The 57,671-nt window shown below is 59.1% G+C and carries 51 protein-coding genes and 1 tRNA gene (1 of these 52 only partly in view); 20 read left to right on the top strand and 32 right to left on the bottom strand.

Annotated elements, in window-relative coordinates:
- Window positions 1-56 precede the first annotated feature (56 nt).
- The 6 genes from DCC25_RS04100 to DCC25_RS04125 form a co-directional block, all read right to left on the bottom strand.
- On the bottom strand, window positions 57-866 hold the full coding sequence (locus tag DCC25_RS04100) for a CoA pyrophosphatase (RefSeq protein WP_233487902.1): 810 nt from the start codon (window positions 864-866) through the stop codon (window positions 57-59).
- Window positions 867-919: 53 nt separating this feature from the next.
- The gene (nth, locus tag DCC25_RS04105) at window positions 920-1,717 is read right to left on the bottom strand and encodes an endonuclease III (RefSeq protein ID WP_110100687.1); all 798 of its coding nucleotides are present in this window, start codon (window positions 1,715-1,717) and stop codon (window positions 920-922) included.
- The gene (locus DCC25_RS04110; RefSeq protein WP_110100688.1) at window positions 1,714-3,072 is read right to left on the bottom strand and encodes a hypothetical protein; all 1,359 of its coding nucleotides are present in this window, start codon (window positions 3,070-3,072) and stop codon (window positions 1,714-1,716) included. The genes nth and DCC25_RS04110 overlap by 4 nt, the downstream gene beginning before the upstream one ends.
- A gap of 228 nt (window positions 3,073-3,300) precedes the next feature.
- Window positions 3,301-3,462: a methionine/alanine import family NSS transporter small subunit gene (locus DCC25_RS04115; RefSeq protein ID WP_110100689.1), complete on the bottom strand. Its 162-nt coding sequence runs from the start codon at window positions 3,460-3,462 to the stop codon at window positions 3,301-3,303.
- Window positions 3,459-5,069 (bottom strand): sodium-dependent transporter, encoded by a 1,611-nt coding sequence (locus DCC25_RS04120; protein WP_110100690.1) that lies wholly within the window; start codon window positions 5,067-5,069, stop codon window positions 3,459-3,461. The genes DCC25_RS04115 and DCC25_RS04120 overlap by 4 nt, the downstream gene beginning before the upstream one ends.
- Window positions 5,070-5,225: 156 nt before the next feature.
- Window positions 5,226-6,401 (bottom strand): MarP family serine protease, encoded by a 1,176-nt coding sequence (locus DCC25_RS04125; RefSeq protein WP_158524715.1) that lies wholly within the window; start codon window positions 6,399-6,401, stop codon window positions 5,226-5,228.
- 390 nt (window positions 6,402-6,791) lie between these two features.
- Between DCC25_RS04125 and DCC25_RS04130 the strand changes: the two genes are divergently transcribed.
- Entirely contained in the window at window positions 6,792-7,469 is a 678-nt protein-coding gene (locus tag DCC25_RS04130) for a Crp/Fnr family transcriptional regulator (RefSeq protein ID WP_110100692.1), read from the top strand.
- Window positions 7,470-7,567: 98 nt separating this feature from the next.
- On the opposite strand, the gene DCC25_RS04135 is transcribed toward DCC25_RS04130, so the two are convergent.
- On the bottom strand, window positions 7,568-8,032 hold the full coding sequence (locus DCC25_RS04135; protein WP_110100693.1) for a RidA family protein: 465 nt from the start codon (window positions 8,030-8,032) through the stop codon (window positions 7,568-7,570).
- A 59-nt stretch (window positions 8,033-8,091) separates the two neighbouring features.
- A complete protein-coding gene (locus DCC25_RS04140; RefSeq protein WP_110100694.1) occupies window positions 8,092-8,292 on the bottom strand; it encodes a hypothetical protein in 201 nt (66 codons plus the stop codon).
- A 158-nt stretch (window positions 8,293-8,450) separates the two neighbouring features.
- Between DCC25_RS04140 and DCC25_RS04145 the strand changes: the two genes are divergently transcribed.
- Together DCC25_RS04145 and DCC25_RS04150 are read left to right on the top strand one after the other, a co-directional pair.
- Entirely contained in the window at window positions 8,451-10,643 is a 2,193-nt protein-coding gene (locus DCC25_RS04145) for a transglycosylase domain-containing protein (RefSeq protein WP_110100695.1), read from the top strand.
- Window positions 10,644-10,661: 18 nt separating this feature from the next.
- A complete protein-coding gene (locus DCC25_RS04150; RefSeq protein WP_341771016.1) occupies window positions 10,662-11,630 on the top strand; it encodes a metallophosphoesterase in 969 nt (322 codons plus the stop codon).
- On the opposite strand, the gene DCC25_RS04155 is transcribed toward DCC25_RS04150, so the two are convergent.
- Together DCC25_RS04155 and purD are read right to left on the bottom strand one after the other, a co-directional pair.
- Window positions 11,608-12,543, bottom strand: a complete 936-nt coding sequence (locus tag DCC25_RS04155; protein WP_110100696.1) for a phosphoribosylaminoimidazolesuccinocarboxamide synthase — start codon at window positions 12,541-12,543, stop codon at window positions 11,608-11,610. The genes DCC25_RS04150 and DCC25_RS04155 overlap by 23 nt on opposite strands.
- Window positions 12,544-12,611: 68 nt before the next feature.
- Complete coding sequence (gene purD / locus DCC25_RS04160) at window positions 12,612-13,898, bottom strand: phosphoribosylamine--glycine ligase (protein ID WP_110100697.1); 1,287 nt, start codon at window positions 13,896-13,898, stop codon at window positions 12,612-12,614.
- A 147-nt stretch (window positions 13,899-14,045) separates the two neighbouring features.
- Here purD and DCC25_RS04165 point away from each other — a divergent pair, with 147 nt between their 5' ends.
- The 5 genes from DCC25_RS04165 (at window position 14,046) to purM (ending at window position 17,590) form a co-directional block, all read left to right on the top strand.
- On the top strand, window positions 14,046-14,375 hold the full coding sequence (locus DCC25_RS04165) for a hypothetical protein (protein WP_110100698.1): 330 nt from the start codon (window positions 14,046-14,048) through the stop codon (window positions 14,373-14,375).
- Window positions 14,372-15,430 (top strand): asparaginase, encoded by a 1,059-nt coding sequence (locus DCC25_RS04170; protein ID WP_110098025.1) that lies wholly within the window; start codon window positions 14,372-14,374, stop codon window positions 15,428-15,430. The genes DCC25_RS04165 and DCC25_RS04170 overlap by 4 nt, the downstream gene beginning before the upstream one ends.
- Window positions 15,430-15,834: a sterol carrier family protein gene (locus DCC25_RS04175; protein WP_110100699.1), complete on the top strand. Its 405-nt coding sequence runs from the start codon at window positions 15,430-15,432 to the stop codon at window positions 15,832-15,834. Before DCC25_RS04170 ends, DCC25_RS04175 begins: the two co-directional genes overlap by 1 nt.
- Before the next feature lie 110 nt (window positions 15,835-15,944).
- A complete protein-coding gene (locus tag DCC25_RS11210) occupies window positions 15,945-16,403 on the top strand; it encodes a hypothetical protein (protein ID WP_110110221.1) in 459 nt (152 codons plus the stop codon).
- A 26-nt stretch (window positions 16,404-16,429) separates the two neighbouring features.
- Window positions 16,430-17,590: a phosphoribosylformylglycinamidine cyclo-ligase gene (purM, locus tag DCC25_RS04185; protein ID WP_233487903.1), complete on the top strand. Its 1,161-nt coding sequence runs from the start codon at window positions 16,430-16,432 to the stop codon at window positions 17,588-17,590.
- Here purM and DCC25_RS04190 read toward each other — a convergent pair.
- On the bottom strand, window positions 17,587-18,585 hold the full coding sequence (locus tag DCC25_RS04190) for a Sir2 family NAD-dependent protein deacetylase (RefSeq protein ID WP_110100701.1): 999 nt from the start codon (window positions 18,583-18,585) through the stop codon (window positions 17,587-17,589). The genes purM and DCC25_RS04190 overlap by 4 nt on opposite strands.
- Before the next feature lie 54 nt (window positions 18,586-18,639).
- A complete protein-coding gene (locus DCC25_RS04195) occupies window positions 18,640-18,864 on the bottom strand; it encodes a DUF3073 domain-containing protein (protein WP_110100702.1) in 225 nt (74 codons plus the stop codon).
- 264 nt (window positions 18,865-19,128) lie between these two features.
- Between DCC25_RS04195 and DCC25_RS04200 the strand changes: the two genes are divergently transcribed.
- Window positions 19,129-19,890, top strand: coding sequence for a septum formation family protein (locus tag DCC25_RS04200; RefSeq protein ID WP_110100703.1), 762 nt, complete (start codon window positions 19,129-19,131; stop codon window positions 19,888-19,890).
- A 125-nt stretch (window positions 19,891-20,015) separates the two neighbouring features.
- Here the strand turns inward: DCC25_RS04200 and clpB are convergent, their stop codons facing one another.
- Together clpB and DCC25_RS04210 are read right to left on the bottom strand one after the other, a co-directional pair.
- Window positions 20,016-22,607 (bottom strand): ATP-dependent chaperone ClpB, encoded by a 2,592-nt coding sequence (gene clpB / locus DCC25_RS04205; RefSeq protein WP_110100704.1) that lies wholly within the window; start codon window positions 22,605-22,607, stop codon window positions 20,016-20,018.
- Between the two features lie 99 nt (window positions 22,608-22,706).
- Window positions 22,707-23,594 (bottom strand): hypothetical protein, encoded by an 888-nt coding sequence (locus tag DCC25_RS04210; RefSeq protein ID WP_146206408.1) that lies wholly within the window; start codon window positions 23,592-23,594, stop codon window positions 22,707-22,709.
- A 111-nt stretch (window positions 23,595-23,705) separates the two neighbouring features.
- Between DCC25_RS04210 and DCC25_RS04215 the strand changes: the two genes are divergently transcribed.
- Complete coding sequence (locus DCC25_RS04215) at window positions 23,706-25,001, top strand: YihY/virulence factor BrkB family protein (RefSeq protein WP_110100706.1); 1,296 nt, start codon at window positions 23,706-23,708, stop codon at window positions 24,999-25,001.
- 3 nt (window positions 25,002-25,004) lie between these two features.
- Window positions 25,005-25,706 carry a bifunctional 2-polyprenyl-6-hydroxyphenol methylase/3-demethylubiquinol 3-O-methyltransferase UbiG gene (locus DCC25_RS04220; protein ID WP_110100707.1) on the top strand — a complete coding sequence of 234 codons (702 nt, stop codon included), beginning with the start codon at window positions 25,005-25,007 and terminating at the stop codon, window positions 25,704-25,706.
- A gap of 78 nt (window positions 25,707-25,784) precedes the next feature.
- On the opposite strand, the gene DCC25_RS04225 is transcribed toward DCC25_RS04220, so the two are convergent.
- Window positions 25,785-26,432 (bottom strand): hypothetical protein, encoded by a 648-nt coding sequence (locus DCC25_RS04225; protein ID WP_110100708.1) that lies wholly within the window; start codon window positions 26,430-26,432, stop codon window positions 25,785-25,787.
- Window positions 26,433-26,554: 122 nt separating this feature from the next.
- Between DCC25_RS04225 and trmB the strand changes: the two genes are divergently transcribed.
- Window positions 26,555-27,406, top strand: a complete 852-nt coding sequence (trmB, locus tag DCC25_RS04230) for a tRNA (guanosine(46)-N7)-methyltransferase TrmB (protein WP_158524717.1) — start codon at window positions 26,555-26,557, stop codon at window positions 27,404-27,406.
- Window positions 27,407-27,592: 186 nt separating this feature from the next.
- On the opposite strand, the gene DCC25_RS04235 is transcribed toward trmB, so the two are convergent.
- The 6 genes from DCC25_RS04235 to dnaK form a co-directional block, all read right to left on the bottom strand.
- The gene (locus DCC25_RS04235; RefSeq protein WP_110100709.1) at window positions 27,593-30,523 is read right to left on the bottom strand and encodes an ExeM/NucH family extracellular endonuclease; all 2,931 of its coding nucleotides are present in this window, start codon (window positions 30,521-30,523) and stop codon (window positions 27,593-27,595) included.
- A 90-nt stretch (window positions 30,524-30,613) separates the two neighbouring features.
- A complete protein-coding gene (locus tag DCC25_RS04240) occupies window positions 30,614-31,561 on the bottom strand; it encodes an alpha/beta hydrolase (RefSeq protein ID WP_110098038.1) in 948 nt (315 codons plus the stop codon).
- On the bottom strand, window positions 31,534-32,157 hold the full coding sequence (locus tag DCC25_RS04245; protein ID WP_110098039.1) for a heat shock protein transcriptional repressor HspR: 624 nt from the start codon (window positions 32,155-32,157) through the stop codon (window positions 31,534-31,536). The genes DCC25_RS04240 and DCC25_RS04245 overlap by 28 nt, the downstream gene beginning before the upstream one ends.
- On the bottom strand, window positions 32,157-33,137 hold the full coding sequence (locus DCC25_RS04250) for a DnaJ C-terminal domain-containing protein (RefSeq protein WP_110098040.1): 981 nt from the start codon (window positions 33,135-33,137) through the stop codon (window positions 32,157-32,159). The genes DCC25_RS04245 and DCC25_RS04250 overlap by 1 nt, the downstream gene beginning before the upstream one ends.
- A 121-nt stretch (window positions 33,138-33,258) precedes the next feature.
- On the bottom strand, window positions 33,259-33,915 hold the full coding sequence (locus DCC25_RS04255) for a nucleotide exchange factor GrpE (RefSeq protein WP_110100710.1): 657 nt from the start codon (window positions 33,913-33,915) through the stop codon (window positions 33,259-33,261).
- Between the two features lie 124 nt (window positions 33,916-34,039).
- Window positions 34,040-35,899, bottom strand: coding sequence for a molecular chaperone DnaK (gene dnaK / locus DCC25_RS04260; protein ID WP_110100711.1), 1,860 nt, complete (start codon window positions 35,897-35,899; stop codon window positions 34,040-34,042).
- Between the two features lie 495 nt (window positions 35,900-36,394).
- Between dnaK and DCC25_RS04265 the strand changes: the two genes are divergently transcribed.
- The 3 genes from DCC25_RS04265 to DCC25_RS04275 all read left to right on the top strand — a co-directional run bounded on the left by DCC25_RS04265 (window position 36,395) and on the right by DCC25_RS04275 (window position 37,935).
- Window positions 36,395-36,913: a Dps family protein gene (locus DCC25_RS04265; RefSeq protein ID WP_110100712.1), complete on the top strand. Its 519-nt coding sequence runs from the start codon at window positions 36,395-36,397 to the stop codon at window positions 36,911-36,913.
- A gap of 207 nt (window positions 36,914-37,120) precedes the next feature.
- Window positions 37,121-37,735 (top strand): hypothetical protein, encoded by a 615-nt coding sequence (locus tag DCC25_RS04270; protein ID WP_110100713.1) that lies wholly within the window; start codon window positions 37,121-37,123, stop codon window positions 37,733-37,735.
- Window positions 37,736-37,743: 8 nt separating this feature from the next.
- Window positions 37,744-37,935: a hypothetical protein gene (locus DCC25_RS04275; protein ID WP_110098044.1), complete on the top strand. Its 192-nt coding sequence runs from the start codon at window positions 37,744-37,746 to the stop codon at window positions 37,933-37,935.
- Window positions 37,936-37,983: 48 nt separating this feature from the next.
- Here the strand turns inward: DCC25_RS04275 and cls are convergent, their stop codons facing one another.
- Both cls and DCC25_RS04285 read right to left on the bottom strand, forming a co-directional pair.
- Window positions 37,984-39,483, bottom strand: a complete 1,500-nt coding sequence (gene cls, locus DCC25_RS04280; RefSeq protein WP_183145593.1) for a cardiolipin synthase — start codon at window positions 39,481-39,483, stop codon at window positions 37,984-37,986.
- A gap of 101 nt (window positions 39,484-39,584) precedes the next feature.
- Entirely contained in the window at window positions 39,585-40,124 is a 540-nt protein-coding gene (locus DCC25_RS04285; RefSeq protein ID WP_158278441.1) for a TetR/AcrR family transcriptional regulator, read from the bottom strand.
- Between the two features lie 238 nt (window positions 40,125-40,362).
- Between DCC25_RS04285 and DCC25_RS04290 the strand changes: the two genes are divergently transcribed.
- The 3 genes from DCC25_RS04290 (at window position 40,363) to DCC25_RS04300 (ending at window position 44,714) form a co-directional block, all read left to right on the top strand.
- The gene (locus DCC25_RS04290; RefSeq protein ID WP_110100715.1) at window positions 40,363-42,987 is read left to right on the top strand and encodes an MMPL family transporter; all 2,625 of its coding nucleotides are present in this window, start codon (window positions 40,363-40,365) and stop codon (window positions 42,985-42,987) included.
- A 129-nt stretch (window positions 42,988-43,116) separates the two neighbouring features.
- Complete coding sequence (locus DCC25_RS04295) at window positions 43,117-44,295, top strand: glycerate kinase (protein WP_110098047.1); 1,179 nt, start codon at window positions 43,117-43,119, stop codon at window positions 44,293-44,295.
- Between the two features lie 131 nt (window positions 44,296-44,426).
- Entirely contained in the window at window positions 44,427-44,714 is a 288-nt protein-coding gene (locus DCC25_RS04300; RefSeq protein WP_158524718.1) for a DUF4235 domain-containing protein, read from the top strand.
- Here DCC25_RS04300 and mnhG read toward each other — a convergent pair.
- The 8 genes from mnhG to dcd form a co-directional block, all read right to left on the bottom strand.
- A complete protein-coding gene (mnhG, locus tag DCC25_RS04305; RefSeq protein WP_110100716.1) occupies window positions 44,711-45,130 on the bottom strand; it encodes a monovalent cation/H(+) antiporter subunit G in 420 nt (139 codons plus the stop codon). The genes DCC25_RS04300 and mnhG overlap by 4 nt on opposite strands.
- A 6-nt stretch (window positions 45,131-45,136) precedes the next feature.
- Entirely contained in the window at window positions 45,137-45,544 is a 408-nt protein-coding gene (locus DCC25_RS04310) for a monovalent cation/H+ antiporter complex subunit F (RefSeq protein ID WP_110100717.1), read from the bottom strand.
- Window positions 45,544-46,188, bottom strand: coding sequence for a Na+/H+ antiporter subunit E (locus DCC25_RS04315; RefSeq protein ID WP_110100718.1), 645 nt, complete (start codon window positions 46,186-46,188; stop codon window positions 45,544-45,546). Before DCC25_RS04315 ends, DCC25_RS04310 begins: the two co-directional genes overlap by 1 nt.
- Window positions 46,181-47,920: a Na+/H+ antiporter subunit D gene (locus tag DCC25_RS04320; RefSeq protein ID WP_110100719.1), complete on the bottom strand. Its 1,740-nt coding sequence runs from the start codon at window positions 47,918-47,920 to the stop codon at window positions 46,181-46,183. Before DCC25_RS04320 ends, DCC25_RS04315 begins: the two co-directional genes overlap by 8 nt.
- On the bottom strand, window positions 47,905-48,411 hold the full coding sequence (locus tag DCC25_RS04325; RefSeq protein WP_110100720.1) for a Na(+)/H(+) antiporter subunit C: 507 nt from the start codon (window positions 48,409-48,411) through the stop codon (window positions 47,905-47,907). Before DCC25_RS04325 ends, DCC25_RS04320 begins: the two co-directional genes overlap by 16 nt.
- The gene (locus DCC25_RS04330; protein ID WP_110100721.1) at window positions 48,411-51,569 is read right to left on the bottom strand and encodes a Na+/H+ antiporter subunit A; all 3,159 of its coding nucleotides are present in this window, start codon (window positions 51,567-51,569) and stop codon (window positions 48,411-48,413) included. The genes DCC25_RS04325 and DCC25_RS04330 overlap by 1 nt, the downstream gene beginning before the upstream one ends.
- 289 nt (window positions 51,570-51,858) lie before the next feature.
- Window positions 51,859-53,211 carry an MFS transporter gene (locus DCC25_RS04335; RefSeq protein ID WP_110100722.1) on the bottom strand — a complete coding sequence of 451 codons (1,353 nt, stop codon included), beginning with the start codon at window positions 53,209-53,211 and terminating at the stop codon, window positions 51,859-51,861.
- Window positions 53,212-53,225: 14 nt separating this feature from the next.
- Window positions 53,226-53,807 (bottom strand): dCTP deaminase, encoded by a 582-nt coding sequence (dcd, locus tag DCC25_RS04340; RefSeq protein WP_110100723.1) that lies wholly within the window; start codon window positions 53,805-53,807, stop codon window positions 53,226-53,228.
- Window positions 53,808-53,938: 131 nt separating this feature from the next.
- Between dcd and DCC25_RS04345 the strand changes: the two genes are divergently transcribed.
- Together DCC25_RS04345 and DCC25_RS04350 are read left to right on the top strand one after the other, a co-directional pair.
- Window positions 53,939-54,009 (top strand) — tRNA-Gly (locus tag DCC25_RS04345).
- A gap of 679 nt (window positions 54,010-54,688) precedes the next feature.
- Window positions 54,689-57,004, top strand: coding sequence for a LamG-like jellyroll fold domain-containing protein (locus DCC25_RS04350; protein ID WP_158524719.1), 2,316 nt, complete (start codon window positions 54,689-54,691; stop codon window positions 57,002-57,004).
- 107 nt (window positions 57,005-57,111) lie between these two features.
- On the opposite strand, the gene DCC25_RS04355 is transcribed toward DCC25_RS04350, so the two are convergent.
- Window positions 57,112-57,671, bottom strand: the end of a protein-coding gene (locus DCC25_RS04355; RefSeq protein WP_110100725.1) for a PLP-dependent aminotransferase family protein. It continues 832 nt past the right edge of the window; the window shows 560 of its 1,392 coding nt (coding positions 833-1,392); the start codon falls outside the window, past its right edge — the gene reads right to left on this strand; the stop codon is at window positions 57,112-57,114.

The raw sequence follows: 57,671 nt of genomic DNA on the forward strand, positions 1-57,671 counted from the left end.
GGATCGTCGCTCGCCGTCCAACTGTGGACGGGCGGGTCGCGCCGTGACGGCCCCAGCTAGTCAGACAGGTGCTCGTGGCAGGTAAAAATTTTCGGGGCGGGTTGCGTCGCGTCCCACCCGGTGACGTCTACGCACTGGGCCCGATCCCAAGGATGCGTCCATCCCAGAAGATCCAGGATGCGGTCGATGAGCAAGGCGGTAAACCCCCACACCAGCGTGTCGGCCACGAGGAATCCGGGCATGACCGGGCGGAGAAGTTCTCCGGTCTGCGGTGAGGTCATCAGCACCGAGACTCGGTGATCGGGGTCGATCAGATCGGCGACGGGGACGCGAAAAACGCGGGTCGCTTCATGATCGTCGACCACGTCAACACTGCCGGGGGTGGACCACCATCCGATGACTGGGGTGACCGAAAAATTGGTCACGGGCAGTCCCACGGTGGGTAGTTGTCCCAACACGGTGACGGAGGATGGATCGAGGCCGGTTTCCTCGCTAGCTTCCCGCAATGCACAGGCGGTGTCATCGGCATCGGCAGGATCGCGCTGACCACCCGGGAAGGAAATCTGGCCGGGGTGTTTGCGTAAGGTCACGGCGCGTTGGGTGAGCAAGACATCCAGTGAACTAGGCACCGTCTCGCTCCGATAGTCGGCCGGCACGTCGTCGAGGGCGCCGAAGAGAATCAGCACCGCCGACGGTGTGGCGTTCTCGGTGGTCATGCGGGGAAATCGGAAACCCCGTGGATCGAGTTCCTTAGTGGGCGTGCTAAATGCGCACTCGGGAAGCTCCGCGTTGAGCGTGCCGTAGCGACTGACCAGGTCCACCAAATCTTGTTGGACGGTCTCCAGGGTGGTCTTCTCGGGCTGCACGGGCTGGGTCGCCTCCTGAGGTGCGGGTGGTGCAGACTGTCATCGTGGCGGAGTTAGGCCTGTAGCGAGTAGCCCTCGGCACGGAGCTGGCGACGGGTTGCTCCTTCGAGCATGCGCTGATGGAGTTCTTCGCGCCCAGGTGCTAGCTCATACTTCAACAGCCTACTGGCACTGTAGGGGTCCAACGGGCCGATCCCGGCCGAAGGGCACCAGCGGGCGACCGGGCAGGCCCCGCAGGCCGGTTTTCGCGCGTGACAGATGCGCCGGCCCAAAAAAATCAGCCGGTGGGAGAGCATGATCCACTCGCGGGGTTCGAACAGCTCTGCCACCGCGGTTTCCACAGCGACGGGGTCTTCAGCGGTGGTCCAGCCTAGACGGCGGGACACTCGACCAAAGTGGGTATCGACGGTCAGACCGGGTTTGCCAAAAGCGTTGCCTAACACAACGAAGGCGGTTTTCCGTCCCACCCCGGGCAGGCTAGTCAGATCCTTGAGATTGTCCGGGACCGATCCGGCGAACTTCTCCACCAGCGCTTGGGAGAGTTTCATAATCGAGCTCGTCTTGGACCGATAAAAACCGGTCGGCCGGATCAACTCTTGGACTTCGCGTTCATCGGCCATAGCGAGCGCTTCGGCATCCGGGAATCGGGCGAAAAGGTCCGGGGTAACGGAATTGACCCGCACATCGGTGGTTTGGGCTGACAGGACGGTGGCCACCAGCAACTCAAAGGGATTGTCAAAATCCAGTTCCGCGACCGCATAAGGGAAGAACTCCGCCAACACCCGATTGATTTTCCGAGCGCGACGCTTTCGAGCTAGTGGTGTTTCATCCTCGGGATCACGAGCGGTCACTGTTGCGGTGCCCGTTCAATCCCCTCGAGCTCACGCAACAGACCACGCTGTCCATCGTAGGATTGCACGAGGAATTCGTGTCCACGGTCTTCCAAGGCCAGAATCCACTGGCCCGGTTCCAGCGCGAATGCCGGTTCGCCCTGCTCAGTCACGGCCCGGCGGGGCGTGTAGACCGCAAACCAGAACGGCTGGGCGGTGTCGGCGGGAGTCAGTCCGCCCGAGGTAAGTGCTGAGTCGGCCCCGACTGTCGAGGACCGACCACCGGTTTCCACCTGCGCGTCGACCACTGGGTCGACACCGACTGCTGGCTCGTGGGTTTCGGCAGACGTTTCAGGACGGTTCCAGCTCTGGTCAGGTTCGGTCTCGTCGTGGGATTCGGTGGAGGCATCCTGGCCAGGGTGTGCCGGTGTTACGGGCTCGGCTTCAGTCGGAGCGGGTTGGCCTCCGGGCTGTTCGCCGTGCTGTTCAGTCGAAGGCTGGGCAGCCCGACGCCCGGACGGCTTGTCTTCCTCCTGGTGAACCTGCTGCGGGGCCTGAGTCTGGTTCTGCTGTGCAGACGCGGCGGCGACAAAGGGGTCTACCGGTTCGGGCTGTTGCTGAGACGGTGCCCCCGGTGTGACCTGGTCGGTGCCACCTTGTTGGAATTGCTGATAGCCGGTCTGCTGAGACGCTACCGGCTGACCGAAGTCCTGGTAGGCGACGGGCTGTTGTGCTCGGACAGGCTGGGCTGACCCCATGTAAGCATGGCGCTGGTACGGTGGCGTTGCTGGCTGTACTCCTGCAGGCTGTGCGCTAGCGGAGCCGTTGAATAGTTGTGGCCAGGTGACGAACAACACCAAGGCTGTTGCCACCAAGAACAGCAAGATTGTCATCAACGCTTCAGACGCCCAGTAGAAGTAGTCGAAAGCAATGAAGTTCAAGAGCGCGTAAACGCCAATGGCCCAGGAAATGGCTTGCACCAGGTGTTTGGAGGTGAACGACCCCAACATGGGACGAGATCCGTCCAATCCCTTGGCCCTGAGCACCAGGACCATCACCACGATTCCACCACCGATGTTCAGAACAAGGTTGAGCAAAAACTCCGCATTCCAGAGGATATTGAAGCTCGCCGCCTGATCACCAATGTATCCGCGTGTTTGGTTGTAATACGTAATGTCGTTGATCATCGCCCACAGACCGGCACCGGCTACCAGGGCGGCGGCTGCCGTGATCATCACGGCCACGGCCGGCATGGAGGAGCCGCCTTGCAGATTCTGCACGCCCGGACGAGGCGCCGAGTACTGTTGCGAAGCACCAGCACCGGGTTGCTGCTGATGTGGATATCCCTGCGGTGGCTGGTAATTCTGATTCGACACGGTAACCCTTCTTAACATCTCAGGTCTCTCGGGCCTCAGGTTTGCTCCTGAAGATCTTCTCCCAGTGAACCACATCTGTCGAGAATGCGGGATATCTTTTGGGTAAAAGTCTGCTCCTCATCTGCTTTTAACTGCCGATCCCGCTGAACCACCGGTCCTGGGTAACTCTCAGAACCGGTGGTTCAGCGGGTTCAGGCCGCAACAGATGGGGATGCGACAACCTGCGCGTCAGCTCTGGTTGATCTGCTGGGCGGGGGGAACAGCTCCGTCGGCGCCGAGCTCTCCCGTGGTCTCATCCGGGTTGCCTCGCAGGTGGACGATCGCCACGGCCAGGCCACCCCATACGACCCCGAGGCAGATGATCATCATCACAATTGCTATGGTGCTCACTGGTTGACCTCCTGAGTAGTGACCGGTTGGTCTGCGTGCCGGGGTGTGTTCTTGATGTCGAAATCTTGCTCGTGCTGATCGTCTTGCATCCCGGAGTTTTTCGCCCAGGGGATCAGTGCGACCACGACGGCCAGCACCACCAGTAGCGCTGACATGCCCCATCCGAAGGTGCCGACATACCAGGAGGGCATTCCCCCATAGCCTTCATTGACAACCTGCAGAATGTACTGGACTAGCGTAATACCCAGCACGACTGGCATAACCACGGAGATCAAGATCTTGTAGATCCAGCCCAGGCGGAAGGAAGACACCGAGTTCAGGTGCCCGACGAATTCGTTGAGTCGGAACAGCACCCAGGAGACCACGAAGACCGCCACCAGGCTGACCCCGACAATACCGATGTTGTTCACAAAGGCGTCGGTGACGTCAAGGAGGTGGATTCCGGAGGTGGTGCTGAAGGCCAGGAGCGAGACCACAGCGGAGAGCCCACCAGCAATAGCCACCACCCGTGCGCGGGACCAACCAGTTTTGTCCATAATGCCGGAGATCACCACTTCGGTAATCGAGATCAGCGAGGTGATTCCCGCAAACAGTAGCGACCCGAAGAACAGGACGCCGATAATCGGGCCCAGCCCCAAGGGGGCTTCGGAAATGATGGCGGGGAACGCCACGAAAGCCAAACCAATGCCGGAACTAGCGACCTCGTCGACCCGAAGCCCAGATGCCTGGGCCATAAAGCCCAGTACCGAGAAGACGCCGATGCCGGCAAGCAGCTCGAAACCGGAGTTGGAGAATCCAACAACGAGACCTGATCCGGTCAGGTTAGAGCGTCGCTTCAGGTAGGAAGCGTAAGTCAGCATGATGCCGAAGCCGACCGAAAGGGAGAAGAAGATCTGACCGTAGGCGGCCACCCACACTTCTGGTCTTGTCAGTGCCGACCAATCCGGTGTGAACAGCGCATCCAAACCGGTGGCTGCGCCCGGCAGGCTCAAACCAATGCCGACTAAGATCACGAACATGATCACCAGCAGAGGCATACCGATCGTGGCAGCAACCCCGATGCCTTTGCCCACCCCGCGTGCGAGGATGGTCAGCACCAGGATCCACAGAGCTAGTAGCGGGAAGAAGACTCCTGGAACGATCTGGAAGCTCACTTCGGCTTGTTCTGTGGCTTGCAGGTAGTCCGCGAAGAAGAAGCCTTCTGGGTCATCTCCCCAGGCTTCGGTCACCGAGAACCAAATATAGGAAGTGGCCCAGGCCAGGATGGCGGCATAGAACAGTCCAAGCACGGCACAGATCATCACCTGCCACCAGCCGATGGCTTCAGTCCACCGGCTGAGCCGACGGAAGGCCAGTGGTGGGGATCCTTTAAAGCGGTGTCCAATGGCGTAGTCAAAGAACAACAGCGGAATACCTGCGGTCAGTAGCGCCACCATGTACGGCAGGATGAATGCGCCACCACCGTTTTCGTAGGCGACATAGGGAAAGCGCCAAATATTTCCGAGTCCCACGGCAGATCCGATTGCCGCCAACAGGAAGACCCAGCGGGTACTGAATTGTTCGCGTTGCTGTCTCCCCGCGGTGAGTGATTCTTGTGTCAGGGCCATGCCCAACTCCTTTATCTTCAGGGCCTACCAGCGTGATGAGTGTGATAGTGATCACAAGAGTATGACGAAACATGAAATTTCACAAGAGCAACGCGCGGAAAACCATGCCTCGCACGGAAACAGCAGGCATGCAACCGTTAGTTCATCGGTGATGAATTAATCAGCCAAACACTGCCCCGTTGATACCGGTTCGGTGTAGCTCTGCGCTGAGGTCAGCACCGACCCAGCTTCCTCGGCGGTGATTGCGTAGCCGACCTGGGCATCGGGAGCTTTGGCGAAGATGACGCCGGCAACCTGGCCGGCGTCGTCGACGAGTGGGCCGCCCGAGTTCCCCTCACGGATATCGGAGGCCAACTGATAAATGCCGGTCAAATGCGGATCTTGACCATAGATGTTATTCAGCGTGGCCGGACCTTCAGCTTGCACTTTGCCAGTCGTAATGCGGTATGGACCACCGGCGGGAAACCCGAGAGCGTAGGCATCATCATCGATGCTTAATCCACGACCGACCTCCAACGTTGGAAGATCGGCGTCGGGAATCTGGAGAATCGCAAGATCGGTCTCCGGGTCGAAGTAGACCACCGAAGCACGATAGACGTTTCCGTCGAGATCTTCGACGGTCGGTCCCTCAACTCCGGCAACAACGTGGGCGTTGGTCACCACTCGTTGCGGCTCCACGGCGAATCCTGAACCGGTTTGGTTCTGACCGCATTCAAATGCAGTTCCGGTGATACGGACCGTAGCCTGTCCGGCCTGTTGCACGGCATCATTGGGAGGGCGGACAGCATTGTCCTCCACCGGGCCTTGCGACTGGAGCATCGGCCCCAACTCGGGAATCACCCCTGAATCCAAGAAATCGGTCCACAATGAAGCCACGAAGGTCCGTCCAGACTCAGGAGTCAATTTGGTGACGAAAGCGATGACCCGGGATTCCTTAATGGTCTGCGTTAGTTGTGGCATACCCATCGATGACAAAGAGAAGGCCAATAGGGCAATCAACACCGAGGCGATGGCGGTATTGACAATTCCTCCAAGCACCTTGTCCACACGTCGGGCAATCGGAGCGTTAACCCGTAGTCGTACGGCTCGACCAACGGCCACTCCAATGGCCATCCCGATGCCGACGAGGACAACTGCGCACACCACCATAGCCACGATGCGCCACATCGGAGAATCCACGAAACGGTTGACTTCGGGCATCAAAAAGAAGGCAGCAATGGTGCCGAGAACGAATCCCAGCATCCGTCCGGCCGACACCCAGAGACCCTGTCGAATGCCATTGATGAACACGATGACCAGTACGACAAGAAGAACCCAATCCAGCCAGGTCAAGAACACTACGCTGCGCCACCCCTCTCTCCGTGCTACGCGTCCCGACTCTCTCCGTGCTACGCGTCCCGACGCGCATCCGCTGGCGTCTTCTACACCGTCGCGTATCTCCGCAGTGTCTCCACCCTAAACCCTACGACTGGAAAAATGCCGTGAAGACTTGCATTGTCCAGCGTTGTAACCATCTTTCGGTGGAACGGTTGACGACCACATTGATCGCTCACAGATGAATACCAGCAGATCATCCGGCAATTTCTACTGCCTGTAGAATAATTATGTGAGTAACTGCACTCGAGGTATTCACAGTGTGATCCCGATGATGCAGAATTAACAACGAGCTTACGCCGAAAAACGTTTACCCGGCCGTTCTGGCCAGTTAGGAAGATCTCGCATATGGATTTGGATGTTCTGCGCAATGCTCCGCTTTTTACCCATCTTGACGATGAAGTCTTTGATGCGTTGACTGCAGAGCTGACCGAAGTTGAATTGTCTCGCGGGGCGTCTGCTTTCCACGAAGGCGACGATGGTGATCAGCTCTACGTCATTATTTCCGGCAAGATCAAAGTTGGTCGCACAGCTACCGATGGACGTGAAAACCTGCTTGCCATCCTCGGTCCCGGCGAGGTCTTCGGCGAGATGGCCCTTTTCCAGCCCGCGCCACGCACCGCAACCGCCACTGCTGTGTCCGCAACCCGTTTGGCCGGTCTGCGTCACGAAAACCTTCGCAAGGTCATCTACTCCTCCCCGGAGGTCTCCATGCAGTTGCTGGGCGCCTTGGCTAAGCGCCTGACGCGCACCAACGAGTCGATGGCTGACCTGGTGTTCTCCGATGTGCCAGGTCGCGTTGCCAAGGCCATCCTGGATTTGGCCGACCGTTTCGGTCGCACCGCCTCCGACGGCCTGCTCGTTGCTCACGATCTAACTCAGGAAGAGCTGGCCCAGTTGGTCGGTGCTTCCCGCGAGACGGTGAACAAGGCTTTGGCCGAATTCGTCCAGCGTGGCTGGTTGCGCTTGGAAAACCGAGCCGTGGTCATTCTGGACCTGCAACGACTACGACAGCGCGCACGTTAACCGGAGAATTCTTCTTCTCTTCGTCTCTTCCTCATGGGTGGGCCGGAACACCTAGCATGTTCCGGCCCACCCATGTCTTGTGTAGGACTGTGCGCTGATTAGTCCTGAACCTTGACGGTGATTTCGACCTCGACGGGGGCGTTCATGGGAAGAACAGCCACCCCGACGGCAGCACGAGCATGGGAACCAGTCGCACCGAAAGCCTGGCCCAGCAGTTCTGAGGCGCCGTTGATGACTTGCGGTTGCCCGTAAAAATCCGGGGCCGAAGCGACAAAGCCAGTCACCTTGACCACCTGAGCAACCTGATCGAGGTCGCCGACCAGGTTTTTCACGGCAGCCATAGCGTTCAACACACACAACTGCGCCAACTTTTGACCTTCCTCGACACTGACATCAGCGCCCAGTTTTCCGGTGGTAGCCAGCTCCCCGTTCTGCAGGGGCAACTGACCAGAAGTGTAGATCAACTGACCTTCACGTAAAGCAGGCACGTAGGCAGCCAGCGGGGTGGCAACCTCGGGAAGGGTGAATCCAGCTTCCTGGAGACGGTCTTCAACTGCGGACATAAATCCTCCTCGGTATCGTTGAACATCTCAGGGGTAGAGCACGGCGACGATCTGGGTGGCTAGGGTTTAGGACGCTTGAGATAAGCCACCGGAGCGTTACCATCTGGTCCTGGCAATACCGTGACGAGTTCCCATCCTTCATCGCCCCACTGATCCAGAATCTGTTTGGTGGCGTGAATAATCAACGGTAGCGTGGCGTACTCCCAGCGAGTTGGTTCCGGAGCCGACGCGGGTTCTGGTGTTTTTTGGGTTTCGGTCATCTCCCCAGGCTATAATTGAAAGACCGTCAAGAATAGACATGACGCTCGCACTGTTTGCACCACACCCGGACACAAAACGCGAAACCGGTGGGGATTGTCACGCCTTCACCCCGGTGGCCCCGGGTCAGTAGATCACCTGACGTAGATAGAATTGCATCATGGCCAAAAAATTTGCAATGTTCGACATGGCGACCACTATGGGTAAGATTTTCGCCTTCTTCGGCGTCTCTGCTCTTTGTGGAGGGCTGGCAGCAGGACTGGCATTACCCTTGGGAATGGTTACCGGCGCTGCCGCAACGACCGGCACAGAACTGCTGGATGAGCTTCCTGCTGAACTACAGGAAGAGCCCATGTCGGTTCCCTCTCGGATCGTTGACAAGGACGGTACCGAATTGGCCACGTTTTATGCGGAAAACCGCGAACCGGTGTCCTTGGATGAGATATCTGAAGAAATGCAGCAGGCCATTATCGCCATTGAGGATGAGCGCTTCTACGGGCACTCCGGTGTGGACCCTCAGGGTCTGGCACGCGCGGTGGTCAATAATGCCACCTCCGATACCCGTCAGGGTGCTTCAACCTTGACCCAGCAGTACGTCAACAACGTGCTGGTGAACTACCAGAACCTCAACGGCCTGCGCACCACAGTGTCGGGCACCAAGACACCGGCCGATAAATTGCGTGAAATGAAGCTGGCTGTAGCGCTAGAGAAGAAGATGTCTAAAGAGGAGATCCTCGAGGGCTACCTCAACATTGTGTTGTTCTCCGGGCGGACCTATGGCGTTGAAGCTGCAGCCAACCACTTCTTCAATAAGTCTGCCTCAGAGTTGGACCTGTCGGACGCGGCGATTTTGGCCGGTATGGTGCAATCACCCAATGCGTTGAACCCCGAAACCAATCCGGAGTCCGCACAGAACCGTCGCAACGTTGTCCTGCAATCAATGGAGAATGCAGGATTCATTACCACGGCAGAGAAAGAGAAAGCTCAGGCCCAAGATCTCGGGTTGGATATCACTCCAAAGAACTCCGGCTGCATCGCAGCGCAACACAATTCGGGTTACTTTTGCGACTACGTGCACCGCCAGATCCTCAACGATCCAGCGTTCGGCCCGGACCCGGAGTCGCGTCAGCAATTGCTGGACCGCGGTGGCCTGACCATCAAGACCACGCTTGATGCGAAAATGCAGAAGGCAGCTGCCGAAGAAGCGAATAAGGCCGTCCCTCGCGAAGAGACTCAGGGCTTCGGCTCCTCCATTGTGACTGTCGAGCAGGACACCGGAAATATCCGGGCCATGGCTCAAAACACTGTTTATAGCCCCGAGGATGGAGCCGGTAACACGCAGATCAACTATTCTGTCGACCACGCCGACGGTGGTGGCCAGGGGTTCCAGGCCGGTTCGACTCTGAAGCCGTTTGTGTCACTGGCCTGGCTCGGTGCCGGTCACTCCATGTCCGACACGGTCAACGCCTCCCGCGATGACTACACGGGAGCGAAATTCCCCGCTTACTGCCTCGACGGAGGCAAAGCCCAGATCGGAACAGACGGCTGGAACATCAATAACACCATTGGCAACATGAAGAAACCGATGCCGATGAACTACGGTCTGTACTGGTCGATTAACACCGCAACCGTCGGTGCCGCCTTCGCCACCGATCTGTGCTCCATTACCGATATCACCGATGCTGCCGGTGTTCACGGCGCAGTGAGTGAAGAAGGTTTGGACCCGCAACACCCGTCGTTCTTGTTGGGTGCGCAAGAAGTCTCCCCGCTGACGATGGCCTCGGCCTTCTCAACCATGGGCTCCTACGGTAACTACTGTGAAGCGCGTGCCCTGACCGAGGTCACCGATGCCGCCGGCAACGAGTATGAAGTGCCACCGGTGCAGTGTAACGAGAATGTGCTGAATGAGGACCACATCGTCCAGCTGAATTCCACGCTGAAACCCATCGCTAAGGACCGTATCGCCGAAGGCAATATTGACTTTGACATTGCTGGCAAGACCGGTACAAACAACAACGAATCCTCCACGTGGTTCGTCGGCTACACCGAAGGCCTCACGACCGCCGCTTGGGTGGGTAACTACCAGTCGGTGGCCAAAACGTTGAAGGGTAACACCATCGGTGGCACCTACTACGAAGACGTGTGGGGCTCGCTGATCGCCGGTCCGATGTGGATCGACTACATGAAACAGGTCGCCGAGGACTACCCGCATGGAGAAATCCGTGATGATGGGTCGCCGAGCCCGCGAAGCATTTCCTCAGCCAAAAAGGGTGGTTCAAACTCCTCCGATGACGACGAGAACAACGAGTCCTCGGACGACCCTTCAGCAGAGTCCGCAGAGTCTTCGAACTAAGACCCTGGGGTGGTAGAGGTGATCACATCCGCGAAGCTGTGGCGCCGGTTCGCCGGTGCCACAGCCGTTACGGCCGTCGCGGGTGTTGCGAGCCTGGTATACGGCGCGTGTCTGGAGGCCCGCTGGTTTAAAATCCGTCACGAACAGGTGCCGGTCTTGCCCGCTGGTCGTCCTCGGTTGCGGGTATTACATATTGCCGATCTGCACATGGTCCCATCCAACCGTGCCAAGATCGACTTCACCCGCTCGCTGGCTGAACTAGAGCCCGATCTGGTGGTCAATATCGGTGACAATCTCGGTCACCGTGACGGTCTGAAACCGGTGCTTGATGCACTGGGTCCGCTCTTAGATCTCCCCGGAGTTTTTGTTCCCGGTTCCAACGACTATTTCGCTCCTCAGCCAGCGAATCCGCTGAAGTATTTCCGTGGGCCCTCTAGCCAGCACGGATCCGCAGCACATTTAGCGGACCGCGAGGTCCTGCCCTACCGGGAGCTTTTTAGCGAATTTGAGCACCGGGGCTGGGTGAACCTCACCAATGCACATCACGATCTGCACCTCGCCCGTCATCGCCTCGCGGTGGCCGGCACCGATGACCCCCACCTCGACCGTGACCGCTGGCCCGGGTTTGGTTCTCACGCGAGAACAGCAGATCTCACCCTCGGGGTCACTCATGCCCCCTATACCCGGGTACTCGATACCATGGCCGCCGACGGCGCGCAACTGATTCTGGCCGGACACACCCACGGGGGACAAATTGCTCTACCCGTGGTGGGACCGCTGGTGACTAACTGTGATTTACCACCCCGGCAAGCCGCAGGCCTGTTCGGATGGCCTGATCTCGTGCCAGGGCGGAACGCACCCGTCGAATCTGCTACGACCATCGTCAATATTTCCGCCGGTATCGGGGCGGCCCCCAAAGTTCCGGTCCGTTTTGCCTGCCGCCCCGAAGCGGTGGTGCTGGATCTTATCCCTGCGGTGTCGCGCTGAATTCTTCCCCGGTGATCCGACGGTAGGCTTCCAGGTACCGCTGACGAGTTTTCTCCACGATATGCTCAGGCAATGCGGGAGGCCGTTGCCCAGAGGCCGGGTCCCAGCCGGACTCTTCGGAACTGAGCCAGTCACGGACAAACTGCTTGTCAAAGGAGAGCTGGGGGCGTCCTGGTTCGTAATCTCCGGCGTCCCAGAACCGTGAGGAGTCCGGGGTAAGCACCTCATCACCTAAGGTGATCAATCCGGTGGAGACATCAATACCGAATTCGACCTTCGTATCGGCCAGGATGATCCCGGCGTTGCGAGCAATCTCCTCGGCCTGACGGTAGAGCTGCAGGGTCATCTCCTGCAAGCGGGCGGCCCGTAGCAAACCGACGCGTTCACTCAGCTGCTCGAAGGTGATGTTTTCATCGTGCTCGCCCACCGCTGCCTTGGCGGAAGGGGTGAAAAGAGGTGGGTCTAGACGAGAGCCGTCCACCAGCCCATCGGGTAGTGGGATACCGGTGACGGCACCGGAAGCTTGATATTCCTTCAGCCCGGAGCCGGTCAGATAGCCTCGGGCAATGCATTCGACCGGTAGCATCTGCAAACGCTTGACGATCATGGCGCGTCCGGCGACTTGCTCCGGGACGTCCACAGAGATCACATGATGCGGAATCGGATCCAGGTCTTCGGCTGGCTGGGCGAGCTGCTGGAACCACCACAACGACAGTTGGGTGAGGATTTTGCCCTTATCGGGGATACCGGGGCTGAGGATGTGGTCGAAGGCCGAAACCCGGTCGGTAGCGACCACCAGCAGGCGGTCTGATTCACCGCTGGGCTGATCGCTGGGCTCGTAGAGGTTACGGACTTTGCCGGAATAGACGTGGCGCCAGTCAGCAAGTTCAAGGACGTCGTGAGAGGTCATCATCTAACTTTCATCGCGGACGGATTGACGGTTCACGTGGACAACAGTAGCCCGGGCAGGCACTGCGTTAGTTAGGGAAGCTGAATCTCGCCAGCCACGGCACGGCGGGCGATATCGGTGCGGTACTGGCCGTCTTCAAGGTGAATTAGCTCCAGGCCCTGATAGGCCCGTTGCCGTGCCTGCACGAGCGTCTCACCTTGACCGACAACAGCCAACACTCGTCCACCGGCGGAGAGATACTCACCGCTGTCGTTGGCGGCTGTCCCGGCGTGGAAGACGGCTACCTTCTCCAGAGCCTCAGCATCCGCAATGCCGGTCATCACCGCACCGGTGCGAGTGGTTCCCGGGTATCCCGGGGAGGCCAGCACCACTGCAACGGCGGAGGAATCAGTAAACCGCGGAGTCAGCTCCGGACGCTCGGCCAGTTCCGAGCGTGCCGCGGCGAGTAACAGCTGTCCCAGCGGTGTGGTCAATCGAGACAATACCGGCTGGGTTTCGGGATCACCGAAGCGAGCATTGAACTCAATCACCCGGATCCCCCGGGTGGTCACAGCCAGTCCACAGTAGAGCACACCCAAAAACGGGGTGCCACGCTGGTCCATCTCAGCCAGCACCGGCCGGGCAACCTGGTCCAGCACCTGCTCGGTGAAGTTCTCCGGCAGCCAGTCCAACGGAGTGTAGGCCCCCATTCCCCCGGTATTGGGGCCCTGGTCGTCGTCATGGATGCGTTTGAAGTCTTGAGCCGGACTGAGCGCAACTGCCCCGTCCGGGGTACCGTCGGCGATCACGAATACCGAAACTTCGGGCCCGTCGAGAAATTCTTCGACCACCACGGTGGAGCCGGAGGCGAAACAGGATTCTGCGTGAGCCAGAGCAGCCGCGAGATCCTCGGTCACCACCACGCCTTTACCAGCGGCCAGCCCGTCATCCTTGATCACGTAGGGGGCACCGAACTCGACACAGGCGGCCCGGACTTGCTCGGCGGTTTTCGCGTGCACCGAGGCAGCGGTGGGCACTCCGGCAACGGTCATGACTTGCTTGGCGAAGACCTTGGAGGATTCCAGTTGCGCAGCGGCGGCGCTGGGGCCGAAGACCGGGATGTGCACAGCTCGCAGAGCATCGGAAACCCCGGCTGCCAGAGGCGCTTCGGGGCCAATGACGACCAGGTCCGAGCCGAGCCGTTGCGCCAGTGCCACGACCTCTTCGGGGTCATTGGCGTCAATCTGGTGCACGGGGACCTCGGCCGCAATCCCGGCATTACCGGGAGCAGCATCAACCTGGGTGACGTCGGGGTCTGCCAACAGGGTACGGACCAACGCATGTTCACGCCCGCCGGGGCCTAGCACAAGAATTTTCACAGTTCCCAGGGTAGTCGTTTCCCTCCCCTGCCGTCGCGGTGCAATGACTGCGACGGGCAGACCGGGAGAAATCCACCGAGAAAAGCCCGCCAGAGTAGCTGCCAAGAATTCGCCCCGCGACGGCAGTATGGCTTTAGACTGGAAGGCATGGCAGATCAGCACGATCCCCACCACGAGCCCTCCAATGACCGCTCACGCCGGCCCGGAGACGAGCCCCGATCAAAAAGCTGGGTGCAACACCGCGCCGATTTATTCAACCAGCTCGCCCCCGGTGAATCGATGTTGCCGGACTGGGCAGCGTCCCTGTTCGTGTGGGTCATGGGTGCCCTAGCCGGTTCGATCGTCCCGTGGTTTTTATTCCGGTTGTTTACTGGCGCCCAACGTGGCGATATGACGCAAGCGACAATCAGCATCGTGTGTGGGCTGATTATTGGCACCGTAGCGCTGATCCTCTTCCGCAAAAGCAGGGCACGATGAGTTCCCGGACCTCGAACTACTCAAAACCGTTAGCCGGTACTGCGCTGGGCTCGGATTCCGTGGAGCTGGCCCAGCTGATTCGCAACGACTTTATTGAGACCCGATTTATCGGCTCCGCGGTGGTCGTCGATCGCACCGGGGCTATCCAGGCCAAGCTGGGTGATCCGGCGGCATTGATCTACCCGCGTTCGGCACTGAAACCGTTTCAGGCCTTGGCCAGTCTGCGCCACGGGGCAACGCTGGATACCGAACAGTTAGCCCTGGCAACTGGATCGCATACCGGTACGGAATACCACCAGCGACTGGCAGCGTCGATGCTGTCCGACTACGAGCTAGACAGTTCCGCACTACAGTGCCCACCGTCGTGGCCGTCTTCCCCGAAAGAAGTCGCCCGCATGGCAGCCGCTCAAGCACCAGTGCACTTGAATCCGCGACGGATTGCTCACCCGTGTTCGGGAAAGCACGCCGCATTCCTCGCGGCCAGCGTCGCCGCCGGTGACCCGGTGAAATCCTATTGCGAGCCGGGACATCCGATACAACACGAAGTGGACCGGGTGCTGGAAGAATACTTGCAAACCACCATCGCACGGCACGGCGCCGATGGGTGTGGCGCTCCGGCGGCTATCACCTCACTGACGGCCCTGGCCCGTGGGTATTCGCAGTTGGCAGCCTCGGTGCATGACCGGACGGCGGAATGGACGGCAGTGATGGTGGCCCGCTCAATGTTGGAGGCCCCTGATGCAGTGCAGTCCCCCACCGGGTTCGACTCGGTGGTGCTCAAAGAACTCCAGGTGTTGTGTAAGACCGGGTCCGAAGGGGTCGTGGCCATGGCCAGTGGCGACGGCACCGCGGTAGCGGTGAAGATGCTGTCCGGTTCCTCCCGGGCAGCCCATACCGTCGCGGCCGTGTTGCTAGCCCAGTTCAGCGACCCGCGACCGGACGTCTCCGCACTGACACAGGTGTTAGAGACGGTCTCTCCCCAGATCACCTCTGCCGGCCGCCAAGTCGGTCGCACCCGACTCTCCGATGAAGTCCTGAGGGTGATCGGTTCCTGATGGCACGTCGCAAAATTGATCTTCACCAGGGGCGAGCAGCCGTCGATGAGCTATTTAGCCATGCCGACTACGCCAGCCTCCCCCGTGCGGTACAAGCCACGGCCATCCGGTTCAGCCTCGAGGAGTTGGCCGATCGTGCCCCGGGAAAAACCGTAGAGGTCAGAGTCCCGCCGTTTGGGGTCACCCAGTGCATCGACGGCCCCGAGCACACACGGGGCACTCCCCCGAACGTGATCGAAACCAATCCTGAGACCTGGATGGAGCTCATCACCGGGGAAATCGACTGGGACCAAGCGGTGGCCTCGGGCCGGCTGCAGGCCTCCGGTTCACGAGCCGACCTCACTGATTGGTTGCCACTATTTCACCCGCCCCGCACTGCGCCATCGTCGGAAGACCGCACCTAGTCAGAACTGTTGACCGCCTTGTCCTATCGCGCTGTGTGCCACCTCGATCCTGACTGTTGCCGGCTACACACGAACCGGCGCAGAGGTTTTTCTCGCTAAACTGGGTCCCGATGTCCTCACCAGTTTCTCCACAATCCGCGCCGGATCCTGACCAGCCCGACGGATCCCCACAACCCGAGCAGGAAACCGTCGTGTTTCGTCGGGCACCCAAGATCGCCCCATTTCTCGTCGGCGGAGCGTTGCTGGGAGTCCTGGTTGCTTTGGTGATGGTCGGGATCCAAGGCACCAGCGAGGATTACACGCTGATGGCCACCCTCGGGTTCTTCGCGGTGCTGTTCGCCGTTCCCGGTGTTGCTCTCGGTGGCCTGTTGTGGCTGGTCTTGGATCGCCAATCGAAAAAACATACCCGCACCTACTATTCGCGTCCTGTCGATGATCCCCGCCAAGCTGATTATGCGGTCACCGATGACGAGTGGTCGGCATGGCGCTCCCAAACTGCCCGGCGGTTAGCCGACGAACAATTTCAAGCCCGCAGACAGGCACGCAAAAACCAGAAGAAATCCAGCTGATTAGCTCACCGGGAAGGGAAGAACTCGTGACCAGCCCAGATGATCAACACATCACCTACGCAGGCGCAGGTGTCGATGTCGAAGCCGGTGATGTTGCCGTGGCTTTGATGAAGGATGCCGTCAAAGCCACCCACGGTGAGCACGTTCTTGGCGGTTTCGGTGGCTTCGCTGGAATGTGGGATGCCTCGGTGCTGACCAGCTATTCGCGTCCGGTGCTGACCACCTCCACCGACGGGGTCGGCACCAAGGTTGCCATTGCCCAGGCGCTGGACATCCACGACACCATCGGCCAAGATCTGGTAGGAATGGTCGTTGATGACATTGTGGTGGTCGGGGCCAAGCCACTGTTCATGACCGACTACATTGCCACCGGTAAGGTCATCCCAGAGCGTATCGCCGATATTGTCCGGGGCATCGCCACCGGTTGTTCACTGGCCGAAACTGCACTGATCGGTGGTGAAACCGCAGAGCACCCCGGACTACTCGCGGAGAATGAATATGATGTGGCCGGAGCTGTGACCGGAGTGGTCGAGTCTGACCACATCCTCGGGCCAGAGAAGGTCACCTCCTCGGATGCCATCATTGCCATGGCCTCCTCGGGTATTCACTCCAACGGCTACTCTTTGGTGCGCCGGATTGTCAGCGCTCAGGGGTGGGATTATCACCAGCACCTGCCCGAATTTGGTCGGACCCTAGGTGAAGAGCTTCTCGAGCCCACCAGAATCTATGCTTCGGTCTGTGCCGGACTGGTCGATCACCTCAACGGTGAAGCTCACCGCGCCGGAAAGCCAGCACCGTTGCACGGCTTCTCGCATGTCACCGGGGGCGGGCTAGCCGCAAGCCTCGCACGTGTGTTACCTGCTGGGCTGATGGCGATCGTGGACCGCGGAACCTGGTCCATTCCCCCGGTGTTCTCGGTGCTCACCGAGGCCGGCGGTGTGCCCCAGGCCGATGCAGAACGGACCCTAAACCTGGGGGTGGGCATGGTAGCCGTGGTTGAGGCGGATCACGTCGAAAAGGCACTAGCATATCTACGCGACCACGAGGTGCCATCCTGGCAGATCGGTACTGTCGATACGCTCGACCAACAACTCATCGACAACACTGTCGCCGAAGACGTCGTGCAGGGTGCAAAGGGTGTTGACGGTGGCACGGTCGTGTTGCAGGGTACCTACGCCGTCGCTTAGGGGAACTCTTTTTTCACCTGGTCATCCAGCCACTGTAAGGCCTGGGAGGTATCGGCCCGCCACCGGAAGGTCGCCCGGGCATCGGCTCGGGAAGGGCCGGCGTTGATAACCCCCACCGGTTGGTGGCGGTGGACCATATCGAGCACCATTCGGTAGCCCGACATGACCGCCACGGAGGATCCCACCACCAACAGCGCTCCGGAGCCAGCCAACAGCTCGTTGACGCGATGCTTACGCTCAGCCGGAACGGCTTCACCGAAATAGACCACCGAGGGCTTCAACGCGGTGGAATCGCATCGCAAACAACCAACCATCTGGAACTCGTTGATCCACCGCAACTCTAGGCGTGCGTCGCCATCCGGGTTGATGTCTTCTGTGCCGGTATCGGCTCGTTGCAGAAAACCTGGATTCGCCTCTTCCAGGCGACGGTCCAAGCTCGCTCGTGATTCCACGGCCCCGCAGCTCAGGCACTGGATCTCACTCATATCACCGTGCAGAGCAACCACGGTGGAGTAATCATCGCCGAGTTCTTGAGCGGCTCGCTGATGGAGCCCGTCGACGTTCTGAGTCACGATGCCGGAAATGATGCCAGCTTGAGCCCATTGGGCCAAGACCTGATGTCCAGGGTTGGGTTGGGCATACTCCAGGTGACGCCACCCCACGAACGATCGAGCCCAATACCGGTGGCGGGCCACCGGGTCGAATCGGAACTCCTGATAGGTCATCGGGCGGTGGTGGCGCAACGAACCGTTGGGCCCCCGATAGTCGGGGATGCCAGAACCGGTCGAAATCCCGGCTCCGGTCAGCACCGCTGGGCGCAAACGGAGGAGTTGCCCGATTCCTGCTGAGGCCACCCGGTCATTTTGCAGCGGTCGGGAATCGTCGACGACGCGAGCGATGGAACGCAGGGCCGCTTGGTGGGTTGCGTAGGCCGGATGATCAACAGAGATCGCCTCATCAACGTAAGGAACCGATCGGTCTGATGAAGAGTTCATCGGATCCGATCGGTTATCAAGCGCGCTGGGCGTGGAACGCCACCGCCACACAAACTACCGAGGTGACGAGTACCCGTAGTCATCCTCGTCGTGATCGTCTTCGTCCTCGTAGACGTTGTACTTATCCGCGTAGTCAGCGTATTCGTCGCTAACCGTGGGTTCGTCATGTTTCTTCCCAGAGAGTTCTCGCTCCAGTGCTGCGAGATCGGTTGCCGGGGAAAAATACTTGATATCCCGAGCCTGACGTGCTGCTTTTGCCTTTTGACGGCCGCGCCCCATGAGCGTGACCCCCTTCGCGGTCTCTTAGCCCTCCAATGGGCACAACATAAGGCTCATGCTGGTGCCGGAGGTCATGTGTTCAAACTGGTTCGTGCTCACCAGTTTAACATGTTTTCAGGTGTTGTGCCGCCACATATCGTGGTGCTCAACCGATAGCGAAGCATTGGCAGTAGACTGTCACATGTGTCAATTACGTCACGCTAAACTACTCATCCACCGCTGAGCACTGCCGTCTTCGGTTTTGACGAAAGGACTGGATAACCCATGACAGAGCCGGTCAACGAGGAACCGTCCCGCCGGGGTAGCAGAGCAGTGCCGTCCGAGACCAGTTCTGAACGCTCGCCTCGGTCACAGCGTCCCTCGCGTCGTGAGATGCGTCGGCGTCGTCAAAGCCGTCGCCGATGGATTCTCATCGGCGTGATCGTGCTGGTCATTCTCCTCATCGGTATCGGGGCCAGCTGGTTGATCCGCTCCGGTGTCTTCGACGGAGATGACTCTCCGGAAGCCTCCGAGGACGTCTCCCGCAACCCCTCCCCTGGCTTGGATGGTGTTGTTGCCACCGAGGTGTGGCCCGAAGACCTGGAGCCCGGAGATTGTTTGACGGACTTTACCGATACTGAGTCTGTCTCGACGATCGTGGACTGCGACTACGCTCACGACGCACAGCTGGTGGGACGTCAGATTCTGTCCGAAGCGGAAACCTATCCCGGTGCGGATCAGATGCGCACCCGTGCCGACGAATTCTGCGCGGCTATTGAGCTGACCGGTTCTACCGATGCCAGCGTCGTCACCCGAGTCTCCAGCCCCTCGGAGGCGTCCTGGAATGAGACCGGTGACCGCCGAATTGACTGCTTCGTCGAAGCTGAAGAATCTGGGGCTCTGACAAATTCCTTGATCGGCCAGCCGGTGTTGGATGTCGCCGAGGATCAGAACCTCTCCGAGCAGCCCTCCCGCGACAGCAACGACGCAGAAACTACTAGCGAAGAAACCAGCGCTACCACCCAGGAGGAAACCTCTGAGGGCTGATCTCTGTAGCCTCCTGGGCACCGTAGCCTCAGCGACGCAAACGGCCAGCTACCCTGCTTGGTACAGGCTAGCTGGCCGTTGTTGATGGTCTCTGCGGTGGTTGCTGAGCACCGCAGAGACCAGGATCAGTTCTCGGCACTCACCGCGTGGACGTCAAGCCCGTCCGGGGTCCGGTCCACTGCCACGGTGTCGCCGTCTGTGATCTCCCCGGCCAGAATCTTCTTGGCGAGTTGATCACCAATTTCGCGTTGCACCAACCGCCGCAACGGACGTGCGCCGAAGGCAGGATCGTAGCCGGTATCGGCCAGCCAAGTCAGGGCAGCGTTGGCGACCTGCAAAGTGAGCCGACGTTGTGCCAGTCGCTCGCCGAGGTCTTTGACTTGCAGATCCACGATCTTGGTCAGGTCCGACAGCGAGAGTGGCTCGAACTGGATGATGTCATCCAACCGGTTGAGGAATTCGGGTTTGAAAGCCGCCCGTACTGTTGCCTCCACGGACGTCTTTTTCTCCTCCTCCGACAGCGCGGAATCCACCAGATACTGCGACCCCAGGTTCGAGGTCAGGATCAGAATGGTGTTCCGAAAGTCCACGGTCCGACCTTGACCATCGGTCAAGCGCCCATCGTCGAGAACCTGCAAGAGGATGTCGAAGATCTCCGAGTGAGCTTTTTCCACCTCGTCGAGCAATACCACCGAATACGGCCGACGTCGGACTGACTCGGTAAGCTGACCACCTTCGTCGTAACCGACATACCCCGGAGGGGCACCGACCAGTCGGGACACCGAGTGCTTCTCGGAGTACTCACTCATATCGATCCGGACCATGGCTCGGTCGTCATCGAAGAGAAACTCCGCCAGCGCCTTAGCCAGCTCGGTCTTGCCGACACCGGTGGGTCCCAGGAACATAAACGAACCGATCGGCCGATTCGGATCCGAGATCCCTGCCCGACTACGTCGCACAGCATCAGCCACAGCAGTGACCGCGGACTGTTGCCCGATCAACCGGTTGCCGATCACGTCCTCCATCTGCAGGAGCTTTTCTTGCTCGGAGGTCATCATCCGTCCAGCTGGAATGCCGGTCCAGGATTCGATGACATCGGCAATATCGTGAGCTGAGACCTGCTCAGAGACCATGGTCTCTTCGGATTTTTGGTCCTGCTCACTGGCTTCTGCGGCACGCAATTGCTGCTCGACATCAGGAATCTCACCGTAGAGTATCCGGGAGGCTTCTCCCAGATCGCCTTCACGTTGAGCCTTCTCGGCCTGCGAGCGCAATTCGTCCAGCTGAGCACGCAGGTCACCGGCCTGGTTCAGGGAGGCCTTTTCGTTCTCCCATTGGGCCGTCAGCGCGGTGAGTTTTTCCTGCTCATTGGCTTTCTCCTCACGCAGGGCAGCCAAACGCTCCACCGAGGCCTGGTCCGTTTCGCCGTCCAGGGCCATTTCCTCCATCGTCAACCGGTCGACCGCACGGCGCAACTGATCGATTTCTTCCGGGGCTGAGTCGATTTCCATCCGCAATCGGGAGGCCGCCTCGTCCACCAGGTCAATGGCCTTATCAGGCAACTGACGCTCCGTGATGTATCGATCCGAGAGGTTCGCGGCAGCCACCAACGCACTGTCGGAAATCGCGACCTTGTGGTGGGCTTCGTAGCGCTCTTTGAGACCACGGAGAATCGCAATGGTGTCGTCCACCGTGGGTTCGCCCACGTACACCTGCTGGAACCGGCGTTCCAGTGCCGGGTCTTTTTCAATATTCTCTCGGTACTCATCTAGCGTGGTCGCCCCGATCAAGCGCAACTCACCGCGGGCCAGCATGGGCTTGAGCATGTTGCCGGCATCCATCGATCCTTCCGAGGCTCCGGCACCGACCACCGTGTGGATCTCGTCGATAAAGGTCACGATTTGACCGTCGGATTTCTTGATCTCTTCTAAGACGGCTTTGAGACGTTCTTCGAATTCACCGCGGTACTTCGCACCGGCCACCATCGAGCCGAGATCGAGAGAGATCAGCTTCTTGCCTCGCAGGGACTCAGGAACGTCGCCGGCCACGATGCGTTGGGCCAGTCCTTCAACGACTGCGGTCTTACCCACACCGGGTTCACCGATCAGCACCGGGTTGTTCTTGGTCCGGCGCGAGAGCACCTGAATCAACCGTCGGACCTCGGCGTCCCGACCAATAACCGGGTCTAACTTGCCAGACTCGGCTAGTTTCGTCATATCCGTGCCGTATTTTTCCAGTGCCTGGAACGTGCCTTCCGGATCAGCAGAGGTGACCCGCTGATCGCCACGCACACTTGTCAGCGCTGCACGCAACGCGTCAATCTGTGCACCGGCGTCCCGCAGGGCCACTCCAGCTTCACCGGTGTCAGCCGCCAGGCCTAGCAACAGGTGTTCAGTCGAGATGAACTCGTCCTGCAGTGAGCTGGCCTCATTCTGAGCCGCTTGGATCACCTGTAAGCCGGCACGAGAGAGCTTCGCCTGAGCCACGGAATTACCCGAGGTCTTCGGGAGTTTTTGGATTGCTGTCGAAGCAGCGGTGGACACCACATCGGGGTTAGCCCCGGCTGCTTTCAGGATGGACACTGCAATGGAACCGCGCTGGTCCATGAGTGCTTTGAGAACGTGTGCCGGTTCGATTTGGGGGTTACCGGCTGTCGAAGCGTTCATCGACGCCGCCGAGAGCACTTCTTGAGATTTTGTGGTGAACTGCGCGTCCATCACATCTCCTCCCTTGATTCATTCACGAATAATACTTGAGTCTAATTAACTCAACCCTGCGGTGGGAGGTTTTATTCCACAGGATCCGGGTTGCAGCCGTTAGGTACTGGAGCTTTCGTCCGGCGAGGCAGACTCTGTTGCTGAGGAGGTATCGTCAACTTCTGCGGGGTCCACGAGCTGCTCGAGACGTTGAATCTGCTCGGTATAGAGACTCAGCGCGTCGTCGGGGCTGATGTTATTGGCCACAATATAGACGTGGTATTGTCCACCCACGGAACCACCACCGAGATAGAGGTTCTCGAGGTCATCATCACGACTGGCTTTAATGCCCACGTGCACCGCGTGCAAGGATTCCAGTTGTTCGAAGGTCGCTTCGGCTCCGTCGACGCTATCGGATTCGATGGTGTCGCAACTTTCGGCAACCTCGGAGAACAACTTCATTGGCCGGGTTTCCTCAGCGGTTTCAAACACCATGATCTCCACGTGTGGTTCTCCGGAGAGCTCCTGGGTCTCGGGACCGTCGGAGCTAGTATCCGAGGTTTCCTCAGATTCGGAGGGCGACGGGGAGTCAGAGGCGTCGGCGCCATAGTCGTATACGCCGGTTACACCGTGCGATACCTGTGAGGTGTAGGAGTTGACCGCATCAATCGCCTCACCACATGTACCCTCGGGTTCAAAACCGGTCAGTGTCAGGTAGAGGCTCAATGGCTGGCTCTGGAAACTTTCAATCGAAAACTCGGTAGCTCCCCCCTCAGGCAAATGTTCTGCCGGAATCAGGATTTCCGATAGGTCATCACGGCTGGTTTCGACAGACGATTCATCACTGGGAGAACTAGACGTATTGGCCGAGTCCTCCGGTTCCGGACCGCCTTCTTCTGTTTGACAACCGCTCAGGGCCAGCCCAAGACTCAGGAACAGGGCGCTCAGCACCATAGGATGCAACGGTGAGGAGGGAACGTGACCGCGTTTCTTCATAGTCAATTTCATAGTCAATATCGTACCGTCTTATCCCATACCCCCAGCAGTATCGACGCGGTACCTGTCCTTGGCCCTGCACGTTCTCTCGGCTGACCGGCGATGATTCGATAGGCTCATATTATGCCTCTCACCCGCCGGTTGGCCAGGAAACAACGTCAGACGTATCAAAACCCTCGGCCCACCGTCTGGTTCGTACTGCGTTGTACGATCACGCGACTACTCGAACTTCAGGTGTGGGATGTTGCTGCCACGATGACGTTCTTTCTGTTGCTCTCGGTCCTGCCGGCCCTGATTGTTTTGGTCTCGGTCGTCTCACTTCTCGGTTTGGCCGATGAAACCATCGGGACGGTCGCCGAGCTCATTCACGAGTTGATTCCGACACTAGATACCGAGGTCATTACCACGACCTTGATGGCTTTTTCAGAAACATCTGGTTCTGTCCTGACGATTGTGATCAGCATTTTGGGATCGATGTTCTCAGCCGGACGAGTCATTGCCGCCTTCCACCGCGCCATGAATACCCTCTACGGGACCCGCGAGGGACGTAACTTCTTCATGATGCGCGCGGTGGTCTTCGTCGAAACCATTGTGCTGATGGTGTCCTCACTGGCCTTGGTCGGTTTGATCATTATTGGAGGCGACTTCTCCCGTCGCATCGGTGGGATGCTGAACCTCTCCGAAGAATCGGTCAATGCTTGGAATACGGTCAAATGGCCCATCCTCCTGCTGGTGTTGATCTTGCTGATTACAGCCGCCTACTACCGCGGGCCCAATGTGAATCTGCCCCGTTACCGGTTTATCACTGCGGGCGGGGCATTCACCGTGCTCACACTGTTCGCCGGGCTAGTCCTCACCGGATGGTTGCTAGAGAACTTCTCCATCTTTGACGGAGTACTCGACACCTTCTACGGAACAATTTACGTGATCCTGTTTCTCTGGGTCGGTGCGATCGTGATGATTGCTGGGGCCGCCTGGGATGCTGAGTATCTGCGCGCCAAGCAGTTGGCCGAGGGATTGCCCGCATGGGACCGGTTGCAGTTGTCTCCCGAACACACTCGACAGCTCGAGGTCCTGGACTACCGGTCACGGTTCACCGACTATGTCGGCCACGTCGTGGTTTATTCGGTGCACACTGAAGAACCCATCACCACTTTGAAGACCGCGCAATTAGCCGAGAATAAAAGTATTTTCGCCATCAATAGGCCCCGCAGGTCCAGCTCGACCGGAAAGCCCTACCGGTCCGTCTTTGTTCCCGAAGATTTCGGAGACAACATCTATGAGGGTCAACGAGTTCATCCAGAGACCGGGGCACGGTTGGTCTATCCGCCCCAGCGACCAACCCGGTCCAATATCAACGAACGTCGCCAGCAACTTCAAGAAGACTCCAGCGGCTTCGAAGAAAGAACAGGAGACTAGTTCATGAACCTCTTGGCTGAATCATCCGGCTGCCCTTTACCCGACCACAACACCTGGCGTTCTATGATCGCTCGCGACCCGGAACATTCGGTGCGCTATGCGCAACGATGGCGTGATCTCCACCGTGAGGGGAAAGACCTTGACGGTGAGGCCCGACTGGTGGATGCGTTAGCCGATCGATCCAGCCGAATCCTGGATGCTGGGTGCGGGACCGGACGGACCGGAGGCTATCTTGCCACCCGCGGGCATACTGTCATTGGCCTTGATCTGGACGAGTACTTGATTGACGTGGCCCGTGAGGATTTCCCGAATGGTCGCTGGCATGTAGCCGATCTGGAGCAACTACCGGCCAGCCTGTCAGCACAAGCTCGACTCGATCTGTCTGAACCGTTTGATCTCATCGTTTCGGCGGGCAACGTTATGGGCTTTTTGTCGAAGAACGGTCGGCACCCCGCTCTCACGAGCCTCTGTCAGCTACTGGCACCGCAGGCACACTCGCGCGCAATCATTGGCTTCGGCGCCGGCCGTGGCTGGGACTTCCGAGATTTTCTTACCGACGCTAGAGCCTGTGGCTTTGACATCGAGCAACTATTCTCCTCCTGGCAAGCCCACCCCTTTAACGAGGACTCCGATTTCTTGGTCGCGGTGCTGTCTCGATCCGATCAGTCAGCCACAGCCAAGTGCCAGAATAGCAGTGCGGGATGAGACCTCCACAGAAGTCCCATCCCGCACCGGTGACAACTACACCTCTGCTGTGCCTATCACAGCAAGAGTCTCTCAGACTTAGCCAAGATTCAGGTTGCTAGCAACTTTCTTGGAGCCTTTCTTCGCCTTTTTGGCAGCCTTCTTCAGGGCTTCTTTCTGCTCCTGACGGGCCTGCTTACGATCGGCTTTGAACTTCTGGCGAGCTTCTTCGATCGCTTCGACTTTCTGGTCGGTGGCTTCCTGGATAGCTTCTACTCGATCGTCTTTGGCAGCCGAGATCTTCTTGGCCCGCTTGGCCGCGGCCTTCTTTTTCTTACCGCCTCGGTTGAACAGCGAGTCCAGAGTGATGGCGATACCGCTACCCAAGAACAGGATGTCCTTAGCAACCGCAGTACCCGACTCGGAAGGACGGATGCCGTCGGATTCAGTCATTTCTGGGGTGTTCAGGTACATCGAAACCAAACCACCGGAGAAGGCGGACAGGGCAGCACCAGCGACCCAACCAGGAACCATCGGAACCAGCAACGAAGCACCCACACCAATCTCGGTGGTGGTAATGAACTTCTTGAACTCTTCGCCGGACATATCTTTCACAGCAGGGACACCGCGGGCAGCCATGTCGCGCAGACCTTCAGCTTGTTCATCGGAGATCTTGCGCTTATTCAGCCCGGAGTTCAGCACAAATGCGCCGGCCGCTAGGCGGAGAGGGATTTGAACAATGCTCATCGGAAGTCCTTCCTCAAGAAACGTTTTCCGGATCCCACTTTATAGGGTTTGCACTGGAAATATCACGACCCTTCTCACAATTTCGGCTGAGCGAGGATATTAACCGGCCTAAACTGATGGGGATGACCTCTTCAGACTCTTCACGGACCTCTGACAACGCTATTCCGGAGAAATATCATCGGACTCCGGTGTCTTTTGTGCGCCGTTCAACGAAGCTCTCCCCTAACCGCCAAAAGCTCTGGGATGAATCGCTGGGCCAGTGGATCGTCGATGTGCCACGGCATCACACCTCGATGTCGGTAGACCCTAATTTTGTGATTTCACCGTCTGCACTCTTTGGTCGCGACGCTGAGCTCGTGATCGACATCGGGATTGGTCACGGGGAATCCACCATCGCCGGCGCGAAGGCCCACCCGGAACGTGATTTTCTGGCCGTGGAGGTCTATACGCCAGGATTAGGTAAACTCCTCGCAGCGATGGTGGACGAGGGGCTCGACAATATCCGGGGAATTGAGGCCAACGCCCCGGAGGTCATTGACGCTATAGAAGGCCAGGCCCAGGAGGTCTGGGTTTTCTTCCCCGATCCGTGGCAAAAAGCCCGGTATCACAAGCGTCGGCTGATTCAGACCGGTTTCGTCACCAAACTTGCCACCGTGCTACGTCCAGGAGGCACTCTACGGCTGGCCACTGATTGGTCCAATTACGCCGAGCAAATGCGCGCCGTCATGGACGAGCACCCGAAATTCACGAATCTTTATCCGCACCGTTTGCGCGGCCCAGACTCTCCGTTGACACGTGCGAAGCGTGAGGGCACTGATAATAACCAGCCCGTACAAGAAGCCGAAGCTCTGGATACCATCGGTGGCTGGGCACCACGATTTACAACCCGTCCGGTCACTAGTTTCGAGCGGAAAGCAACTGAGGCAGGTCGCTATATTTTCGACTTGTGCTATCAACGCGTGGCAGATCACTAACCAACGTCTGCTCTCGGCGGCTAACGGCCATCGCACGGCTCGCGTAGCTGTTGTTCGCTGATCCCGCCTAGTCTCTTCACGCGACGTCGTGGCACTTCGTTCTACGGAGCAGGTAGCAGTCCGCCCACGAGGTCACCTGCATCAGATGGCCCCGCGGGCGGACTATTTAGAGTACCGGGTCAGTGATTAGTGAGCCCGGCGACGGGTCAGCAAGATGCCTGCCAATACCAGTCCAGTTGCCAGTAGCATGATCGCTACTACGCCGGCACCGGTGGATGCCAGTGCACCACCCTTGTCCGAGTCAGACTCGGACTGATCCTCACCAGCGACCTGGTCGCCCTGGTTCTGAGTTGACTCGTCGACATCCTTGGATGGATCCTGAGCACCGTCGGAAGTGTCCTCGGTCGAGTCTTCGGTGGTAGCATCCGTCGGCTCCCCAGTGCCCTCAGCCGGACCCTCGGTACCCTCAGTCGGAGCCTCGGTAGGCACCTCAGTGGGCTCCCCAGTGCCCTCCGTCGGATCCTCAGTACCCTCAGTCGGCTCCTCAGTGCCCTCCGTCGGATCCTCGGTACCCTCAGTGGGCTCCTCAGTGCCCTCAGTCGGCTCCCCAGTACCGTCAGTCGGATCCTCGGTGGGCACCTCAGTGGGCTCCTCGGTGGGCTCTTCAGTCGGATCCTCGGTGGGCTCTTCAGTCGGTTCATCGGTAGCAGTCAACCGCAGCCCGAAGACTACAGGATCGTGATCAGAAGAACGGAATTCGTTCGGCTCGTAGATCTCCGACTGTGCAGGATCGGTGTTGTATCGGGTTTCGTAACCGAGAATTGGCACCTCGTCGGAGTTGATGTTCCAGGACGCAGCGCCAGTGACGAATGGCTCCAAGGAGTCGTGTGCTAGTGCGTAATCCAGGTAGCCCAGCTGGCCGTCGAAGACGTAGGAGTAAGCGTATTCACCCTCGTACTTCTTCTTGAGGTCCACGAATCCGCCATCGGTGAGGGTGGTAATGGGGTTCTCATGGTCGTATGCGTTCAGGTCGCCCATAATGACCGGCTTGGGCATGTCCTTGGACCAGTCCACTAGCGCCTTGGCGGCCTCGGTGCGTACCGGATCGCAGTTACCGACGAGGTGGGTGTTATCAGCTTCGTTACCGCACTCGGAGCCCTTGGACTTCAAGTGGTTGGTGATCACGGTGAACTCGCCTAGCTCGTTATCTGCACCGTCTTCGGTGTTGATAGTAAAGGTCTGAGCCAAAGCGGGGCGGTTACGACGGGTGTCAAACCGGGCATCCACGCTAGTATCTAGCACCTGGTGACTACCGACAGGGGTGACCACATCGGGCTTATACATCATGGCAGTGGTGATCGCATCGGTACCCAGCTTGCCTGTTTCCACGGCGACGTAGCGCTTTTCGCCCAAGTACTCGTTGACACCGTCAACAAGGTTTTGCAATGCCACATCCGAGTTATTCTCGATTTCCATGAAGCCCACAACATCGGCGTCCATCTTAGCGATAGCGGTTACCAGCTTTTCTTTCTGGCGCTGGAACTCTTCCTCGTTGCGAGCCCCACGTTCATTGAAGGTGGTGAAGTAGTTCAGCACGTTGAAGGCAGCAACCTTGATGTCACCGCCCACCTCGGGTACCTCGGTGTCACGCGGGTTCGCGGCAAGGTGCTCGGCAGCCTCGGTGCGCTGAATCTTCCAGCTGTTGTTGCGGTAATCCATCACACCGGTGATGTTGTTGAACTGATCCCCACCGCGGAAGATGTTGTCCACGGTGAAGGGCTCGCCATTGGGGTGCATAGCCGGGTGCACGTTCTGGATCGAGTTGCGGTCATCAATGGTGATGCGGTTGGCCTGGTTGGATTCGTACAGCTCTTCGGCCTCGGCAGAATCCGGGGCATGAATAGCGGTCGGCGTATACTGGCGCTCCGGCCCCACGACGATCTCACCGAACCGAGCGAACTGGTAGGTCTCCAGTACGACCGATTCAGCAACATTGACACGCATGCCCTCCAGGTGCTCCAGGTCGTCTTCCACCGGGAAGGTGATCTCGACCGGCTCGGGAAGCTCAGCGGTATCGCACTCGGTGACAGTGGTCTTCGAGAGCTGGGTCTGCTCATAGTACTCACCGGCGGTGCCGGCCACAGTCACCACGGTGCCGTTCTCGGGTGCATCGTGACCGGGATTGTGAATAAACAGGCCCTCGGAGGTCTGGTCGTTGTCATCGACATCATCGGGGAGCGACTGGATCCAGAAACCGTTGGAACCCCCAGATTTATTCCAGAAGTCACCGATAACCACACCACGGACGGTCACGTTCTGGCCTTTGAGCGGCGTTTCCGTGCCTTCACCCTGCACTTGGTTAATCGGGGTGGCCTCCGCCTGGCAAACCTCGGTGGGCTGATCGGTCGGGGTCGGCGTCGAAGTTTCCGTCGGGTCTTCGGAGGGTTGTTCACCGTTTGGTTCACCCGGGGTGCTGGCCACTTCAAAGTCACCCCGAGGCTGGTCGGTGTTACCGGGCAGACCAGCACCGTTGTAGGCGTTCGGCACCCAGGTGTCAGATCCATCAGGAACCCGGGAGGCGCCACCCAGTGCACCGGTGTAGCCCTCGAAGGTCGAGGCGCGCAATTCAGTTCCGTAGGCCAAGTCGCCATTATCTCCGTCGTGGATTCCGACAGCGTCCAGAACCTCAAAGTTGACGTCGGCGTCAATCTCACCGTTGCGGTCAGCGTCGACCACAGCGTTGGTGCCCGGGTTGCCGCGTACCAGCAACAAGCTCAGTGACCCGTTCTGCAAGCCATTCTGCGGAACGGTGAGCAACCCGCGGCCGTCGGCGTCATAGTCAAGACCACTGGCGTCGTAGTTGTGCACGACGTTGCCCTGGTTATTATTGCTATCGCCCTCAACGCCCAGGATGCGTAGCTCGGTCGTGTCGAATCCTTCAGGGATCAGGATTTCAACGAACTCGTAGGTATCTGTTCCCTGTTCATCGGTGACAAATTCATTGATCACCGGTTCGTCAACGACGGCTGCCTGGCTGATCTGGGATAACCCCACCAGTGCCGAGGCGCTCAGTGCTGATGCTGTCAGAACAGCAACAACTTTGTTGCGCACGCTCATGTACCCTCCTCAAGGCAAGTAATGGTGTTGAGACATACCGACCTTAAGAGGGACACCTAGACGGCGACAGAAGTTTCACTGAACAACGGATTAAGTCTTCTCAACAATTCCCAGGCTGGCCTGTGCCAGCCGGTATAGCGTGCTAGTCCCCAGATCTCGATACCCGGTCCCACTGGTGGTGTTATGCCCGGTGGCCACGACCAGTTCGGGAACCTCGCGAGCTGCGCCGGATGAAAGTGAGGGCACTTTCAGGCGTCGGCGTCCCGAGAATACCCGGCCAATGACTGACAGCCAGTCGCCGCGAGCACGGATTTGCCAGGCCTGTTGAATCACCGGCACCTGAAGTTCTCGGAGTCTTTTCAATTGCACATGTAATGACTGAGGAATACCCACCGGGCCGGAAAAGATAACGCTATTGATTCTCCACCAGTACCACGGGTGGATTCGGTCGCTACGAGTTTGTGCCCACAACGCGATGCGGTGGACAGCCTTCAGTGTGAATAATCCACCGTAGGAGTGGGCTTCTAACCCGATGTGAACATCCGGAGTGATCTGTGGGCAGTATCCCAGATAGTCCCATAAGTCCGTGGCGAGATGGTCCGCGACGGTATAGGCCGCCCGCACCCCGAGCACATCGACCGCCGAGGTGGCCGGGTGCCCCAGCCAGCTAATCACCAGGGGACGAGCATGGGGTAACACCATGGTTTGAGCTAGGTGCAGTTGGGCCGCCTCCCGCGCAGCACCCCAGGTGTTGTTCGAGGCGCTAATTCTCATCCCGGAGATTTGCCAACTGACGTGGGTGGGCTCGTCGAGCTCGCCAACCCCGATCAGCACCCGTTCCCGGGCCAGGTCAAAGTCCAGCAGATGGCGCGGGGCGAGCAGGTCTTTCATGGAGTCCGGTTTCAGTGCGTGGACGATTCCGTCCAGGACGCGCCGTTCCTCGGGCGAGAGGCGTTCCCGGTGACGCTGAATGGTCTTGAGCCGGGCTGAGGCCTGCTCGTGGCGCTCTATTAATCCACGTAATCCACGGGGCGCCATGGCAGTGCTTTAGAGCTGGAGAGGCGGGAATCCAGGGCCCGCAAAACGCGAGCGCGTTGCACGGTTGTCACTTCGCGTCGCTGATCGTGATCACCGCGACGCTGTGGCGACTGCCGGTGTGCTGGTGGAGACTGGGTTTGTTCCGGTTCCACATCCATGTTTGCCGAGCGGAAGTCTGTCACAACGTCTCCCCCGGCCGCTGCAGTGAAAGTCCGGGGAACACGACCGTAGGCGTGCAAGAGGTTCACCTGATCAACCAGGTGGGAAATGGTTTGCCGGAGCGAGTGGACTTCACGTTCCAACTCCACTACGTGACGAATGCCTTCCAGCGAAATACCATCGCGGGAGAGCTGTTGAATGCGACGCAACCGGTGCACATCGCTCACCGAGTAGCGGCGCTGTCCCCCACCCTGGCGGTGCGGGACCACCAATCCCAGACGATCATATTGGCGCAGGGTCTGGGGATGCATATCAGCCAGCTCGGCAGCCACCGAGATTACAAAGATCGGGTCGGCGGCTGCCGGGTGGTCGGGGTCGAATTGTTCAAACTCTGCGAACAGGTTCTCCCAATCTTTCCGTCCGGAGCGGGCTGTCATCACAGGCTCGCTTTCTGTGCTAGCCCGGCTCGGGGATTATTGCCCTGGGTTGCTTGCGCGTAGGCCTCAGCGGCGGCCTTAACCTCATCGTTGGGCTGATCCGGAACGGCGATCTCCAGCTCGACCAGCAAGTCACCTTCCGTCTTCTTGGTTTTAATACCGCGCTTCTTCAGTCGCAGAATTTTACCCGAGGACGATCCGGCTGGGACTTTCACCTTCACGGAAGAATCCAGAGTCGGTACTTCCACGGTCGCCCCGAGGATCGCTTCGTCCACGGAGATCGGTACCCTCACGCGTACGTTTTCCGGGTGTCGCTCGTCGCGGACAAAATAGGGGTGAGATGTGACGTGGACGGTGACCAACAGGTCCCCGCGTCCGCCCGAGCCCGGCTGGCCCTTACCGCGAGCGCGCACCGTCTGCCCATCCTTAATGCCGGCGGGAATTTTAACCTCGGTGATTTCCCCGTCGGCGGCCCGTAGTTGCACGGTGGTGCCACGCACCATTCCGCCAAAGGAAATACTGGTCTCGGCCTTGCGGTCAGCGCCTTTTTGCCGGGGTGGCGAGTAATTTCCAAATCCACCAAAGAGGTCCGAAAAGTCCGGGCCCTGTGCCCCGCCCCGGGAGAATCCTCCCGAAGCGCCACGATTGAACAGGCCGCCAAAGATATCCTCGAATCCAGCACCACTAGTCCCGGCTCCTCCGGCACCGGTACCACCGGCCGGTCCGCCGGTAAACCGAGCGCCAGAGCCCATGGCCCGAATCGCATCATATTGTTGACGTTGCTCCGGATCACTCAAGACCGCGTTGGCCTCGGTGATGTCCTTGAATTTTTTCTCCGCGGTTTCGTCACCGGGGTTTTGATCCGGGTGGTATTTGCGGGCCAGTTTCCGGTAGGCCTTTTTAATATCGGATTCAGAGGCGTCTTTGGAGACACCCAGGGTGGCGTAAAAGTCTTTATCCACCCAATCCTGTGAGGCCATGGTGCCTCCTTTCGCTCATCATCAGTGACCACCACGACCGACCATGCTGTCACCTCCGGCCGGTCTCGATGTGGTCTCGAATCGTTGTCGTCTCGTCCTGTTGCGCGTCCTACTGCGCGCCCTACTGTTCGTCGGCCGGTCCGGCCGAAACCATCACCTGCGCTGCCCGAATCACTCGATCATGGCGCACGTAGCCGTTACGGAAGACCTGCACAATGTGTTCGGCAGGTACCTCGTCGGAGGGTTGCCGCAACATGGCCTCGTGGTGCGCGGGATTGAACTCTTCTCCTGCCAAAGCCTGCTGGTCCTGGCGCTGGAGGCCAAACTGGCTCAACACTGAGTCTAGTTTTTGGGCAATCGCGGCGAAGGGGCCGTCAACAAGATCACCGTGCTCACGGGCCGCATCGAGGTCATCAAGCACTGGTAACAGCGCTTCAAGCATGGCCACCGTGGCGTTATCCCTCGCCACGTCCCGATCCCGTTCGACACGACGACGGTAGTTAATAAACTCCGCCTGTAAACGCTGCAGATCGTCGCGCAACTCGGCGGCTTCAGCTGAGGCCTCGCCAGAGCTGTCTGCCGGCTCGCTGTGCTCGTTGTCGATGCCCTGTCCCGCATCGGTGCCTTGCTGGTCAGTGGCCTGGCTGAGAATGTCTTCTGCCTGGGTGACCGGGTCACGAACCTCTCCGGTCTCCGGGTCAATTTTGCGCTTATCGGTGAAACGGATTTCCTCGTCGCGACCCTTGTCTGGATCCTGGGAGTTGTGCTGGTCTGTCATCACACATTCCTTTTCTACAAAGCCGGGGCGGTAGCGCGATGGGCCGGCCGGTTGGCCGGCCCATCGCTGGCTCACACGGCCTCAGCCCGGATGGACTGACACCGCTAGTGATTGGGCGCAGGATTTACTTGTTGTTATTGTCGTCATCTTCGTCGACAACTTCGGCATCTACAACATCCTCATCGTCGGAGGATCCTGCATCCTCACCACCGGCAGCCTGGCCGGCTTCATCCTGGCTGGAAGCGTACAGCGCTTCACCCAGCTTGGTCTGGGAAGCCTGCAACTTCTCGAAGGCAGCCTTGACCTCGTCGTCGTTGTCTTCCTTCTCCAATGCGGCCTTCAGCGCGTCGACGTCGGCCTGAACTTCTTCCTTCACATCGGTCGGAAGCTTCTCGTCGTTATCCTTGATGAGCTTGTCAACCGAGTAGGCGCTCTGCTCGGCAGCGTTGCGTTGCTCCGCTGCTTCACGACGCTTCTTATCGGACTCAGCGTGAGCTTCCGCGTCCTTGACCATGCGGTCGATGTCCTCATCCGACAGCGAGGTACCGCCAGTGATGGTCATCGATTGCTCAGTACCGGTACCCTTGTCCTTCGCCGAGACGTGGACAATACCGTTGGCGTCGATGTCGAAGGTGACCTCAATCTGTGGCATCCCCCGCGGAGCCGGAGCAATACCGGTCAACTCGAAGGTGCCCAGTGGCTTGTTGTCGGCGGTGAACTCCCGCTCACCCTGGAAGACCTGAATGGACACCGAAGGCTGGTTGTCCTCAGCGGTTGTGAAGGTCTCGGACCGCTTGGTCGGGATGGCGGTGTTGCGCTCGATCAGCTTGGTCATCACGCCGCCCTTGGTTTCAATACCCAGCGACAGCGGGGTGACGTCGATCAGCAACACATCCTTGCGGTCACCCGAGAGCACGCCGGCCTGGATCGCAGCACCGACCGCTACGACCTCATCGGGGTTGACACCCTTGTTGGCGTCCTTACCGGTTAGGTCCTTGACCAAATCGGCCACCGCGGGCATACGGGTCGAGCCACCAACCAGCACCACGTGGTCGATATCGCCCACGGTGATGCCGGCTTCGTTGATGACATCTTCGAAGGGCTTCTTGGTCCGTTGCAACAGGTCCGAGGTGAGATCTTCAAACTTCGCCCGAGACAGGTGCTCGTCCAAGTGCACCGGACCGTTTTCGTTGACCGAGAGGTACTGCAGGGAGATATTGGTTGACGTAGCCGAGGACAGTTCCTTCTTGGCCTGCTCAGCGGCTTCCTTCAGACGCTGCAAAGCGATCTTGTCCTTGGACAGATCCGCACCAGAGGCCTTGGCCTTCTCTAGCAACCAGTCCACGATGGCCTGATCCCAGTCGTCACCGCCCAGTCGGTTATCGCCTGCGGTAGCCCGAACCTGAATGGTCGAGAAGTCGTCTTCATCTTTGCCGATTTCCAGCAGGGAGACGTCGAAGGTACCACCGCCGAGGTCGAAGACCAGAATTTGCTCTTCTTCCTTACCGCGGTCCAGACCGTAGGCCAAAGCTGCCGAGGTCGGTTCGTTAATAATGCGTGAGACCTTCATCCCGGCAATTTCACCGGCTTCCTTGGTGGCCTGACGCTCTGCGTCGTTGAAGTACGCCGGAACCGTAATCACGGCCTCGGTCACGTCTTCGCCCAAGTACTCTTCAGCGTCGTGCTTGAGCTTCATCAGGATGCGCGCTGAAATTTCCTGCGGCGTGTAGGTCTTATCGTCAACATCGACGGTCCAGTCGGTCCCCATGTGACGCTTGACCGAGGAAATGGTGCGATCGGGGTTGTTCACAGCCTGGCGCTTGGCAATTTCACCAACGAGAACTTCACCAGACTTGGAGAAAGCCACCACCGACGGGGTAGTGCGAGCGCCTTCAGCGTTTGCGATAACGGTGGGGTCGCCACCTTCCAACACGGCAACGACAGAGTTCGTCGTTCCGAGGTCAATACCTACTGCACGTGCCATTCCAGTCATCCTTTCCATCGGATTATCAATCCCTTGTGGCTCCTTGAGCCTTCTCCACTCAAGATAACCATCATCGCTCATCCGGTCAAATAACCTTGAGCGACAGAGACTCAAGTTTTCTTATTCTGTGCAACCATGCCATCTCGAAAAACATTCCCGGGTGGGAAAATTTTTTGGAGAAACGGACCAGAGGCCCGACATCACGGCCCCTAACACCTGGAGTGCGCGCAGAAAACTAGCTGGAGCCCTCTCGTTGCGCCTCTTTTTTCGCCGGGAGTGAACTTAGATCTGAGGATTTCGCAACAGCCCTTATTTTGAGCCATTCATAATTACCTAGGGTAGCCTTACGTACCTTGCCGGCGATCTGAGAACACGGTTTAGTTATAACCAAGGTCGCAGGGAGCACCAGGATTCCGCCGGAATCGTGGCCCCGACCGCAGAAACCGCCGTGAGTGAGATGCACTCACCGGGCACTTTCTGAAGAAAGGGAGCAACATGACTGAAGCAAACGCAAACTACACCACCCCCGGCCTGGAAGTTGAAGAAGGCCACCGCGTCGCTGAGGTTCTTCAGACTCGTCTGCACGCAATGAACGACCTGCAGCTGACCCTGAAGCAGGCTCACTGGAACGTTGTGGGTCGCGACTTCATCTCCGTGCACGAAATGTTGGACCCGCAGATCGACCTGGTCCGCGACTACGCCGACACCCTCGCTGAGCGCATCGCCACCCTGGGTGTTGCTCCGAAGGGCACCCCGGGCGCGATCGTCTCCGAGCGTACCTGGGAAGACTACTCCCTGTTGCGCGGTTCGACCCTGGCTCATATCTCCGCTCTGGACGAGGTCTACACCGGAATTATCGCTGACCTGCGCGCTGCGATCTCCGAGGTCGGCAAGGTTGACCCGATGTCCGAGGACATCCTGATCGAGCAGGCACGTGGCCTAGAGCTATTCCACTGGTTCCTGCGCTCGTTCATCACCTCCCCCGAGGGCGACATCGAACACGTGCAGGATTAATGACCCGCTCAGTCGGTTGCCACCGGCCGGTGCGCAAGTTACCGTGAGGGCCTAGCGCACTGAGACACGACTCGACGACGTGGCGTCAAGCGATGATCGCTTGGCGTCACGTCTGTCATGTCGGAGGTCGCACCCGGTGGCCTGCTGATGTGAACGGCTCAGAAGTAACCTCTGGGTTGTTCTCAGCCCGGAGACTAGGATGGAGCCATGAAACCCCTGATTCTTGGTATCGACGGCCGTTCCGGGGCCGGCAAGACCGAACTCGCCGACGCCTTGGAACAACGGATCCACGCGGAACACCCCGAACTCTCCGTTGCGGTGTTCGGCCTCGACCAGCTCTACCGTGGCTGGGACGGGTTGGAGGCTGGAGTTGCCCTGTATACCCACGAATTGCTCCCAGCCCTGGCACAGGGTGAAACCGTCACCTACCGAGACTGGGACTGGTCAAGTAATGCCCCCGACGGAGCATTGGGGCCGGAGAGGACCTTCGCTCCAGGCCAGATCACCATTATTGAGGGTTTTGGAACCGGCGCTCGCGCGGCCCGGGAACATCTCAACTCTCTGATCTGGTTGAATGCCCCCGAACTATCCCGCCGGGACCGCGCTGTGGGTCGAGGCGGGGAGAACTACGGGCCAAACTGGGAACGGTGGTCATCTCAAGAGCAAGACTTTACCGACCGCGACCGAGTCGAATCGGTTGCCGATTTGGTCCTAGACACCTCAGGTCCCGCCGAGTCGGTCCAAGAGGCCGCCTATACGATGTTGCGCCTTGAAATCTCCACCAACGGAGCCTCTAGCTCCTCAGCACAGGGACTAAACTAGCTCCCGTGATGACTCAGTTGCAGATCTACGGCGGATTACTCATTATCGCCCTCGGCATGTCGGTGCTGAATTTTGCACCCTCAACGCCGTTTAGCTATCCGCTGGGGTTTGCTCTGTTGGCCATCGGTTTCATCATCCTGCTGTGGCCGGCTTTGAGCAAGGAACACCAACAAGACGACGTGGATTCCGACTTAGACTAGCCAGCTGAGACCAGCGAGGACCAGCACAAAATACGTGGCGACCTAGCGTTACTGCAAGGCCGAGGTCAGGCGGAAGACGTTATCCAACCATCGTTTATATCGTGGCCTGGCCAACCATTGTTCTAAGGTGAGTTCCTCGCACTCGGCCCGATACTCGTCCATGACACGTTCGGTCGCCGCTACGATCTCCGCGCCCACTGCCAGCACAGTAACTTCCACGTTGAGCGAAAACGAGCGCATATCCATATTCGACGATCCAAACACGGCCACATCGTCATCGACCGTGAACATTTTCGAGTGCAAGACATTGGGGTCGGGATAGCGCAAGATCCGCACCCCGGAGCGTAGGAGCGCCTCGTAGTAGGACTGCTGGGCGTGGTGAACCATGAACTGGTCCGCGCGACGACACACGATCATCTCGACATCCACTCCGCGCTGGGCTGCGGTAGTGAGCGCGTAAAGCATGGAATCATCCGGCACCAAGTAAGGGGTCACTACCCGCAGAGTGCGGGTGGCGGAGTAGAACAGATGGTTGAAGGCCCGCAGGTTGTTTTCGTTCGCAAAACCCGGGCCGGAGGGGATAACCTGCGCGGAGATACCCCGGTGATCTTCAATCTCTTCGGTGGTGAGATCACGCAGATTTTCTTGAGTGGGTTGTCCGGTCTCGGAGTACCAGTCGGTGGCGAAAACGATGTCCAGTGAAGCCACGATCGGCCCGGTAATCCGGGCCATGACATCGACCCATTCTCGACCCATTTTGTGAGCCGAGGCCCTCTTATACCCGGGTTCGATCAGGTTCTGAGATCCGGTGTAGGCCACGGTTCCATCAATCACCATCAACTTTCGATGATTGCGTAGGTCGGGTCGTTGATACTGGCCGCGTAGGGGACGCACCGGCATGGCCCGGTAATACTCAATGTCGTGCTCCCGCAAGAGTTTCAACAAGTCCCGATAGCCGCGCACGCGTAGCGAGGCAATATGGTCAAATAAGACGCGCACCGTCACGCCACGTTGTTTAGCACGGATCAACGCATCAAAAACCACTGAGCTATAACCCTGTCGGTCTACGGGGTCTACCGCGCAGATGTAGAACATCATGTTCACATAGTCGTGGGCCCGGTCGATATCTTGGGCCATGGCGTGCAAGGAATTGCGGTAGTCGGTGTAGTACTGGAAGCTATTGCCATCCAGCATGGGGAACCCCGTCAGCTGACGGGTCAACGCAGCCGAGGACTCGACGTACTGGGGTACCTCGTGGATCTGGTCAGGGAGCGTCCAGTGCGCGGTAGCACGCCGGAGTTCCTCATTAACGGCTTTCTGGCGCGAGCGTCGCTGACCGCCGAGTTTGAACGAGCCCAGCAACAAGAAGAGCAAGACCCCAATCCAGGGCAGGAAGAAAATCACCAACAGCCAGGCCATCGCCACCGCGGGACGCCGATTACCCGGAACAATTCCCAGCAGCAAAATACGAATGCCCAGGTCGAGAATCACCACGAGGATCGCAAGCCAGATCGGCCAATCAGCAATCTCGGAAAGGGTCCAGTACATAGGGTGACATTCTACTCATCGAGCGGGCTCAGTACCGTGACGCCAGCTCGGAAACGGCGGTCGGTCAACAGTCAATAACACTCAACCTACAGGCACTCAACCTACAGGACCGCATCAAGGATGGATTCAGCCCAGTGCTCGGGGACCGGGCGTTTGATCAGAAGTCGCCAGAGCAGTGCTCCGGCCACCATTTCAGCGATGATCTCGGGGCTGGATCGCAAGGTTCCGGGTTGCTCTCGCTCAGCATGTCGGAGCCGACCGATCAGCACATTCATCAGTGGATCGGAGATCGGACGGAAGAGTTGTTCAGCATCTTCTCCGGCAGCAGCGACCATCGAGATCAGGTTTTGGACGAGTTGCGGGGTATCGGCATCGTCGAAGATTTTGTCCAACTCTGTGGACATCCACGCGAGCAGATCGGCTTTGAGATGATCAGTGTGAGGAGCCGGTGCCGGATAGTAGGTGACCTTTCCCTGCGAGATCGCTTCCAGGACCACATCATTTTTGGACGACCACCAGCGGTAAATGGTCTGTTTGGACACCCCGGCGCGGGCGGCAATGCTTTCCATCGTCACTTGATGGTGTCCGCCTTCAGCCAGCAGTTCGGATGTCGCCTGCAAGATCGCTTCATGCGATGCCACTGACCGTGGTCTGCCGCCTCGCGATTTCTGTTCTTCGGTCATATTCCTACTTGCTTCCGGACCAGATGGATGGCCATCAGCCCTATTCTGCCCGCTCCCCAAGCGAAAGCAGGACTTTGAATGAGCCGAGGTGATGATCTTTACGGTGCCGAAAAGAGTCTCACCATTAGTTTCGAGACGCTCCGTCAACTATAGTAGCGATCGAGCCTAAATATCTCGAACTTGAGGACTATGTACTGTGGCTAAACTTCTGAACAAACTTGGGCTGGGCGCCGCCGCTCGCCCGTGGACTGTCTTAATATCCTGGCTGGCGCTTGTCGCCATTGCCGTGATTAGCTTTTTCACTTTTGGTGGTCAGCTACAATCGACCATCACCATTCCCGATACTCCGACCGTGCAGGTCACCGACCGACTCGAGGAAGAATTCCCCGATGCCGCCAAGGGCACCGGGCCGGTCGTGTTCCGCACCGAGGATGGTTCGGAATTTACCGACGAGCAAAAGAACGAGATCGGGGACCTGCTCACTGATCTCGATGAGCTCGACGCGGTGAACGAAACGGTGAATCCTTTCGACACCGAAGAGCAACGACAGGACCAGATTCAAGAAATCGAAGATGGTCAACAACAGCTCGACGACGGCGAGGAGAAGCTGGCCACCGGTCGCGAGGAGCTTGACGACGCTCGCGAGCAACTGAGTGCGACTGAACAGGAGCTGGACGAAGGCCAAGAACAGGTTGACGCCGGCATCGAGCAGGCCGTGGCTCAAGGCATTCCGCAAGAAGCCGCCGAGCAACAGGCTGCCCCGCTGCAAGAGCAGATTGATCAGGGCCGCGAACAGCTCGAACAAGCCCGTTCTGAGTTAGCGACTCAAGAGGACGAGCTGGACGAGGCGGAGCAAGAGATCGAGACCAATCGCGACCAACTTCAGGATGCCCAAGACCTTCTCGATGCCTCAGAAGGTTTCTCACTGGTCTCAGAAGACGGTACCACCGTTGAAGCGATCATCATGTTCAATAAGCCTCCGCTCGATATTGAAGAGGAGGACCGCGAGGGCGTCATGGCCGCCCTCGAGGAAGCCGAGATTGACGGGGTGGAAATCCTTCCCACTCAGCAGGTGTCCCAGACGATCCCGCAAATTATTGGCCCGACTGAGATCGTCGGTATGGTGGTGGCGGCCATTGTGCTGTTCATTATGTTGGGTACTTTCGTCACCGCAGGTCTGCCGTTGCTGAACGCACTGGTCGGCGTCGGTGTGGGTGCCGTCGGTTCCCTGGCCTTCTCCTCCGTGGTGGAGATGGTCTCCATCACCCCTGTCCTGGGCATCATGCTCGGCTCGGCCGTGGGTATCGACTACGCGCTGTTTATCATCAACCGGCACCGCCAACAGCTCAAATCCGGCATGGATGTGCGTACCTCGATTGGTTTGGCCAACGGAACTGCTGGTACCGCAGTGCTGTTTGCTGGGTCGACCGTGGTCATCGCCCTGCTAGCCCTGGGCATTACGGGTATTCCGTTCTTGGGCCTGATGGGTCTTGTCGGTGGGGTCTGTGTGCTACTGGCTGTGCTGGTGGCTCTGACGCTGACCCCGGCAATGCTGTCCTTCATCGGCCCGCGTGCCTTGAGCAAGAAGGAACGCCGGAAGCGAGACGAACAGCACTCAAGCCAAGCCAAGCACTCTGCCGAGGAATCTGATGAAGGCTCCTCCTCGCAGATTACCGGTCACCATGACCCCCAAACCCAGCCCATGTCGTGGACTCGTGCGATCGTCACCGCTGTGGCTTCGATCGCTGTGCTGGGCATCTTGGCCATCCCGGCTTCCCAGATGCGACTGGGCCTTCCCGACGGTTCGGCTGAACCTGAAGGATCGGCCGCGTATGAGTCCTACATGGCCATCGATGATGCCTTCGGTCCCGGACGTAACGGCCCGTTGGTGGTTACCGCGGATCTGGAAGAGGACACCTCGGATGATGATGCGATGACTATTACCGCGGAATTGGCCACCCAAATCTCCGAGATGGATGGGGTGGACCAGGTAGTTCCGGCGGGAACCAATGATGACAACTCCATCTTGGCCCTGCAGGTCGTCCCCGAAGAAGGCCCGAACGAGCCTTCCACGGAGGACTTGGTCTACGAACTGCGCGACACCACTCCGGAAACCAATGCCTCCGACCTGGGTGTGGCTGGTATGACCTCCGGGTTCATCGACATCTCCGATGAACTCGCCGAAGCTCTGCCCGTCTACCTGGCAGTCGTGGTGGGTCTGAGCTTGCTGATCATGATCGTGGTTTTCCGCTCTTTGGTGGTCCCGTTGATCGCCACCGGTGGTTTCGTGCTTTCCTGCTTGGCCAGTATGGGTGGCGTGGTCGCCATCTACCAGTGGGGTTGGCTAGATACCATTTTCCAGGTCTCGACCCCCGGCCCGGTGCTGAGCTTCCTGCCGACCATTCTGATCGGTGTGTTGTTCGGTTTGGCCATGGACTACCAGTTGTTCATCTCTACCGGTATGCGTGAAGCCTACGTCCACGGATCTGACGCACGCACCGCGGTCATGCAGGGCTTCAAGTCCGGCCGCTCGGTGGTCACTGCAGCGGCGATCATTATGATCTCGGTCTTCGGTGGTTTCATCTTCGCCGATGATGTGATGATCCGCCCGATCGGTTTCGCGTTGGCCTTCGGTGTATTGCTGGACGCCTTCGTGGTCCGCCTGTTGCTCATGCCGGCTCTGATGCACCTGGTCGGTGCAGGTGCCTGGTGGTTCCCGAAGTGGCTGGACAAGATCGTGCCGAACGTTGACGTCGAGGGCTCGTCCCTGGACGAAGAGATCAGTCGCAAGGAAAAGGACGACGCAACGGCTCAGGCCTAAGCACTGATCCGGTCAGCACGTTTTCTTCCGGTGGCCCGGTGGTTCCTCTGTGGGGAATTACCGGGCCACCGGCGTTTAAGGGCACAGGGGGTATCTAGACACGCGGTATCCAGTACTGTGGACCTCAGGATGAAAACTGTGCTGATTGCCTCCGATTCGTATAAGGGAGCCGCCACCGCTGCGGAGGTCTGCCACGCCATTGCTACCGGTATCCACCGTGCTGATCCCTCGATTGTCGTGCGCCAGCTTCCGCTGGCCGACGGCGGAGAGGGCACCGTAGAGACTGTGTTGGCTGCTCGAGGTGGCCGACGGGTCACCGCAACGGTCACCGGAGTCTTCCCCGGCGATACTGTCAGGGCCAGCTATGCGCTGCTAACGGAGACCACCGCGGTGATCGAGATGGCCGCCACGGCCGGGCTACCCTTGGCTGCCGGACATCTGGATCCGGGAGCTACCACAACCCGGGGCGTGGGCGAGCTCATCCGGCACGCAATCGAGTCTGGGGCAACTGAGTTACTGATCGGTGCCGGCGGTTCGGCGACGCATGACTTGGGACTTGGTGCAGCCTGGGCGTTAGGGGCCCGGTTTTATACCGCTGAGGGCGAGGATTTCATCCCCACCGGGTCACGATTGCGCGAGCTCGATCGTGTTGATGTCTCGGCGGTGGCCGACACTCTCGGTTCCGCCCGGTTGCAGGTGCTGTGCGATATTGACAACCCGCTGACCGGACCGCAGGGGGCGACTGCGATATTTGCCCCACAGAAAGGCGCCACCGACCGCCAACTGATCGACCTGGAAGCCGGAATGGTTCACGCCGAGGCGGTGATCGCCCGCGACACCGGCGTGTCCGTGGCTCAGCTGCCCGGTGCTGCGGCCGCCGGAGGTCTCGCCGCAGGGTTAGCAAGTGTGGCCGGGGCGAGCGTGGTGTCGGGCATTGCAACCTTGCTCGATCTGCTGGCTTTTGAAGACCAGCTGACCGATTGCGATGTGGTGCTCACCGGTGAGGGACGTCTTGATGGCCAGTCGTTGTCCGGTAAGGTCCCGGTCGGGGTGGCTCGCGCGACGCGTACCGTGGCTGCACGTACCGGCCGGGCTATCCCCGTGATTGCCCTAGCTGGGGCACTGGGCGATGAGCTCGAGGACCTCTATGCCGAGGGTCTGACGGCGGTGTTCCCCATTGGTTCCGGTCCCCAGAGCCTGCAGGCGGCCATACGTCAGACCACCGATGATCTCACACGAGAAAGTGAGAACTTATTCCGGCTGTTGCGTCGCGTCGGGACGATCGGCGTTCCGCAAGCAAGCCAGTAGTTGTCTCAAAAGGCCGTGGACTCGCTAAGCTGGTAGTCGGCAACCCTCTCCCGCAGGAGAGCTCGGTCCGGATGCGCTGGACCCGGTCATCAACACAGAAGAAAGCAGGAGTGATGGATAGCAATAAGCTAATGCAAAAGGTTCTGACCACCGGTGTCTCGCTGGCCGGCGGTTATCTCGGCACCAAGATCGTCGATCTGGGCTGGAAGGCTATGACCGGTGAGAAAGCTCCGTCGGAAGACGATGAGCAACAAACCTCGATCGCGAAAATCGTGACGTTCGCGGCGATCTCGGCAGCGATCTCGTCGCTGATTACGTCCGGTTCTCAGCGCGGTGTCCGCAAGGCCATGGAAGCCCGCGCCAAGAAGCAGGAGAAAACCAAGCGGACCGCGCGTCGAGTCGGCGACGCCGAAGTCTAGGAGTTCTGGGCTGGCTTCTGGGCTGACTCGTCAGGTTGATCGTGATCAGCGCGCTGATCTTTTTCATCCTGGCGAGTAATCACTGCAGCCAGTTCATCCACATAGAGCAACTCCGGGTCCAGATGCCGGGAACGGTAGGTGGCTCGACCCACCAGGTGCGCCGAGACCGGTGCGGTCACCAGCTGTAGTACCCAGGCGACGACCAAGACGGGAACCCACCACCACGACTGCCAAATGCATCCCAGGCCGGCCAATGCCGTTAACAGACCGAATACCTGTGGCTTGGTTGCTGCGTGAATACGCGAGAGCACATCCGGGAAGCGCAACAGACCGATTCCTGCCGTGGCTGACTGGGAACACCCCACCACAATGAGAATCGCGCCGGCGATCTCCCACCCTGACTCAAATTCGATCATGGTCGATCACTCCCCCTTTCCCTGCTGTGGCTTCGACTGCTGGGGCCCGATCTCGGAAGCGCGTCGGCCCGGCCCCTGTGCGTGACCGACATAGGTGTCTTTGTGGTCTTGGGACTCCAGCCGTTCTTCGGAGGCCCCCGGGTTGGCGGTGGTACCGTCCACGGTGAAGCGGGACAGGGTCACCGATCCGACGAAGCCAATCACACTGGCAACAACCACAAACATGATGTAGTCAGTCAGCCCGGTCAGGGCCATGATGACCACCAGCGCTGAGGAGACCGTAATCAGTAGCACGTCGGTGGCAATGGCACGATCCAAGGTCGCCGGCCCGCGCGCGATGCGGTAGACCGAGGCCAGCGCACCGATCGCCAAGAAAACCAGGCAGATCCAGCCTCCCAACTGAAGGACATGCATCAGCGCTCACCTCCCCGGTGTTGAGTCTGGTCTAGAGCAGGCTCGCTGGTGTCGTGTTCCCCACGAATCAAGGCGTAGTCCTTCTTAGACCCGATGGCTCGGATGATGTGGCTCTCGATATTGTGTGAGTCGCGTTTATAGTCTTCAGCGGCTTGATCATTGGGCACATCCAGCACGTGTAAGTAGAGGGTAGAGGTGGTCCGGTCCACGTCAATGACCAAGGACCCGGGGATCAGCGCGTAGGCGTGAGCCACCAGGGTAACCACGAGGTCGTCGTGGCTACGTAGCTGGACGGCGAGCACCGAATTGGTGATCCGCGGGCCTCGGACGATGGCTTTAATCCCCACATCGATCGAGGCCCAGGTGATCTTCCACAGGAAGATGAACAGGAATTTCACCGCGTAGTAGAAGTTGAACCGGTCGCCGAAGGGAATCGGTGGCAGGCGGAAAATGAACATCACCAGCACCGCGGTGATCGCGCCCATGATGATTTGTCCGATGCGGAAGTCTTGCCACAGCGCACACCAGATCAACACCAGGAGCAAGAACATGGGCCATTGGGTCCACCAGGGTGGCTTATTTTCAATGACGCGCGCGTCCGAGTCGTTCTTGGGTGTCGACGCGGGGGGTGCCTGATCAGTCATCGCGAGCCTCCTTCCTGCTCAGAGTCTCTGATGTAGCATCCGATGCGCCGGTGGCAACATCGGTGGCTTCTTCGGGGTCATTGTCGTCTTCACCGGCACCATTCGAGGACTCGGAAGCTAATTCGATGCCATATCCGTTGAATTCCTGGAGGTCTTCGGCGGCTTGGGCGGCCGCCTCATCGCCGAGCACGGATTCAATATACGGGGTGCGAGCGAGCATATCTTCGGCGGCCTGGTCCGCGAAGCTATACAGTGGCCCGGCGACCACGGTAAGGCCTACACCCACGGCGACCAGTCCGATGGTGGGGGCCACCAGGCCGGCTAGGTCTTTGCGGATGGGTGGCTGGTTATTCTCGGCAGCTTCGGCTTCTTCGGACACGCGCAAGGTGGCATCTTCGACGTCCTCAGCTCGGCGCCAGAAGACGCGGGCCCAGATCCGGACCATCACCAGTAGGGTCAACAGGGAGGTGACTACCGAGGCAATGACGAGGGCGAAGGCCAACGGGGAGCCCTCCCCCACACCGGCCTGTAGCAGACCGACCTTGCCGATAAATCCGGAAAACGGCGGGATACCCCCGAGGTTCAGGGCCGGAATGATGTAGAGCACCCCGATCAACGGTGAAATCTTCAGCATCGAGCCCAGGCGGTCGATATTGGCGGTACCGGCCCGGTATTCAATGAGCCCGGTGACCAAGAACAGCGAGGTCTGGATGGTGATGTGGTGGACCACGTAGAACACGGTGGCGCCCAGCCCCACCACATTGGCTAGGGCCAGCCCAAAGATCATGTAGCCGATATGGGAGACCAAAGTAAACGACAGCACACGTTTGATATCCGACTGCACCAGGGCACCGAGGATACCGATCACCATGGTCAACCCGGCGACCACCAGCAACAGATCGTTGAGCCGGTTGCCTGGGAACAGCAGGGTTTCGGTGCGCACGATGGCGTAGACACCGACCTTGGTCAGTAAGCCGGCGAACACCGCGGTGACCGGGGCTGGGGCGGTGGGATAGGAGTCAGGCAACCAGAACGACAGCGGGAACACGGCGGCTTTAATCCCGAACCCAACCAACAACATGATGTGCAGCACCTGTTGCAGGTCGGGGTCGAGTTCGGCGAGTTTGACCGCCAGATCGGCCAGGTTCACGGTTCCGGTCGCGCCATAGATCATCGCGATCGCGATCAAAAAGATCACCGAGGAGATCACTGAGACCACGACGTAGGTGACACCGGCGCGGATCCGTGGGCCGGTCCCGCCCATGGTCAGCAACACGTAGGAAGCCGTCAGCAGGATTTCGAAGCCCACATAGAGGTTGAAGAGGTCTCCGGCTAAGAACGCGTTGGACACCCCGGCGGTCAGGATCAGGTAGGTGGGGTGGAAGATCGAGACCGGCCGGGGCGTGTCGTCATCGCCAATACCCTGTGCGGAGGCGTAGAGCAACACCGCGAACACCACAGTAGTGGCAACCACCAGCATCAGCGCCGAGAACCGATCGACCACCATCACGATGCCCCAGGGGGCTTCCCAGCCGCCGAGGAAGACGGCGTTGGCGCCCTCGTTCCAGGTGGCGATCAGTAGCGCGATCTCTAAGAGCAGGGTAACCACAATGGTCAGCACGGTTACCAGGATTTGGCCACGCGGACGTCGGACCAACGTGAAGGCGAGGGCCGCGCCCAGGATGGGCAACACGACGGCCAGCGGGGCCATGGAGATCACATCGAGCTGCATGAGCGATCATCTCCTGTCGTCGTGGAGCCGGACTCGGCCGAGGGCGCGTCATAGGCCATGTTCGGGTCCTGGTCATCGTCAATAAATTCGGATTCTTCCTCGCGTAGCTCGGCATCATCTTCGGCGTCGTAGGTGGGTTGCTCGGCCACCTTGACGTCTTCGACGTCAACGGAAACTTCATCGCGACGGGCCAGCACCCAGGAACGGTAGATCATCGCCAGCAAGAAGGAGGTCGTGGCAAATGAGATCACGATTGAGGTCAACGTGAGAGCTTGTGGCAACGGATCGGCGTATTCATCGGCACTGACCGAGTCGCGCACGATCGGGGGCCAACCGGCGGGGCCGGCCATGATGATGATCAACAGGTTGGCTCCGTTGGTGAACATGACCAGCCCGAGCATAATGCGGGTCAGGGTCCGTTCCATGACCATATAGACCGCACCGGCGAACAGTGCTCCCATGATGATCAGCAAGATCGCATCGATCGTCATCAGCGACCACCTCCGGTTCGCGGTTGTGCTGTGGACTGAGTACTGACCTGCTTGCGACGGGCCTCAGCTTCTTCGCGGACGGCCAATTCCTTTTCGTACCGACGGTCGACCTCTGCACCCAGGGAACGCAATACGTCGATGACCAGGCCGATCACCACGAGGTAGACCCCGATATCGAAGATCAATGCCGAGGCCGCGTGGACGTAACCGAAGACCGGTAGCGTGAATTCAAAGTCGACCTGCTGGAAGACCTCACCGCCGAAGAACAGCGGGATGATCCCGGAGATGGCGGCCAGCGCCAGTCCGGAGCCCAGCACCACACCGGCGGGGATGCGCACGGTTTGGGCCAGCTCATAGCGGCCAGCGGCCAGGTACCGAATGGTCAGCGCCAGACCGGCCAGCAGACCACCGGCGAAGCCACCGCCGGGGACGTTGTGTCCGGCCAGTAGCAGGTAGATCGAGATCAGGATGATGACGTGGAAGATCAGGCGGGTGACCACTTCGAAGATGATGGAGCGACGTTCCGGCGCCAGGGTCCGACCGGCGATCAGCCACGGGTCACGCGAAACCGTCGAGAAGCCACGCACCACCGAGATTTCGCCGGTGCTCAGCGACGCGGCTTTATGGTTATAACGTCCCACCGAGCCGGGTTCCACATCGGCCAATGAGTGGTGGCGGAAACGCTCCCGGGTGGCGATGAAGACCAGCGAGGCCACACCGGTGGCGGCCGCGGTGAGCACCGTGATTTCGCCGAAGGTATCCCAGGCGCGCATATCGACCAGGGTGACGTTGACGATGTTGTAGCCACCGCCTTCTTCGGCGGCCAGTTCCGGCATTTTCAGTGAAATGGGGTCCTGCACACGGGAGGCCAGCACGGTAGCAGCCAACCACATCATCACCAGACCGAATCCGATCGACAAGAGCGCGCGCGCCCAGCGGTTATTGCGTCCATGTAGCCCGGTGGGAACCCGCGGTGGCAGCACCCGCAGGCCCAACACCATGGCCACCAGCACGATGGATTCCACCAGCAACTGAGTCAGGGCCAGATCCGGAGATCCGCGGAGCGCGAAGATGGCGGCCAGCACGTAGCCGGTGGCTGAGACCAGCATGACGGCCATGAAACGACGACGGGCCCAGACGGCACCAGCCACGGCAATGATCATACAAATCGAGGCCAGCACCAGACCCGGTGATTGTTCCAGTCGCCAGTCGCCGAAGAAAGCCACGTTGGGCAGGCTGACAGTGGTGGGATCGTTATTGGTCGGGAACAGCATGGCCAGCAACGGTCCCACGGTGGCCACGGTAAGAATGATGAACAGGTAGAAAGCCAGGTCACCGCGCTGGGTGCGACCGGTGACCCAGACAGCAAAGGCATCTAGACGCTGCAGGGTCCAACGATAGACTTTGGCCGAATCCACCCAGGACGGTACGGCATCTTGTGCATGCCAGACCCGGTCTTTGAAGGCGTAAAGCACCAGACCGACGAGAATGATCGCGATAGAAATTGCCAGCACCGGGGTGAATCCGTGCCACAGCGCCAGGTAGGCCGGATCGTTCTCAAAACCGGCTAACGGTTCGGCGGTTTGACCATAGGCCTTGGGCAGGGCACCCATCAATCCGGGAACGAAGGCGGCGACCAGGCTGATCACGCTCAGCACCGCTGCTGGGGTGGTACCCAGGATCGAGGCCGACTTTTCGACCGGGGTGTCGTCCATCTGCTGGGTAACGCCCTGGTCGTCCACAGTGGTCTTAGTGGCGAAACCACCCCAGAGGAACCGTGCAGTATAGGCTACGGTGAAGACCGAACCCAGTACCGCCACGGCGAGTGGCAGCCACGCCCAGACGATACCCCAGAAGCTCGGGGCCGCATACGCGTCAGTGGCGACTTGTGAGTGGACCTCGCCCCAGTGCAGGGCTGATTCCAGCACGGATTCTTTGGCCACGAAACCAAAGAACGGTGGGATACCGGCCATCGACAACGAGGCCAGCAGGGCGAAGGTAAAAAGCCACGGGTGGTTTCGACCCAACCCGGACAGGCGGTTCACATCGCGCGTTCCGGCCATCTTATCGATGAGGCCCACCAGCATGAACAGGGGTGCTTTGAACAGCGTGTGGGCCATCAGCATGGCCAGTCCTGCCATGGCGGCGTCGCGGTCACCCAACCCGTTGGCGATCATCAAGAATCCCAGCTGGGAGACGGTGCCGAAGGCCAGGACGAGTTTAATATCGGTTTGACGTAGGGCTCGCCAGCCGCCGACAAGCATGGTCCACATTCCGACCCCGAGCACCATCACTTGCCAGACTGGCATGTCGGCGTATCCGGGGGCTAGTCGTGCCACCAGATAAACACCGGCTTTGACCATGGCAGCCGAGTGCAGGTAAGCCGAAACCGGGGTGGGGGCTGCCATAGCCGCGGGCAGCCAGAAGTGGAAAGGCACCTGGGCGGATTTAGTCAACGCACCCAGTAGCACCAGGCTGATGGCCCAGCCCATAAAGGCTCCCGAGTAGGGGCCAGTCAAAAGTTCTTCGGAACGGTTGACAACCTCGGAAATCCGGTAGGTGCCGGCTGATTCACCGAGCATCATCAGTCCGACCAGCATGGCCAGACCACCGAAAGTGGTCACTATCAGCGCGGTAATCGCGGAGCGACGGGCGAAGATTCGTTGCCCGGCGTAACCGATCAGCAGGAAGGACAGCACCGAGGTGATTTCCCAGAAGATGTAGAGCACCAATAGATCATCGGTGGTGACCAGCCCGAACATGGCGCCGGCGAAAGCCAAAAGTTGAGCACCGAAGGTACCGTTGCGCGGGTCACCGGCGCTGAAATACCGAGAGCAGTAGACCAGCACCAGAGCGCCCACACCGAGCACGATCAGCGACATCAGTGCCGCCAGGGTATCCATCCGGAAGGAGAGTTCAACGCCGATCTCGGTTAACCACGGGTAGGTGCGCACCAGCGGGTCATTGGCGGCATCGGCGGCTGCTCCGGAGGCTAAGAGTTGCTCGGAGTGGAGAATATGTGGCATCTGGGTGAGAACCCAGATGAAACCGGCGGCTGGAACCGCAGCCAAGACAAAGAAACCAGCCCGATCGGTAACTCGGAAAATCCAGGGCGCGACCAATGCGACGGCGAACAGTGCAATCAGCACAATGAGCACGGTCGTCCTCCAGAGCAATTATGGGGCAGGCACCCTTCTTACTTTAGCGCTTTTCGGTGTGGTCGATTGTCACAGGACGTCGTCACCGACGATGCCAGAGGGCTTTAAATCTGCCCACAGAGACGTTATTCCGGTCGTAACGAGTCAGCCCACAGCATCAGAACAGACCCCGGGGTTCCCCGGCATTTTGGGGTAGCACCGCCATTAACTCGGCCATATCGCCTTGAAAAATACATCTTTCATTCAGGTTCCAGTACCGCTGGTTGCCAATTCACGGTTATGAAAAATTTCACAGGGTCCGTGAAGTCACCTTCGGATCCCGGACCGGAATCAGCAACACGGCTCCGGCTAGCAGAACCAGCATGATGGCAGGAATCATGGCGCGGGAGTCTCCCACGATCCCGACGAACAAAGCGATGAGTGCGGGTGAGAGGAAGGAAACCGAACGCCCGGTGGTGGCGTATAACCCGTAGATTTCACCGGCCGTGTCAGGAGTCACCAGTCTTCCCAGAAAACCGCGGGATGCCGACTGCACCGGGCCCACGAAGAAACACAGCAATAGTCCACCGACCCAGAACGCTCCCGCACCGTCGAGGAAGAAAATCGTTCCGGCCAAGACCAAGATATCGGCCAGTGAGATCCAGATGACCCACTTAGGCCCGAGCTTGTCATCCAGGAACCCTCCGGAAAAAGCGCCGATGGCTGCGACAACATTGGCGCCAATACCGAACAGCAACACGTCGCTGGCGCTGATGCCATAGACCGTGGTGCCCAAGACTGCGCCGTAGGCGAAGATTGCACCGGTGCCGTCGCGAAAGACCGCCGAGGAGATCAGGAAAGCTAAGGTGTTGCGGTCTTCACGCCACATACGCACCAGAGTGCCCCAGAGTTGGCGGTAGGATTCCACCACGCTAGGAGAGGGTTCGTGTGCGTTCTTCTGAGCCGACTCAGCCGAGTTGGTGAGGTCAGCCCCGACGCCACGCCGTTGAGCGAAGAGCACAGGCAAGGAAAACAGGAGAAACCACCCGGCCGCGATGACTGCCACGATACGAATGTTGAGCATCTGCTCATCAGGGACCCCGAACCAGTGTGGCCCCTCGGAAATGAAGCCCAGGTAGAGCAGACCCAAAAGCACTATTCCACCGAGGTATCCGCAAGCCCAGCCAATACCCGAGATGCGTCCGATCGTGGACGGCGTGGAAATATCGACCAGCATCGCGTTGTAGTGGACTTCGGCGTATTCGAAGAACACGTTGCCGGCTGAGAGCAGAATGACTCCCAGCACCAGGTAGGTTTCCTGCGGTTGGACGAAGAAACAGCTCGCCATACACGCCACCACGAGCGCTGTGTTCATGCCTAACCAGAGCGTTCGTTTCCCGCCGCGGTCGCCCCGCTGGCCAATCACCGGTGCGGTCACCGCAATTAGTGCGCCGGCGACCGCGTTGCCGGCTGCCAACCACGAGGTGCCTCTGCCATCGGGACCGAAAACCTCAGAGCTCAGATACGTGCCGAAGACGAAGGTCACCATCACGGCATTGAAGGCCGCCGACCCCCAATCCCACAGCGACCACGCCACCACACGCAGACGCCGCGACGTTTGGCGGGACCCGTCAGGAACGTGTTGGAGGCTGGCGGAGCTCATGGTCTGGAATCCTGTCAGCGTTCGATCGTGGTGCGGTAGAAATTCAGATGGCTCCGCGACGCGGTCGGCCCACGCTGACCTTGGTAACGGTTGAGATTTCCGCCGGAACCGTAGGGCTCCTCGGCCGGCGAGGAGAGGTTGAAGAAGCACAATTGGCCAATCTTTGACCCCGGCCAAAGCTTAATCGGAAGGGTGGCCATATTGGACAGTTCCAAGGTGATATGACCGGAAAAGCCCGGGTCGATAAATCCGGCGGTGGAATGCGTGAGCAGCCCGAGCCGTCCCAGCGACGACTTCCCTTCGAGTCGCGCTGCCACGTCGTGGGCGATCGTGACTTGCTCGTAGGTCGCACCCAGCACAAACTCCCCCGGGTGCAAAATGAACGGCTCATCCGGGTCTACGCTGACCAAACGGGTCAGATCTGGTTGCTCTACCGAGGGATCGATGTGCACATTGCGGTGATTATCAAAGAGACGAAAGAACCGGTCCAAGCGCACATCAATACTGGCCGGCTGGACCATGTCACGGTCCAGCGGATCGAGTTGAATGTGGCCAGAATCCAAGGAGGCCTTAATATCGCGATCAGAGAGAAGCACGAATCTAACCTATCTCAGTTAGCAACTTCAGACTTAATGGCACGTGCCAATGTCAGGTTTTGCCACACCGGGGTGATGGCACATCGAAAGTCAACATCTGGTACCCTCTATATGTCTCTGATGTGAGATCTGCGGGCGTAGCTCAATGGTAGAGCGCTTGCTTCCCAAGCAAGATACGCGGGTTCGATTCCCGTCGCCCGCTCGTTCAACGTTCCCGTCGCCACCGGGCGCGCAGAAAAAATGCGGTAGATCTGCTCGGACGCGATAGGTACCCACAGCGATTGATGGCCCGGAGAGCCCTGCGCCCTTCACAATAAGGTTATGCCGACCATGTTGTCCCTGCCGGTGGCGAGGTGGCCGGGACTTTTGTTCCGGAACTTTTCCGGGGCAGTTAGAAATGACAACCAATCCCCCGGGTCGCTCGATACACCCGAACCCCGATAAATGCGGGGTGTCGCTGATCAGTTCTTCGCGATGCTACGCGATGTTTGACGAGCAAATCACGAACTGATCGAGGCACCGACGCATCCTGGCCCGGGGCTTTTGCTCGCCAGTGGACTACCGGAATTTCGGGATGTACAAACACTCATCACGTCCAGACCGATCCTCGTGGCGCATACCATCCGTGAACTCGACACTGGGATGAAGAGTCGCTGACGGTGTTGCGTTCAACCAATGACCGGGCTTGGAGCACCGCTGTTCGCACCTCGTGCTAACGGCCGCACCGCACAATGCAAGGTCCACAATGACCAAAACCACATCGGCCTGACAAGGAGTTTTATCAGAGTTCCGGTGTTCGGGAGGCCGGCGTTACCTCGTATTTACGTACCCGGACCACAGTGCACACGTACCCAAAAAATTACTCACACCTAAGGAGTACTGTGCCGTTGAATCACGCGTTGCCTCGCTGGCTGACAGTAGCCGGCGCAAGCATCAGCATTGTCGCTGCGTCCCTGATCACCATTCCACACGCCACCGCCAGCACTGCCGAGCAACCAGCGTCCGAAGACCTGGCTTCCCGCTTTAGTCTCGGGATCCTTCCCGACACCCAGTTTTACTCACGCTACGCCACTGAGGAAACGGGAGACCTATTCAACGCCCGTTTTGGGTCCGAACCCTACGATGTCCAGACCGCATGGTTGGCCGAGCACGCCAATGAACTCAACATGCCACTGGTCACCCATTTGGGCGACGTGGTAGACCAGGCCCATGTTCCTGCAGAATGGGACGTCGCAAACGCGGCGATGAAAAACCTGGAAGATGCCAACGTTCCATATTCTGTTCTTCCGGGCAACCATGATCTGACTTCTGACGGGTCAACCCCCTATCTCGATCATTTCCCCACCTCTCGCGCAGCTGAACAGGAAACTTTTGCCGGACGTTCCCCGGACGAACACAGCGAATACCACATTTTCGAAGCTGAAGGCCAAAAGTTTTTGGTCCTCGCCCTGATGTATCACGCTGATGATGCCACGTTGGAGTGGGCATCTGAAGTCCTCGACCAACACCCAGATTTGCCAACAATCCTGACCACCCACGAGTACTTGGGACTCGACGAAGAACGCACCCAGGTCACCGATACGGAGTACGGTCAGCACCTCTGGAACACTCTCATTGCTGACCACGATCAGATCTTTATGACCCTCTCCGGTCATAATCACGGTGCCGGTTACCGGGTTCAGCAGAACAATGCCGGCCACGATGTCGTCGACATCCTGATGGACTACCAGATGGCCTACCAGGGTGGCAACGGTTTGATGGGCGTGCTGGAATTCGACCTGACCAATAACCGTCTCCAGCTGGAGGCGTTTTCGCCCTGGGTCAGTGTGAAGCCGTACGAGACGCTGACATCGTTCGACGACCTCTTGCTTCCTGATGAACCGGATAGCTGGACCCTCGACTTCGATTTTTCAGAGAGGTTCGCAGATTTCAATCCTGATTTCACCGCTGGCACCCCCGACGAGCAACCTCTGGCTGACCGCGCGGTGTCGTTGGTTTCTCAAGGCTACGTCCCCTATGAGCCGGAAGAAGCAGATCTGCCAGACAACCGGAACGACTATCCCGAGGTTGACGGCACGGTGGCGCACTGGCGACCCGGTGACATCGATCAGGAAGATGGCAGCGTCATTGGTATTGGGGGCGTTATTCCCGATATCACCGCTGACCAGCACTTCACCCGCCAAGAAGGCATCAACGGCGCAACAGAATCCGATGTGACCCTTAGCAAAAGCACGCACCCGCTGTCCTCTGACGGTGCCGCGGTCTGTTTTGCTAACGCCGATAAGCACTTTGGTGGACGTGACGTCTCACGACTGAATTACTTCACCACCGACAATGACGCTACGATCAACAGCGAAACCTTCGACAACGGTTATACCGCCGAAACCTTCATTCGCGTCGACGAAACCTGGTCTGCCAACCGAAACCCTTCCATGACGGCGTTCGGCCGCATGGGCGAGCGTAACAACATCACCCAAGGCGGTGGCATGGACATGCCCGTCAACCTGGCATTCTCCGATCTGCAGGAGTTGCAGTGGTCTTCCATGTCCAACCAGCTCGACAGCTCATCGAACTGGTCCCACGAAGTACCCAAAGCTGAGTGGGTCCACGTGGCTGTGGTCAATGACCCGGTTGAGCAAACCGTGACGATGTATGTCGATGGTGCACCGATTCTGCGTAACGTCATCAACGCTACTGGCATGCAACACGATGACGGCAAACCCTGGATTCTGGGAGCTGGCCTATGGGGCGAGGAGCTGACCGACGGATGGAACGGTTGCGTTGGCGAAACCCGTCTGGTCACCAAACCCCTTGAAGAGCGCCAGTGGTTGACGGCACGCGCCGCAACCTCGGCGCCTCCTCCGAGCGAGCAGCCCTCGGAGGAGCCATCTGAAGGCACCAAGAAACCCGCTGAAGAACCCACCAACAGTACTGAACAACCAACCCAAGAGCCCACTAACAGTGACACTCCCTCCGAACAACCCACCGACAGCACCACTGAGCCGACCGCTGAACCAACCAGCGCCGAGTCCTTAGCGACGGAATCACCTGAGTCCGACGCAACTGAAGAGGTAGCAACTAGCGACAATCTAGCCCGAACCGGTGCCAACGTGTTCTGGCTCATTGGAGCAGGTGTTGTTGCGATTGCTCTGGGAATCATTTTGACGGTGGTATTGCGTCGTCGTAACGTCTCCTAAAAGCCACCCCCGTGTGAGGTCACCGCGGTGATCTCATCAGCGTCAGGCTACGGAGCCCTTGCTCCGTAGCCTGACGCCTTCTCTGTGATTAGAGCGTCATGTCGCCCTCACCCCCGCAGGATCTGCCCGAAGGCGTGGCAGGCTTGGTGAAAGTTCTCGTCACGACCTCCCCCGAGACCGACCAGCACCATATTGGAGGACACATCGGCGTGTAAGGGCATGCCTCTGTGGTCGGAAATGCTCCAGTACTCTGGGTCCACCACCGCCCCTAGGTGCGCGCGACGGAATTGTTCGGTCAGCTCCAGAGAAGTAAGGGGCAGACCATCGTCCAGGTAAACCATGGCGTTACTGCCACCATGTCGCTCGTCCATGGTGGCGGTAACAGGTAGTTCTGCCCCGAGGATCTCACGGCGTCTCATGGCTCGGTTTCGCTGGTGCGCCAGATCGCGAGAGTACTCTCCGCTATCGAGCAAAATCCGCCAGACGGTTTGAATACCGGACCCTAGAGCAGGACCAATATCTTGGCGGGCATGCCGAAGTTCTTCGGCCAGCCCACTTCCAGCCACCACGAAGCCTCCACCTAGCGCTTGTGGAGCTGTCGAGGAAAACGATCCCAAGGTCACCACCCGTTCAGAGTCCAAGGAACTCAACAGCGGTAGCGGTTCCC

The sequence above is a fragment of the Auritidibacter sp. NML120636 genome (assembly GCF_003185945.1).
GTDB lineage: Bacteria > Actinomycetota > Actinomycetes > Actinomycetales > Micrococcaceae > Auritidibacter > Auritidibacter ignavus.

Coding starts and splice junctions, on each gene's coding strand:
- DCC25_RS04195 (WP_110100702.1), bottom strand. CDS start 18,864: ATGGGGCGCGGCCGTCAAAAGGCAAAAGCAGCACGTCAGGCTCGGGAT.
- DCC25_RS04295 (WP_110098047.1), top strand. CDS start 43,117: ATGAAAACTGTGCTGATTGCCTCCGATTCGTATAAGGGAGCCGCCACC.
- DCC25_RS04270 (WP_110100713.1), top strand. CDS start 37,121: ATGAAACCCCTGATTCTTGGTATCGACGGCCGTTCCGGGGCCGGCAAG.
- DCC25_RS04165 (WP_110100698.1), top strand. CDS start 14,046: ATGGCAGATCAGCACGATCCCCACCACGAGCCCTCCAATGACCGCTCA.
- DCC25_RS04175 (WP_110100699.1), top strand. CDS start 15,430: ATGGCACGTCGCAAAATTGATCTTCACCAGGGGCGAGCAGCCGTCGAT.
- trmB (WP_158524717.1), top strand. CDS start 26,555: ATGACCTCTTCAGACTCTTCACGGACCTCTGACAACGCTATTCCGGAG.
- clpB (WP_110100704.1), bottom strand. CDS start 22,607: ATGGACGCGCAGTTCACCACAAAATCTCAAGAAGTGCTCTCGGCGGCG.
- DCC25_RS04200 (WP_110100703.1), top strand. CDS start 19,129: ATGACAGAGCCGGTCAACGAGGAACCGTCCCGCCGGGGTAGCAGAGCA.
- DCC25_RS04255 (WP_110100710.1), bottom strand. CDS start 33,915: ATGACAGACCAGCACAACTCCCAGGATCCAGACAAGGGTCGCGACGAG.
- DCC25_RS04135 (WP_110100693.1), bottom strand. CDS start 8,032: ATGTCCGCAGTTGAAGACCGTCTCCAGGAAGCTGGATTCACCCTTCCC.
- DCC25_RS04145 (WP_110100695.1), top strand. CDS start 8,451: ATGGCCAAAAAATTTGCAATGTTCGACATGGCGACCACTATGGGTAAG.
- DCC25_RS04245 (WP_110098039.1), bottom strand. CDS start 32,157: ATGACAGCCCGCTCCGGACGGAAAGATTGGGAGAACCTGTTCGCAGAG.
- DCC25_RS04240 (WP_110098038.1), bottom strand. CDS start 31,561: ATGGCGCCCCGTGGATTACGTGGATTAATAGAGCGCCACGAGCAGGCC.
- DCC25_RS04190 (WP_110100701.1), bottom strand. CDS start 18,585: ATGAACTCTTCATCAGACCGATCGGTTCCTTACGTTGATGAGGCGATC.
- DCC25_RS04210 (WP_146206408.1), bottom strand. CDS start 23,594: ATGAAATTGACTATGAAGAAACGCGGTCACGTTCCCTCCTCACCGTTG.
- DCC25_RS04310 (WP_110100717.1), bottom strand. CDS start 45,544: ATGCATGTCCTTCAGTTGGGAGGCTGGATCTGCCTGGTTTTCTTGGCG.
- DCC25_RS04120 (WP_110100690.1), bottom strand. CDS start 5,069: ATGGCCCTGACACAAGAATCACTCACCGCGGGGAGACAGCAACGCGAA.
- DCC25_RS04265 (WP_110100712.1), top strand. CDS start 36,395: ATGACTGAAGCAAACGCAAACTACACCACCCCCGGCCTGGAAGTTGAA.
- DCC25_RS04275 (WP_110098044.1), top strand. CDS start 37,744: ATGACTCAGTTGCAGATCTACGGCGGATTACTCATTATCGCCCTCGGC.
- DCC25_RS04215 (WP_110100706.1), top strand. CDS start 23,706: ATGCCTCTCACCCGCCGGTTGGCCAGGAAACAACGTCAGACGTATCAA.
- DCC25_RS04220 (WP_110100707.1), top strand. CDS start 25,005: ATGAACCTCTTGGCTGAATCATCCGGCTGCCCTTTACCCGACCACAAC.
- DCC25_RS04170 (WP_110098025.1), top strand. CDS start 14,372: ATGAGTTCCCGGACCTCGAACTACTCAAAACCGTTAGCCGGTACTGCG.
- DCC25_RS04315 (WP_110100718.1), bottom strand. CDS start 46,188: ATGACTGATCAGGCACCCCCCGCGTCGACACCCAAGAACGACTCGGAC.
- mnhG (WP_110100716.1), bottom strand. CDS start 45,130: ATGATCGAATTTGAGTCAGGGTGGGAGATCGCCGGCGCGATTCTCATT.
- cls (WP_183145593.1), bottom strand. CDS start 39,483: ATGTACTGGACCCTTTCCGAGATTGCTGATTGGCCGATCTGGCTTGCG.
- DCC25_RS04130 (WP_110100692.1), top strand. CDS start 6,792: ATGGATTTGGATGTTCTGCGCAATGCTCCGCTTTTTACCCATCTTGAC.
- DCC25_RS04300 (WP_158524718.1), top strand. CDS start 44,427: ATGCAAAAGGTTCTGACCACCGGTGTCTCGCTGGCCGGCGGTTATCTC.
- DCC25_RS04250 (WP_110098040.1), bottom strand. CDS start 33,137: ATGGCCTCACAGGATTGGGTGGATAAAGACTTTTACGCCACCCTGGGT.
- DCC25_RS04140 (WP_110100694.1), bottom strand. CDS start 8,292: ATGACCGAAACCCAAAAAACACCAGAACCCGCGTCGGCTCCGGAACCA.
- DCC25_RS11210 (WP_110110221.1), top strand. CDS start 15,945: ATGTCCTCACCAGTTTCTCCACAATCCGCGCCGGATCCTGACCAGCCC.
- DCC25_RS04320 (WP_110100719.1), bottom strand. CDS start 47,920: ATGCAGCTCGATGTGATCTCCATGGCCCCGCTGGCCGTCGTGTTGCCC.
- DCC25_RS04235 (WP_110100709.1), bottom strand. CDS start 30,523: ATGAGCGTGCGCAACAAAGTTGTTGCTGTTCTGACAGCATCAGCACTG.
- DCC25_RS04335 (WP_110100722.1), bottom strand. CDS start 53,211: ATGAGCTCCGCCAGCCTCCAACACGTTCCTGACGGGTCCCGCCAAACG.
- DCC25_RS04155 (WP_110100696.1), bottom strand. CDS start 12,543: ATGATGACCTCTCACGACGTCCTTGAACTTGCTGACTGGCGCCACGTC.
- DCC25_RS04225 (WP_110100708.1), bottom strand. CDS start 26,432: ATGAGCATTGTTCAAATCCCTCTCCGCCTAGCGGCCGGCGCATTTGTG.
- dnaK (WP_110100711.1), bottom strand. CDS start 35,899: ATGGCACGTGCAGTAGGTATTGACCTCGGAACGACGAACTCTGTCGTT.
- DCC25_RS04325 (WP_110100720.1), bottom strand. CDS start 48,411: ATGACGATCGATGCGATCTTGCTGATCATCATGGGAGCACTGTTCGCC.